This window comes from Streptomyces sp. SirexAA-E (genome assembly GCF_000177195.2).
GTDB classification, from domain to species: Bacteria; Actinomycetota; Actinomycetes; order Streptomycetales; family Streptomycetaceae; genus Streptomyces; species Streptomyces flavovirens.
In genome coordinates this window covers 5023421-5080200 of sequence record NC_015953.1, presented here as the reverse complement: position 1 = coordinate 5080200, position 56780 = coordinate 5023421, and the positions used below count along the sequence as shown (strand labels likewise).

Sequence of the window (56780 nt, the reverse complement as noted above, 5' to 3'; positions counted from 1 at the left end):
GAGCCGGTGGTTCCTCCAGAAGGGCAAGATGATCGCCTACTACGGGCAGATCGCCTTCGACGGCGTCGGGCACGGCCGGTTCGAGCGGCTGGTCCGCAGCAGCTTCCACTCCCCGCTGCACGCGAGCGACTGGGTGGTGGCCGAGGGCAGCGGCAAGATGCTGCTCGCGGACCGGGCGTTCGACGTCAACTCCTTCGACCTGGCGGACGGGAACCTGACGATCCGGTCCGGCAACCTGCTGGCGTTCGAGCCGACGCTGGCCCTGAAGCAGTCGATCGTGCCGGGCTTCCTGACGCTCATCGGCACGGGCAAGTTCGTGGCCGCGTCCAACGGGCCGGTCGTCTTCATGGAGCCGCCGCTGCGGGTCGACCCGCAGGCCCTGGTGGGCTGGGCGGACTGCCCTTCCCCCTGCCACCACTACGACCACGCCTACATGACGGGGGTAATGGGCGGCCTGCGTGCCCTGACCGGGATCGGCGGCACCTCGGGCGAGGAGCACCAGTTCGAGTTCGTCGGGGCGGGCACGGTGCTGCTCCAGTCGACCGAGGCGCTGATGCCCGAGCAGCCCACGGGAGCGGGGCCCGGCGAGCCGGGTGTGCCGGGGACGCCGGGGTCCGCACCGCGCGGCTCGGGTCAGCTGGGGGACCTCCAGCGTCGCTTCGGCCTGTGAACGGTAGTCTGCGGAGTGTGACGCCCGCCCGGGCGCGTGCGCGGCGTCACACCACCCGACTTCGTCCGGCTTTCAACTTCTTAGGTAGAATCCATACATGGAGACCGAGACGGCCACCCGCTGGCTGACCGATGCGGAGCAGTGCGCCTGGCGCACCCACCTGGACGTCAGCAGGCTGCTGACGCACCAGCTGGAGAGGGATCTCCAGCCGTTCGGGCTGACCATGAACGACTACGAAATCCTGGTCAATCTCTCGGAGTCGGACGACCAGCGCATGCGGATGAGCGACCTCGCCGCCGCCACCCTCCAGTCCAAGAGCAGGCTCTCGCACCAGATCACCCGCATGGAGAACGCGGGCCTGGTGCGCCGCGAGCACTGCGAGTCGGACCGGCGCGGGCTGTACGCGGTCCTCACCGAGCCCGGTGCCGAGACGATGCGCAAGGTCGCGCCGCACCACGTCCGGTCGGTGCGCAAGCACTTCATGGACCTGCTGTCCCCCGAGGCGCTCGCCGACCTGCGCGCGGCGCTGACGCCGATCGCGGACCACCTGCGCGGGCAGCGCGGCAAGCCGTAGGCCCTTTCAGCCGTGGCGCGGCAGTCGCAGGACGAAGGCCGCGCCGCCCAGGGACGACGTGCCCACGGTGAGGGTGCCGCCGTGCCGGGCCGCGATGTCGCGGGCGAGGGCGAGGCCCAGTCCCGCTCCGCCGTCGTCCCGGCTCCGGGCGTCGTCGAGCCGTACGAACCGCTCGAAGATCCGCTCCCGCTCCTCCTGCGGCACCCCCGCGCCGTCGTCGGCCACCTCCACGAGCACGTCCGTACGGTCCGCCCCCACCGCCACGGACACCGAACGCTCCGCATGACGCACGGCGTTGTCCAGCAGATTGCCGAGCACCCGGGCCAGCTGCCCGCGCGAGCCGGCCACCTCCGACGCCCCGCCCGCCGCCATGGACACCTCGACCGCAATCCGGTCGCCGGTGCGCTGGGACACCTCCTCGCGCACCAGCGCGCCGAGGTCGACCGCCGTCCTCCCGGGCCGCTCCCCCGCGTCCAGCCGGGCCAGCAGCAGCAGATCCGCGGCCAGCGCCTGGAGCCGTACGGTGTCGGCGACCGCACCCTCGACGTCCAGCAGGTGCGGATGGGCGGCGCCCACCTCCAGCTGGGTGCGCAGCGAGGCGATCGGGCTGCGGAGCTCGTGCGAGGCGTCCGCGACGAAACGCCGCTGCCGGTCCACGGAGGCCTCCAGCGCGCCCAGGGTCTCGTTGGTGGTCCGGGCCAGCCGGGCGATCTCGTCGCGCGATCCCGGTTCGGGCACCCGGCGGCCGAGGTCCTGGGACGCGGTGATCGCGGCCAGTTCCCTGCGGATGCCCTCGACCGGACGCAGGGCCCGGCGGGTCACCAGCCAGGTGACCCCCGCGACGACGAGCAGCAGGGCGGGCAGTCCGGTCAGCATGGCGTCGCGTACGGAGCCCACGGCCTCCTGTTCCGCGGCGAGCGGGGCGCCCGCGTGGACGGTCAGGGTGACGCCCCGGGAGGTGGTCGCCTCGACGGCGGCGAAACGGTAGTCGGCCCTGTCGCCGTCGACGGTGGCGGTGCCGTCGGTGAAGTCCGGTTCGTCGGAGGAGACTTCGCCGCGCGCCGGATCGTCGTCACGGCTGTCGTCGTCATCGTCGTCGCCCTCGGGAGTGCCGGCCGCCGCCTGCGGGGTGACCCGCGGAATCCCGGTCCCGGTGATCGCCTCCAGGTCCTCGGAGACCGCCACCACACGTCCCCGCTCGTCGGTCACCTGGACGGGGTGGGTGTCCTCGTCCCCCAGGTCGAGGTCGGCGTAGGGCACGTCCAGGGCCAGCTGACCGGCGACCTCGCGGGCCGCGACCTCCGCCTCCAGGCCCGCCCGATCGGTGAGGTTGCCCCGCAGGACCAGCAGGACGGCGAGCCCGGCGGCGACCAGGGCGACGGCGACGACCAGGGTGGCGCCCAGGGCCGCCCTGGCCCGGACCGACCTCACCGCGCCTCCAGCCGGTATCCGGCGCCCCGCACGGTGCGGATGGCGGCGGCCCCCAGTTTGCGGCGCAGGGTGCTGATGTAGACCTCGACGATGTTCGGGTCGCCGTCGTAGGCGAAGTCCCAGACGTGTTCGAGGATGTCGGCCTTGCTCACCACCTCGCCGGCCCGCACGGCGAGCTGTTCCAGCACCGCGAACTCCTTGGCCGTCAGCGTGACCTCGTCCTCGCCCCGGTGCACGCGCCGGGCCGCCGTGTCCAGCCGCAGGGTGCCGGCGGTGAGCACCGGCGAGGCGGACCCGCCGCCCCGGCGGCGCAGCAGGGCGCGGATCCGGGCGACGAGGACGACGTAGGAGAACGGCTTGGTCAGGTAGTCGTCGGCGCCGGTGTCCAGGCCCTCCGCCTCGTCGTACTCCCCGTCCTTGGCGGTCAGCATCAGGATGGGCACGTCGTGGCCCGCCGCGCGCAGGGCGGCGCAGACCCGGTAGCCGTTCATACCGGGCAGCATGATGTCCAGGACGACGAGGTCGTACCCGCCCTGGCCGGCCAGGTGCAGTCCTTCCAGGCCGTCGTGGACGACGTCCACGGCGAAGCCCTCGGCGGTCAGCCCCTTCGCCAGGGACACCGCGAGGCGCTTTTCGTCCTCCACGATCAGCAGGCGCATACGCACAGGGTGGCAGGCCGAACCTGAAGAGGGCTTCAGGTGGCTTCAGGCTGCGTTCAGCATCGCCCCGGCAGTGTGGATCCCGTTCGCACCGCACACCCATCGGGGAGGAACCTCATGAAGCGCACCATCGCCATCAGCGCCGTCACGGCCGCCGTGCTCGTCGGCGGCGGGGTCGCCACGGCCGTCGCTTTCGCCGACGACGACGGCGGCAAGGGCCGGGACCAGGTGACGCGGAGCGCGGACCGCGCCGAGCAGAGCCGCGCCACCGGCGGGCGGGTCACCCTCGACGAGGCGCTCGCCGCGGCGCTGAAGTCCGTCCCGGGCACCGTCACCGAGGCGGAGCTGGACGACGACGATGACGACGGGGGCCGGACCGTCTGGGAGCTGGACGTCTACGGCACGGACAAGGCCTGGCACGACGTCACGGTCGACGCCGGCAGCGCGAAGGTGCTGTCCGCCCGGGACGACGACAACGACGCCCGCGACCGGCACGCCCCTCGCTCGGCCGCCGTCTCGCTGAAGGCGGCGGTGGACGCGGCGACCGGGGCCCACCCGGGCACGGTGACGTCCGTGGACCTGGACGACGACGAGGACGAGCCCCTGCGCTGGGAGGTCGACGTCACGGGCGAGGACGGGGCGCGGTACGACCTGGACGTGGACGCAAGGACCGGCGAGGTCACCGTGGACCGGGACGACGACTGACCCCGGCGCCCGGCCGGGAGCTCACCGCGGGCCGCACGGCCCCGGCCGGGAGCTCACCGCGGGCCGCAGGGCCCGGGGCGGGTGCACGGTGGGCCGCACGGCCCCGAGGCAGTTTCGCGGCAGACCACGCCGCACACCGTCTGACGGCTCCCGGGCGGCCCGCACGCCGCCCGGGAGCCGTCAGGCCTCGGCCGGGCGCCCGGTGAGCCCGGCCACCAGTTCGTCGGCCGCCGCGTACGGGTCGAGCGTGCCCGCCGTGATGCGCTCCGCGAGCGCGCCGAGACGCCGGTCGCCGTGCAGGTCGGCGATCTTCTCGCGGAGCGCCGTGACCGCGATCGTCTCGACCTCGCGGGCCGCACGGGCGGTGCGCCGCCCGACCAGGACGCCGTGCTCCTCCATCCACGCCCGGTGCTTCTCCAGCGCCTCCACCACCTCGTCGACGCCCTCGCCCCGGGCGGCGACCGTCTTCACGATCGGCGGCCGCCAGTCACCGGGGGCGCGGGCCTCGCCCAGGCCCAGCATGTGGTTGAGCTCGCGGGCGGTGGCGTCGGCGCCGTCCCGGTCGGCCTTGTTGACGACGTACACGTCGCCGATCTCCAGGATCCCGGCCTTGGCCGCCTGGATGCCGTCGCCCATGCCCGGGGCCAGCAGCACCACGGAGGTGTCGGCCTGGGAAGCGATCTCCACCTCCGACTGGCCGACCCCCACCGTCTCCACCAGGACGACGTCGCAGCCCGCCGCGTCCAGCACCCGGATCGCCTGCGGCGCCGACCAGGCGAGGCCGCCCAGGTGACCGCGGGTGGCCATCGAGCGGATGTAGACGCCCGGGTCGGAGGCGTGCTCCGACATCCGGACCCGGTCGCCGAGGAGCGCGCCCCCGGAGAACGGCGACGACGGGTCGACGGCCAGCACCCCGACCCGCTTGCCGGCCTTGCGGTAGGCGGAGACCAGGGCCGAGGTGGAGGTGGACTTGCCGACACCCGGGGAGCCGGTCAGCCCGACGACGTACGCGTGGCCCGCCAGCGGTGCCAGGGCCGCCATCACCTCACGCAGCTGGGGCGAGGCCCCCTCCACCAGGGAGATGAGCCGGGCCACCGCACGCGGCCTGCCCTGGCGTGCCTGCTCGACCAGGGTCGGGACGTCCACCTTCACGCTCGGTCTCCTCGCTCGTTCGTCGGGTCCGCTACTTGCCCGGGACCCGGATGATCAACGCGTCGCCCTGACCGCCGCCGCCGCACAGCGCCGCCGCCCCGGTGCCGCCGCCGCGCCGCCTCAGCTCCAGCGCCAGGTGCAGCACCACACGGGCGCCGGACATGCCGATCGGGTGGCCGAGCGCGATCGCGCCGCCGTTGACGTTGACCTTCTCAGACGTGACGCCCAGGTCCTTCATCGACTGGACGGCGACGGCCGCGAAGGCCTCGTTGATCTCGATCAGGTCGAGGTCCTCGACGCCGATGCCCTCCTTCTCCAGGGCGTGCCGGATGGCGCCCGACGGCTGCGACTGGAGCGAGTTGTCCGGCCCGGCGACGTTGCCGTGGGCGCCGATCTCGGCGATCCACTCCAGGCCCAGCTCCTCGGCCTTGGCCTTGCTCATCACGACCACGGCCGCGGCGCCGTCGGAGATCTGCGAGGAGGTGCCCGCGGTGATCGTGCCGTCCTTGGAGAAGGCCGGGCGCAGCTTGCCGAGGGACTCCGCGGTCGTCTCGGGGCGGATGCCCTCGTCCTTCGAGAAGAGGACCGGATCGCCCTTGCGCTGCGGGATCTCGACCGGGGTGATCTCGGCCTCGAAGAGGCCGTTCTTCTGGGCGGCGGCGGCCCGCTGGTGCGACAGGGCGCCGATCTCGTCCTGGGCGGCCCGGTCCAGTCCGAGGCGGGTGTTGTGCCTCTCGGTGGACTCACCCATCGGGATGTTCTCGTAGGCGTCGGTCAGGCCGTCGTGCGCCATGGAGTCGAGCATCTCGATCGCGCCGTACTTGTGGCCCTCGCGGGACTTCGGGAGGAGGTGCGGGGCGTTGGTCATCGACTCCTGGCCGCCGGCCACCACGACGTCGAACTCGCCCGCCCGGATCAGCTGGTCGGCGAGCGCGATCGCGTCCAGCCCGGACAGACAGACCTTGTTGACGGTGAGCGCGGGGACGTTCATCGGGATACCGGCCTTGACCGCGGCCTGGCGCGCGGGGATCTGGCCCGCCCCGGCCTGGAGGACCTGGCCCATGATCACGTACTGCACCTGGTCCCCGCCGATGCCCGCCCGGTCCAGCGCGGCCTTGATGGCCACACCTCCCAGGTCGGCGCCGGAGAAGCTCTTCAGCGAGCCGAGGAGGCGGCCCATGGGCGTACGCGCGCCCGCGACGATCACTGAGGTGGTACCGGTCGTTCCTGACATGAGGCACAGCCCCTAGGGTGAGAAGTGAACGAGGGTTTACTCGAATGTACTGAGCGGTACGGCGCCCGTCATCCGGCTGTGGGTGTGATCGCGCGCACGTTGCGTAACCAACCCCCAGGCGCTGCACTGGTTCCATGCTGACGCGAATCGACCACATCGGAATCGCCTGTTTCGACCTGGACAGGACGGTGGAGTTCTACCGCGCGACCTACGGCTTCGAGGTGTACCACTCCGAGGTCAACGAGGAGCAGGGCGTCCGGGAGGCCATGCTCAAGATCAACGGCACCTCGGACGGCGGGGCTTCGTACCTCCAGCTGCTGGAACCGACCCGGGAGGACTCCGCGGTGGGCAAGTGGCTGGCGAAGAACGGCGAGGGCGTCCACCACATCGCGTTCGGGACGGCCGACGTGGACCAGGACGCCGCGGACATCCGGGAGAAGGGGGTCCGGGTGCTGTACGACGAGCCCAGGACCGGTTCCATGGGGTCCCGGATCACCTTCCTGCACCCCAAGGACTGTCACGGGGTCCTGACGGAACTGGTCACGTCCCGGGCCGAGCACTGACCTGAGGATTCCCGGCCCGGTAGAGTGGGCGGTTCCGGGCCGGGGCCGGGTCGGGGCCGTGCCGCGTCCTCGCCGTTGATCTGTCACCATTCCCCGGGGGACCGTTCGCCGGCGAGCGGTACTCGTGTGGAGTTGCGACCAGGGTTGGGGCCTCCCCTGCTCAGTGGGGCATCCCCTGCTCGAACGAAGTTGAGAGCTTGGGGAAGAAGTTGAGAGCTCGGGGAAGGATGGGACCGCGCAGTGCGGGGCTACGAAAGCCAGCAGAGCCACCGAGCTGACGACGACCATCTCTCGCGGTTCGAAGCCGAGATGGACCGGCTGAAGACCGACCGGGAGAAGGCCGTCCAGCACGCCGAGGACCTCGGTTACCAGGTCGAGGTCTTGCGCGCCAAGCTGCACGAGGCGCGGCGCAATCTCGCCAACCGTCCGGCACACGACAGCGCGGATCTCGGCTACCAGGCCGAGCAGATGCTCCGTAACGCCCAGGCCCAGGCCGACCAGATGCGCACCGACGCCGAGCGCGAGTTGCGCGAGGCCAGGGCGCAGACACAGCGGATCCTCCAGGAGCACGCCGAGCACCAGGCCCGCCTCCAGGCGGAGTTGCACACGGAGGCGGTGCAGCGGCGCCAGCAGCTCGACCAGGAACTGGCGGAGCGCCGGCAGACCGTCGAGTCGCACGTCAACGAGAACGTCGCCTGGGCCGAGCAGTTGCGCGCCCGCACGGAGTCCCAGGCCCGTCGGCTGCTGGACGAGTCCCGCAACGAGGCGGAGCAGTCGCTGGCCGCCGCCCGCGCCGAGGCCGCCCGGCTCGCCGAGGAGACCCGGCAGCGCCTCAACTCCGAGGCGGAGGCGGCCCGTGCCGAGGCCGAGAACACGCTGCTGCGGGCCCGCCGGGACGCCGAGCGGCTGCTGGAGGCCGCCTCCACCCAGGCCCAGGAGGCCGCCGCGCACGCCGAGCGGCTGCGCTCGACGGCCACCGCCGAGACCGATCAGACCCGGCAGCGGACCACCGAGCTGAACCGGGCCGCCGAGCAGCGCACGCAGGAGGCCGAGACCCGGCTGCGCGAGGCCCGGCTGGAGGCCGAGAAGGTCGTCGCCGAGGCGAAGGAGGCCGCGGTCAAGCGGCTGGCCGGCGCCGAGTCGCAGAACGAGCAGCGCACCCGTACGGCCAAGGCCGAGATCGCCCGGCTGGTCGGCGAGGCCACCCAGCAGGCCGAGACGCTCAAGGAGGAGGCCGAGCAGGCGCTCGCCGACGCCAGGGCGAAGGCCGAACGGCTCGTCACCGAGGCGGCGGAGAAGGCCCGTACGGTCGCCGCCGAGGACGCCGCGGCCCAGCTCGCCAAGGCGGCCCGCAGCGCCGAGGAGGTCCTCACCAAGGCCTCCGAGGACGCCAGGTCCACCACCAAGGCGGCCGCCGAGGAGGCCGACCGGATCCGCCGCGAGGCGGAGGCCGAGGCCGACCGGCTGCGGGGCGAGGCCGCCGAACAGGCCGAGACGCTCAAGGGCGCGGCCAAGGACGACACCAAGGAGTACCGGGCCAAGACGGTCGAACTCCAGGAGGAGGCCCGGCGGCTGCGCGGCGAGGCGGAGCAGCTGCGCTCCGAGGCCGTCGCCGAGGGCGAGCGCATCCGTGGCGAGGCCCGCCGGGAGGCAGTGCAGCAGCTGGAGGAGGGTGCCCGCACCGCCGAGGAGCTGCTGACCAAGGCGAAGGCGGACGCCGAGGAGCTGCGGACCTCCGCGGGCGCCGAGAGCGAGAAGGTCAAGGCCGAGGCGGCCGAGCGCGCCGCGGCGGTGCGCAAGCAGGCCGAGGAGGCGCTGGAACGCAGCCGCGCCGAGGCCGAGAAGGTGCGCGCCGACGCCGAGGAGCAGGCGGCCGCCGTGACGGCCGCGGCGGAGGCGGCGGCCGAGACGCTGCGCGAGGAGACCGAGCGGGCCGTGGAGGCCCGCAAGGCGGAGGCGGCCGACGAGCTGACCCGGCTGCGCACCGAGGCGGAGAGCCGGGTCACGGCGGCCGAGGAGACGCTCGGCGAGGCGCGCACGGAGGCGGAGCGGATCCGCCGCGAGACGGCCGAGGAGTCCGAGCGGCTGCGCACGGAGGCCGCCGAGCGGGTACGCACGCTCCAGGAGCAGGCCGAGACCGAGGTCGAACGGCTGCGCACCGAGGCGGCTTCGGACGCCGCGCAGTCCCGGGCCGAGGGCGAGTCCGTGGCCGTACGGCTGCGCACCGAGGCGGCCACCGAGGCGGAGCGGCTCAAGACCGAGGCGCAGGAGAGCGCCGACCGGTTGCGCGCCGAGGCCGCGGCCGCCGCCGAGCGGGTCGGCACGGAGGCCGCGGAGGCCCTGGCCGCCGCCCAGGAGGAGGCCAACCGGCGTCGCCGCGAGGCCGAGGAGACCCTGTCCTCGGCGCGTACGGAGGCGGAGCAGGAGCGTGAGCGGGCCCGCGAGCAGAGCGAGGAACTGCTGGCCTCCGCCCGTAAGCGGGTCGAGGAGGCCGGGACCGAGGCGCAGCGCCTGGTCGAGGAGGCGGAGAGCCGCGCCACGGAGCTGGTCTCCACGGCCGAGCAGACCGCCCAGCAGGTCCGCGACGCGGTTGCCGGGCTCCATGAGCAGGCCGAGGAGGAGATCGCCGGGCTGCGGTCCGCCGCCGAGCACTCCGCGGAGCGTACGAGGGCCGAGGCCGAGGCGGAGGCGGACCGGGTCCGTTCCGACGCCCACGCCGAGCGGGAGCGGGCCACCGAGGACGCCGACCGGATCCTCCAGGTCGCGCACGAGGAGTCGGAGGCCGCCAAGGGCCTGGCCGAGCGGACCGTGTCCGAGGCGATCACCGAGTCGGAGAAGCTGCGCTCGGACGCCGCGGAGTACAGCCAGCGGGTCCGCACCGAGGCGTCCGACGCCCTGGCGTCCGCCGAGCGCGACGCCTCACGGGCCCGCGCCGAGGCGCGGGAGGACGCCAACCGGATCCGTTCCGAGGCGGCCGCCCAGGCCGACCTGCTGGTCGGCGAGGCGACGAGCGAGAGCGAGCGGCTGCGCACCGAGGCCGCCGAACAGGCCCAGCGGGTCACCACCGAAGCGACGAGCGAGAGCGAGCGGCTGCGCACCGAGGCCGCCGAACAGGCCCAGCGGGTCACCGCCGAGGCGGCCGGCGAGGCCGAGCGGCTGCGCGCGGAGGCGGCGCAGACCGTGGCTTCCGCGCAGGAGCACGCGGCCCGCACCCGGGAGGAGTCGGAGCGGATGCGCGCCGACGCGGAGTCGGCGGCCGAGCAGATGCGCGCCGAGGCACGCCAGGACGCGGACCGGATGCTGGACGAGGCGCGGGAGGCCGCGGCGAAGCGCCGTGCCGACGCCGCCGAGCAGGCCGACCAGCTGGTGGCCAAGGCCCAGGAGGAGGCGCTGCGCGCCGCCACCGAGGCCGAGAAGCAGGCAGACACGATGGTCGGGGCCGCCCGCAACGAGGCGGTGCGCATCACCTCGGAGGCGACCGTCGAGGGCAACTCCCTGGTGGAGCGGGCCCGTACGGACGCGGACGAGCTGCTCGTCGGCGCCCGCCGGGACGCCACCGCCACCCGGGAGCGCGCGGAGGAGCTCCGGGCCCGCATCGAGAGCGAGGTCGAGGAGCTGCACGAGCGTGCCCGCCGGGAGACGTCCGAGCAGATGAAGACCGCGGGCGAGCGCGTCGACAAGCTGATGAAGGCGGCGACCGAGCAGCGCGCCGAGGCCGAGGCGAAGGCCAAGGAGCTGCTCGCGGACGCCAATTCGGAGGCGAGCAAGGTGCGCATCGCCGCTGTGAAGCGCGCCGAGTCGCTCCTCAAGGAGGCCGAGACCAAGAAGGCCGAGCTGACCCGCGTCGCCGAGAAGCTGCGCGCCGACGCCGAGGCGGAGGCGAAGAAGATCGTCGACGACGGGCGCCGCGAGCTGGATCTGCTGGTGCGCAGACGCGAGGACATCAACACGGAGATCTCCCGTGTCCAGGACGTGCTCGAGGCGCTGGAGTCCTTCGAGTCACCGGCGGGCACGGGCAAGGCGCAGGGCGGCGGCACGGGGGTCAAGGCCGGCGCGGCGGCGGGCAACCGATCAGGAGGGAAGGCTTCGGACGGATAGCCGGTCCGCCGGTTCGGCATGAACATTCAACCCTGCGGTGGCAAGCGGTCCGGCGGTCAGCCACCCAAAAGGGGTGTCATTCTCCATATCAAAGCGGCAACTTCATGCTGACACGCCGCCCAGGCCCCTAGGATTCCCTCCAAGGACTCCTAACACCCCACCGGTCTCATTCGACAGGAACCCCATGAGCGACCCTTCCTCCCCCTCCGGCTTCGACTTCGTGCGACGTGGGTACGACCGCAGTCAGGTGGACGACCGCATTGCCAAGCTCGTCGCCGACCGTGACAGTGCCCTCGCGCGCATCACCTCCCTGGAGAAGCGCATCGAGGAACTCCACCTCGAGACGCAGAACGCCCAGGCCCAGGTCAACGACGCCGAGCCGTCGTACGCCGGGCTCGGCGCGCGCGTCGAGAAGATCCTCCGCCTCGCCGAGGAGGAGGCGAAGGACCTGCGTGAGGAGGCCCGCCGCGCGGCCGAGCAGCACCGCGAGCTGGCCGAGTCCGCCGCCCAGCAGGTGCGCAACGACGCCGAGTCGTTCGCCGCCGAGCGCAAGGCGAAGGCCGAGGACGAGGGCGTCCGCATCGTCGAGAAGGCCAAGGGCGAGGCCGGTGCCCTGCGCACCGAGGCGCAGCGGGACGCCCAGCAGAAGCGCGAGGAGGCCGACGCCCTCTTCGAGGAGACCCGTGCCAAGGCCGCCCAGGCCGCCGCGGACTTCGAGACGAACCTCGCCAAGCGCCGCGAGCAGTCGGAGCGCGACCTCGCGTCCCGCCAGGCGAAGGCCGAGAAGCGTCTGGCCGAGATCGAGCACCGTGCCGAGCAGCTCCGCCTGGAGGCCGAGAAGCTCCGTACGGACGCCGAGCGCCGGGCCCGTCAGACGGTGGAGACCGCGCAGCGCCAGGCCGAGGACATCGTGGCCGACGCGAACGCCAAGGCCGACCGGATCCGCAGCGAATCGGAGCGCGAGCTGGCGGCGCTCACCAACCGCCGCGACTCGATCAACGCCCAGCTGACCAACGTCCGCGAGATGCTGGCGACGCTGACGGGTGCCGCGGTGGCCGCCGCCGGCTCCCCGGTCGAGGACGAGTCCGCGAGCCGCGGGGTCCCCGCCCAGCAGACCCGCTGACGCCCGCGCAGCGGCCGTACGAACCAATTCACGCGCCCGGTTCCACCTATGTGGTGGCGCCGGGCGCGCGGCCGATCTAGCGTGAACGCATGATCGAGCTGGACGGCCTCACCAAGCGCTTCGGCAACAAGGTTGCCGTGGACCACCTGTCATTCCGGGTCAGACCGGGGATGGTGACGGGCTTTCTGGGCCCCAACGGCGCGGGCAAGTCCACCACCATGCGCATGATGCTGGACCTCGACAACCCGACCAGTGGTTCGGTGCGCATCGACGGCAGGCACTACCACGAGCTCCAGGAGCCCCTGAAGCACATCGGCGCGCTGCTCGACGCGAAGTCGATGCACGGCGGACGCAGCGCGTACAACAACCTCCTGTGTCTGGCCCAGAGCAACCGCATCCCGGCGAGCCGGGTCTCCCACGTGCTCGACACCGTCGGCCTCAGCGCGGTGGCGAAGAAGAAGTCGAAGGGGTTCTCCCTCGGCATGGGGCAGCGACTGGGAATCGCGGCGGCGCTCCTGGGTGATCCCGAGATCCTGATGTTCGACGAGCCCGTCAACGGTCTGGACCCCGAGGGAATTCACTGGATCCGCAATCTGATGAAGGCGCTCGCGGCGGAAGGGCGGACGATCTTCGTTTCCTCCCATCTGATGAGTGAAATGGCTCTGACCGCAGATCATCTGATCGTGATCGGCCAGGGCCGGCTGCTGGCCGACACCTCCATGGCGGACTTCATCCACGAGAATTCCCGGAGTTTTGTGCGGGTGCGTTCACCCGAGCAGGAGCGGCTGCGCGACCTGCTGCACGCGGCGGGGATCGAGGCCGTCGCCTCGGGCGAGGGCGCGCTGGAGATCGACGGTGTGGCGCCGGAGCGGATCGGCGAGCTGGCCGCGGAGCACCGGATCGTGCTGCACGAGCTCAGCTCCCAGCGGGCTTCGCTGGAGGACGCCTTCATGCAGATGACGGCGGGCTCCGTGGAGTACCACGCGCACTCCGAGCGGGACGGGGCCCAGCCGCCGCCGGTCGGCCCGCACTGGGGCGATCAATGGGACGGGCGGACAGATCCCGGCTCCGGCTCCGGCGACGTTACGAAGGGCGCGTGACAGCGATGGCATCGGTACCCGCGGTCCTGAACTCGGAATGGACCAAGATCCGCACGGTCTCGTCGACCACCTGGACCCTGATCTCGGCGTTCGTCGTCACGGTCGCCATGGGCGCGGCTCTCAGCGCGTTGCTGAACAGCCAGTTCGACGACCTGCCCACCGCCGAGCGCGCCACGTTCGACGCCACCTACGTCGGCTTCTCCGGCATGACCCTGGGCCAGCTCGCCATGGTCGTCTTCGGCGTCCTGGTGGTCGGTACGGAGTACAGCTCGGGCATGATCCGCACCTCGCTGGCGGCCGTGCCGCAGCGCGGCTCGTTCCTGTTCAGCAAGATCGCGGTGGCCGGTGCGCTGGCCCTGGTGGTCGGCCTCGCCACCAGCTTCGTGACGTTCTTCGTGAGCCAGGCGCTGCTGGGCGACCACCGTACGGACATCGGGGCGGAGAACGTGCTGCGCGCGGTCTTCGGCGGAGGCGTCTACATGGGGCTGATCGCGATCTTCTCCATGGGCGTCGCCACCATGCTGCGCAGCTCCATGCTGTCGCTCGGCATCCTGATGCCGTTCTTCTTCCTGGTCTCGCAGATCCTGTCGGCGGTGCCGGGCGCCAAGACCGTGGCCCGCTACTTCCCGGACCAGGCGGGCTCCAAGATCATGCAGGTGGTGCCCGACGCGATGAACAGCGACCCCGCGCCGTACGGGCCGTGGGCCGGGCTGGGCATCATGGCGCTCTGGGTGATCGCGGCGCTGGCCGGCGGCTACCTCGTGCTGAGGAAGCGGGACGCCTGACACCGCCCCGTACACGGTGGTCCCGCCGCCCGGCGACTTGGCCGGAACCATGACGCGCTGGTTATCCTCCTAACTCTGACGGGGGCGTGCGGCCGAGCGGCCTGTGCCCCGACGGCACAGACGTTCGATAGGGCTGGAGAATGATCGAGGCGGTAGGCCTGACGAAGCGCTACGGCGCCAAGACGGCCGTGGACAACCTCTCCTTCCAGGTGCGGCCGGGGGCCGTCACGGGTTTCCTCGGCCCCAACGGGTCGGGGAAGTCCACGACCATGCGGATGATCGTCGGCCTGGACCGGCCGACGGCCGGCCGTGTGACGGTCGGCGGGCACCCCTTCCGCAGCCTTCCCAACGCACCGCGGCAGGTGGGGGCCCTCCTCGACGCCAAGGCCGTGCACGGCGGGCGGAGCGCCCGCAACCACCTGCTGAGCCTGGCCCAGCTGGCCGGGATCCCGACGGCGCGGGTGGACGAGGTGCTCGGGGTCGTCGGCCTCCAGGACGTCGCGAAGCGGCGGTCCAGCGGCTTCTCGCTCGGCATGGGCCAGCGGCTCGGGATCGCGGCGGCGCTGCTCGGGGACCCCCGGGTCCTGCTCTTCGACGAGCCGGTCAACGGTCTCGACCCCGAGGGCATCCACTGGGTGCGCAACCTGATGAAGCAGCTCGCCTCCGAGGGGCGCACGGTCTTCGTCTCCAGCCACCTGATGAGCGAGATGGCGCTCACCGCCGACCACCTGATCGTGATCGGGCGCGGGCAGCTGCTGTCCGACATGAGCGTGAAGGACTTCATCTCGGCCAATTCCGCGGACTTCGCCCGGGTGCGTGTCCCCCCGGAGCCCGAGCAGCGGGAGAAGCTGACGGCCGCGCTCACCGAGGCGGGCGGGCGGGTCATGCCCGAACCCGACGGGGCCCTGCGGGTCACCGGGCTGCCGTTGCCCCGGATCAGCGATCTGGCGCACGGGGCCGGCGTCCGGCTCTGGCAGCTCTCACCGCACCAGGCCTCGCTGGAGGAGGCGTACATGCGGATGACGCAGGGGGCCGTGGACTACCGCTCGACGGCGGACGCCAAGGAAGGGCTCGTGCCCCCGCCGCCCCCTTACGAGCTCCCCCCGGACTCCGGGCTCGCGCAGCCCCCGGAGCTTCCGCAGCGGGGCTGGTACGCGCCGCCGCCGCCCGGGCGGAGCCCGGCCGCCCCGGCCCCTTCCCCGCACCCGACCGAGCGTGAGACCAGCGAGGAATCCCGATGACGACCCCGGCGGCCCCGCCGCCTCCCCCGTACCCGGACCGCTCACCCGGCCGGGACGGGGAGCAGGCCCCTTCGGCCCCTGTCCGCACGCCCGGACTCGGTGACGCCGTCGCGTCGGAGTGGACGAAGATCCGTTCCGTGCGCTCCACGGTGTGGACGCTCGGTGTGATGGTCCTGCTGCTGCTGGGGGTGGGCCTGCTCACCGCCGTCGCCATCCGTGCCGCGGACGCCGACCTCCAGGACGAGCCGGTGCTCAGCCTCGGGTTCTTCGGTGTGCTGCTCGGTTCGATCTGCGTGATCACCCTGGGCGTCCTGACGATCGCCTCCGAGTACGGCACCGGCCTGATCCGCACGACGCTGGCGGTCTGCCCCAGCAGGTCCCGGGTGCTGATCGCGAAGTCGATCGTCTTCTTCCTGCTCTCCTTCACCGTCACCACGGTGACCGCCGGGGTCGTCGGGGTGCTGCAGACCGCGATCCTGGACGGGGGTACGCCGACCGCCGGCGAGTGGCTGGGCGCCACGGTCGGCGTGGGGCTCTACGTCGCGCTGCTCGGGCTGCTGGCGCTGGCGCTCGGCGCCGTCGTCCGGCACTCGGCCGGGGCGATCACGATCATGATCGGCGTGGTCCTGCTGCCGCTGGTGCTGGCGATGTTCATGTTCACGGACACGCTCGACTCGGTGCGCCAGGTCCTGTTCGAGTACTCGATCCCGAGCCAGCTGGCCTCGCTGTACGACACGCCGATCACCCTGTCGGGGCCCTCCGGCTGGGACTCCGTGCTCATCCTCACCTGCGTGACCGCCGTGGCCATGGGCGCGGCCCTGGCCTCGCAGGACCGGCGGGACGTCTGAGGCGCCGCCCGCCTCAGTGGCGCGGCGCGTTCCGGGACCGCTGCACCTTCGTGGTGCGGCGGTCCTTCGCGTTCCAGCAGGCCTTGTGCCAGTGCCTGCGGTCGTCGACCCCGCCGTACTCCGGCCAGGCGACCAGGTGGGGCATCCCGGAGGGGATCTCCTGGTCGCAGCCGGGGCAGCGGTAGCGCTTGCCCGCAGCGCTCGCACCGCTGAGCAGGCGTACCGACCACTCCTCGCCCTGCCAGCTCTCGGTGAGCCCGTCCCCGCCGTACCGCCCGAACGCCTCGCGTGCGTTGCCGGTGGGACTGTCGCCGCCTCGGGGGCGGTTGCGGCGCGGGGACACGGAACACCTCACAGGGCGGTACGGACTGGTCGCTCAAGCCTAGAGCCATCGACACCGCTGTCCGGTGCCCGCGTGACGGGTGCGACGGGTGCGGACGGGTGGGTTACCGGAAAATCGCAACAACTTCGCCGTGGACCGTGCCTTTGGCACGTGTCAGACGTTGTTGCCGGTAGGGGGAGAGCCGCGTCGGCCGCAAGGAGGTAACAGGCGATGCGCGTGGGAACGTTCGTACTGGCAGCACAGTTTCCGGGTCAGGGACAGGGCGAGGCCCTGCACCGGGCCGTCCGGTCCGCGGAGGTCGCGGAGGAGGCCGGGCTCGACACGGTCTGGCTGGCCGAGCATCATTTCGTGCCGTACGGGGTCTGCCCGTCCGCGGTGACCCTGGCCGGGCTGCTGCTCGGCCGCACCCGCCGGATCCGGGTGGGCACGGCGGTGAGCGTGCTGCCCACCCAGCACCCGGTCACGCTCGGGGAGCAGGCGGCCCTGCTGCACCTGACCAGCGGCGGCCGCTTCACCCTCGGGGTGGGGCGCGGAGGGCCGTGGGTCGATCTGGAGGTGTTCCAGAGCGGCCTGGAGGCGTACGAGAAGGGGTTCCCCGAGTCGCTGGAGCTGCTTCTGGAGTGGCTGCGCGAACCCCGGGTCGCGGGGCGCGGGAAGCGGTTCGGCTTCCGTGAGGTGGCGGTGGTGCCGCGTGCCGACGAACTCCTCGGCGACGGCCCTGCGGGCCCCGAGGTGATCGTTGCGTGCACGTCGCCAAAAAGCGTGAAACTCGCCGCTGAAAGGGGTTTGCCGATGCTGCTCGGGATGCATTGCGGCGACGAGGAGAAGGCCGACATGGCCGCGCTGTGGCGCTCGGCCGCCCGGGAGGCCGGTCAGCCGGCCGACGTCGTGGAGCACGTCGCACATGTGTCCGCGGGGGTGGCTCAGGTCGCCGACCGTGCCGACGACGCCGTGGAGACCTTGGTGAAGGCCATGCCGGGCTGGCTGCGGCAGGGGCTGGACGCGCATGTGACGGTCGACGGTCGGCACCGGGTGATGCGTGACCCGGTCGCGTACACGGAGTATTTGTGCGGTCTGCATCCGGTGGGGCCGCCCAGGCTGGCCGCCGACCGGCTCGCGGCCACGGCGGAGCGGACGGGCATCACCCGCTTCGCGCTCCTGGTCGAGGGGTCGGGCGACCTCGCCGCGACGGAGGAGAACGTGCGACGGCTGGGCACGGACGTGCTGCCGTTGCTGAAGTGATCCGTACATGCGCGTGTGCGGTCCTGGTGGCGCGGTGGTACGAGCGTGGCGCGGTGGTACGAGCGTGGCGCGGTGGTACGAGCGTGGCGCGGTGGTACGAGCGTGATGCGGTGGTACGAGCGTGGTGCGGTGGTACGAGCGCTGCCGCCCCGGAGCCAGTTGCACCTCCCGCGGCCCGAAGCGGCAGCTGAGGCGTTCAGCAGTCCCGTAGTTCGGGCGACTGGTTGAGCAGCTGGCCTCTCACCGAGGTGAATTTGGCGAGCCGCTCGTCGACCGAGGCGTCCAGCGGGAACACCGCGACGCGGTGGCAGTTCTGGAATGCCAGGCGCACTCCGAAGTGCCGCTGGAGCGCGCCGCGTATCGCATCACTCGCGAGCGCGCGCAGCAGCTGACCACGTGCCTGCTCGTCCGGCGGCGGCGTCTGGTTGTCGGCGAACTGTCCGCCGTCCACCTTCAGCTGGGCCACCAGGGAGCTGATCATCTCCCATGCGTAGGGCAGGGAGGTCCGGACGCAGTCGACGAAGTCGGCTTCGTCGACCTCGCCTCGCTCGGCCTGTTCCAACAGGGCCGGTGAGACGTCGAGCGACATGGGTTCTCCTCTCGCGACCCCGGCAGGTGGCCGGGGCCTTACGGGCAGGGAAGGAGGACGGCGACGCTGCGTACACAGGCGGCGACCTCCTGCTTCCACGGTAAGCGCGCAGTCCGGGCCGCACCAGGAGATTGGGAACACAACCGGCCAACAACGAACAGTCGCAAAGAGGGGCAAGCCAGAACCGCAGCCGTCAAGAGGTGTACGGGACGGGGGCAGGGAAATCGCGTCGAGCGACCCTTGTCGAGTAGCGTTGCCGACCATGCGTCTCGTCATCGCCCGTTGCTCCGTCGACTATGCGGGCCGGCTCACTGCCCACCTGCCCTCCGCGCCCCGCCTGATCCTGGTGAAGGCGGACGGCAGCGTCTCGATCCACGCCGACGACCGGGCGTACAAACCGCTCAACTGGATGTCGCCGCCGTGCACCCTGAAGGAGGGTGCGGACGGCAGCGAGGGCGTCTGGACCGTGGTGAACAAGGCGGGCGAAAAATTGATCATCACCATGGAGGAAATCCTTCATGACTCGTCGCACGAGCTGGGTGTGGACCCGGGTCTCATCAAGGACGGGGTGGAGGCGCACCTCCAGGAGTTGCTCGCCGACCGCATCGAGACGATCGGCGAGGGCTACACCCTGATCCGCCGCGAGTACCCCACCGCGATCGGCCCGGTCGACATCCTGTGCCGGGACGCGGACGGGGCGACGGTGGCCGTCGAGCTGAAGCGCCGGGGCGACATCGACGGTGTGGAGCAGCTGACCCGTTATCTGGAGCTGCTGAACCGCGATCCCCATCTGGCGCCGGTACGAGGCGTGTTCGCGGCCCAGGAGATCAAGCCGCAGGCCCGTGTGCTGGCGACGGACCGCGGGATCGGGTGCCTGGTCCTGGACTACGACGCGATGCGGGGCATCGAGGACGACAAGCTCCGGCTGTTCTGAGGGCGGGCCCGGCGGGGCCCGTCGGGGCCCGGTGCGCCGTCGGGCCTGCTCGGTCGGTCCGAGCGCTTCACCGTGCGGGCGCCTTCCGGGGGCCGTGAACCGGCCCTTGTCCCCTCGGGCCACCGGCGGGTCCGCAGGGCCCCGCCTGTGCGCGGGGCCCTGCGCCCGCGGTCAGGCGAGCGTGGTCGGGGTGGTGTCGGACGTCCCGTCCGGCGCCGGGCCGTCGCTCGTCGCCGACGCCGTCGCGGTCGCCGACTCCGCGGGGCCGCTCGCCGAGTTCGAGGACTCGGGTCCGCTCGGAGGGGTCGTCGGGGTGGTCTCCGTCGGATCGGGGGTCGGCTCGGTCGTGGGATCGGTCGGCTCGGCCGTCGTCGGGGTGGGCGATGTGGACTTCGTCGGTGTCCTGCTCGGCGAGGGGTCGCCGGACGTCGGCCGGTCGCTGGGGCTGCCGCTCGTCGCGTCGTCCGACGAGGGGCTCGTCCCGGGCTCCGAGGCGCTCGGGGACGGCGTCCCGCTGTCGGACGGGCTCGCGGTGCCCGAGGAGTCCGTGGAGGGGGCCCTGGAGCCGGACGTGACGTCGTCCGCCGTGTCCTCGTCTCCCGGCTCGTCCTCCGGGAGCCCGCTCTCGCCGTCGTCCTCGTCCGCCGACTGCTCGGTCGTGACGTTCTTGCCCTCCGGGTCCTCGCCGCCCGAGGTCGCCCCCAGGGTCACCACCGTGCCCAGCACGGCTGCCAGCAGTGCGCCGGCGCCGACGGCGACGAGATTGCGCCGTGCCCCCCGGAGCACACCGATCCGGGCCGCGGAGGCGCCCGTGGCCTTGGCGGCGGGCGCGACGGCCCGGGGCGCGATCAGCGTCGAGGGTTCCTCGGCCGGGCGGGCGGCGAACACCGGCCCCACCGCGGGCGGGCCGGGCACACCGGACGGCGACAGCGACTCCTCGTGTCGGGCGGCCGGCACCTCCTCGCCGGACGGGGTGCGCCCGGCCACCGGCAGGGGCAGGCCTGACCGGTCGGTGACGAGGGCGAGGGCCCTGCGGCCCGCCACCGCCCCGGGCTTGTCGGCGAGCGCGCCGCGCATGCCGATGGAGACCTCCAGCTCGGCCCGGGCGCGGTCCAGGTTCCCGGCGCAGAGCGCGAGCACGCCCAACTCGTGGTGGAAGTAGGCCTCCTCGGCGACCTCACCGGCGATCCGGGCGGCCTCCTGGCCGATCCTGAGGGCCTTCTCCCAGGCGCCCCACCGCATCCCCGCCGCGAAGGCCGGAGCGGCGCTGCGGGCCAGCAGCACGGCGGCGCTGGCCGTTCCCGCGTGGTCACCGCCCGGCACGAGGTGCGTCAGCGCGGCGAGCACGGCGTCCGCCTCGGCGACGGCCCGCTCCGGGGTGACGGACGGGTGGCCCGCCCACCAGGCGTAGTGCTGGGCGGCGTTGCGGGCGAAGGTGTCCGCCTCCTCGCCGTATCCGCTCGCCTCCAGCTGGGCCAGGACACCGGCCGCCAGCCGGTAACGGGGCCCGGCCGGGGAGAGCAGGCCGCACACGAACAGTTCGCCCAGGGCGGCGTCGGCGTGCGTGTCCCCCACCAGCGCCGGCAGATGCGCCTGGTGCGGCACCTCGCCGCCGAGCGCGACGGCGAACCGCAGGGTCTGCCGGGCCGCCTCCGTCATCCGGGAGCCCAGCAGCGCCGCCGGTGCCGCGCCCTCGCCGAGGCTCGGCAGGGGTACGTCGACCGGCGCGGGCCGCCCGAAGGGCAGGTCGTCCTGGTCGCCGTCCTCGTAGCCGTCGAAGGCCTCGGGGTCGGTGCGCAGCTGGTCCCGCTGGCGCAGCAGGGCACCGGCCTGGACGAAGCGGAGCGGCAGCCCCTGCGACTCGAACCAGAGGTCGCCCGCCCAGTTGGCCTCCTCGTCGGTGAGGGTGCGTTCCACGACGTGTTCCAGCAGTTCGATCGAGGCGGCGCGGCCGAGACCGGAGAGGAAGACCTCCTCCAGGTTGGAGTCGGAGGTCGGAGCGGCCACCTCGGGACCCGCGCCGAACAGGAAGGCGCATTCCGGCGTGGCGTCGAGCAGTTCCTCCAGCGCGCTGCCGCCCAGCTCCAGGTCGTCCAGGACGACGACCGCGCCGATACCGCGGACGAGCGCCTCCAGTTCCTCACGGCCGGGGCGGTACAGCGGGGAGCGGTGTACGGCCTCGAAGAGCCCGTACAGCAGCTCGTTGGCGGTGCGCCGGTGGCCGGAGAGCCGTACGACGCCGTCGGGCGCCAGGTCCGCGCAGTCGGCGGCGACGGCGTTCAGCAGGGCCGTACGGCCGGAGCCGGCGGGACCGGTGAGCCGTACCGAGCGGCCCTGGGCCAGCAGCCGTACCAGCCGCTCGCGCTCCTCCTCGCGTTCCAGCAGGGGCAGTCGCGGTCCGGGAGGGCCCGGCGGGACGGGCGGGGCGGTGGCGCGCTCGCGCTCGGCGCGTTCGGCCGCGGTGCGCCGTACGGGGGCGGCGGGCTGCATCCCGGGCGGGCACGGCTCGATCTCGCTGCCGTCGACCGGGTTGACGGTGAGCAGGAAGTCGCCGGTGATCAGCTGCACCGTGCGGGACTGCTGCGGTGTCTGGAGCCCGAAGTCGGGCGTCAGCGGCTCGCGTGACTGCCGGCGCCGCACGGCGTCCTCGGCGATACGGTCGTTGCCGTGGCCGTACTCTTCCGGTCCCCGGTTGGTCGGGTCCATGGTCAAAGCCCCCAGACGCGTGGCGCGCGGTTTGCCCCTCCGGCCTCGCACGCTCCGCTGTCGCTTCCGGTCCGGTGTCCGCCCAGTGGGTTCGTCAGTAGCAGACGGCCGAACCCTAAACCTTCGCACAGTATCCCCGCACCGGCGGGGGCCCGCGCCGTCCAAGACGTCACGGTCTCGTGAGGATTGTGCGGGTGGTCCCCGACCGCACGATCTTCGGACGTTCAGACACGTGGCAGGGAGTCCGCGGCGATCCCGCCCTCGATGGCCAGAATGCGGTGCAGCCGGGTCGCCACCAGGAGGCGCTGCATCTGCGGAGGCACACCGCGCAGCACCAGCCGGCGTCCGGCCCGGCCCGCTCTGCGGTGCGCGCCCATGATGACGCCGAGTCCGGTGGCGTCCCAGGAGTCCAGCTCGGTCATGTCCAGCACGAGGTCACCGGCTCCGTCGTCGACGGCCGAGTGCAGGACCGTACGGGCGTCCGCCGCGCTTCGGACGTCGAGGCGGCCCCCGACGGCCAGTTCGGCGTGGTCGCCCCTGATGTGCATATGCGCTCCCCGGAAGTACTCCGCAGCATGGTCGGTCTGTCTGGTTCTCCACTGTCTCTGCCACAACTGACGGCCACGGCGACAGGGAAGTTGCCGTCTGTAAGCGAACCGATACCGAATTCACCCTGAGGGGTGACAGGGGTTCGCCCTGTACCAGTGGATCGTGGTGCGCCCGGCACCGGATCCCGGGCCCCATGGGGCTGCCTGACGAGCTGTCAGGCAGCCGGGGGGCCGGAAACGATCAGTAGGTGTAGAAGCCCTGCCCGCTCTTGCGGCCGATGTCACCTGCGTCGACCATCCGGCGCATCAGCTCAGGAGCGGCGAACTTCTCGTCCTGCGACTCGGTGTAGATGTTGCCCGTCGCGTGCAGCAGGATGTCGACACCGGTCAGGTCCGCCGTCGCCAAGGGGCCCATGGCGTGGCCGAAGCCGAGCTTGCAGGCGGTGTCGATGTCCTCGGCCGTGGCGACGCCCGACTCGTACAGCTTGGCGGCCTCGACGACGAGCGCCGAGATCAGCCGGGTGGTGACGAAGCCCGCGACGTCACGGTTGACGACGATGCAGGTCTTGCCGACCGACTCGGCGAACTCCCGCGCGGTGGCGAGGGTTTCGTCGCTGGTCTTGTAGCCGCGCACCAGCTCGACCAGCTGCATCATCGGCACGGGCGAGAAGAAGTGCACACCGACGACGCGCTCCGGACGCTCCGTCACGGCCGCGATCTTGGTGATCGGGATCGCGGAGGTGTTGGAGGCGAGGACGGCCTCCGGGCGGACGATCTTGTCGAGGGCGCGGAAGATCTCGTGCTTGACCTCGAGCTTCTCGAACACGGCCTCCACGACGAGGTCCGCGTCGGCCACGGCGTCGAGGTCGGTGGTCGTGGTGATCCGGCCCAGCGCGGCCTCGGCGTCGGCGGCCTCCATCCTGCCCTTGGCGACGAACTTGCCGTAGCTGGCCTCGATGCCGCCGCGCCCGCGGCTCAGGGCCTCGTCGGTGACGTCGCGCAGCACGACGTCCCAGCCCGCCTGGGCGGAGACCTGCGCGATACCGGACCCCATGAGTCCGGCGCCGATGACGGCGAGCTTCCTGGCCACGTTGGCACCCCTATGCGTTCTCATCGGTCGGTTCCTGCACTTGACTCTCCGCCGGAGGTTAGTACCCGTGAGGCGCCCTGGGGCCGTGAAGAGATGCGCGTCACGTCTCACATGACGGACATCACACCGTCCGACGTCACCGGTGCGATCGGCGCCCGTAGTTGAGGACCTTGTCGCCGAGGAGGCCCCCGACGCCGTCGAGCAGGTCGAGCGCCTCCCTGGACACCTCCGCGGGCTTGCGGCCGGCGACCGTCTCGCAGCCGGTGCACCCCATGAGAGTGCCGTGCGCCCAGGAGAGCTGACCGGCCACCAGGATCGCGGTCCGGTCACCGGCGCGGCCTCGGCGGCGGACTCGTCCGCGTCACGGGCCCGGGACGTGGCGCGCAGCCGGTCGACGATGCCCCGGCTGCGGTCCGGGCCGTGCCGTCCGTCGACCTGACGGTCCGGGCGGGCGAGGTCATCGGCCTGCTCGGACCCGACGGCGCGGGCAGAACCGCCACCCCGCGGATGCCCACCACACGGCTCGCTCCCACCGCCACCCCGCGGATGCCCACCGCGCGGCTCGCTCCCACCGGCGGCCCGCCACCGTCGCCGGGTGCGAACCGATGAGGGACCCGGCTCGGTGCGTGAGAAGTGCGGTGACGTCGTCCAGTCCGGTGGCCTCGCCCCGCACACCACCGTGCGGGGCCCTGGTCGCGGTGGGGCTACGCGCTGCCGGGCGTGACGGCCGGCACACGCGCCTTCCGCAGCGCGGGGACCTGAGGGCTCATTAGGGTGGGCCCATGGTCAATCTGACGCGCATCTACACCCGTACCGGCGACCAGGGCACCACCGCCCTCGGCGACATGAGCCGCACCGCCAAGACCGATCTGCGGATCGCGGCGTACGCGGACGCCAACGAGGCCAACGCCGTCATCGGTACGGCGATCGCGCTCGGCGGTCTGGCCGAGGACGTCGTCAAGGTCCTCGTCCGCGTCCAGAACGACCTGTTCGACGTGGGCGCGGACCTGTCCACCCCGGTGGTCCCGGACCCGAAGTACCCGCCGCTGCGGGTCGAGCAGTCCTACGTCGACAAGCTGGAGGCGGACTGCGACACCTTCCTGGAGGAGCTGGAGAAGCTGCGGAGCTTCATCCTTCCGGGCGGTACTCCCGGGGCCGCGCTGCTGCACCAGGCCTGCACGGTCGTCCGCCGGGCCGAGCGGTCCACCTGGGCGGCGCTGGAGGTGCACGGCGACGTGATGAACGCGCTGACCGCCACCTACCTCAACCGCCTCTCCGACCTCCTGTTCATCCTCGCCAGGACGGCGAACAAGGAACTCGGCGACGTCCTGTGGGTGCCGGGCGGCGAGCGCTGATCAGCGGCCCGCCCCCACCCGGTCCTTCCCGGGATCCCGTTTGGGGAAGAGCGTGTAGCTCCCGGCGATGACGAGGTTGACGCCGATCACCCAGAGCATCTTCTGCTGCCACATCCGCAGGGACCCCGTGCCGCCGTCCGCGCCGACGTACCGTGCGGCCGCCTCGAGCAGGGCCAGCGCCGTCACGCAGGCCAGGATCCAGCGGCCCGCCGTGCGCCACTCGTGGACGGCCCGGGCCCTGCCGTACTTGGGCGGCCGTACCGGCGGCGGGCCGCCCGCGAAGCGGTGGGCGACCCGGGCGTCCACCCACGTGACGGTGGAGTGGCCGAGACCGACGGTGAAACCGATGTAGACGGCGGCCAGGCCGTGCTTCCAGTCGGGAGCGGCACCGTTCCTCAGGTCGACGGCGGTCACCACCAGCAGGACCACCTCCAGCAGCGGCTCGCACAGCAGCACGGCGGCGCCCAGCCGGGGCATCCGCGCGACGTACCGCAGTCCGAGTCCCACGGCCAGCAGCACCCAGAACGCGGCCTCGCACAGCACGATCAGCGTGACGATCACGGCACTCCTCCTTCGGGTCCCCTCCAGGCTTCCGTGCGCGGCGCACCGGGGCGTCGTCACCGGTGACGACGTGCGACTGCATCCTTCGATGTAGCCGTGCCTCCTCCCGGCCACCGAGGCCGTGCGCGCCGCCGCCGTGTTGGATGGAGGCGTGTCCACCTCTGCGCGCCCGCACCGCTCCCGACCGCACCGCCAGGACGTGCTGATCGGGGTCGTCGGGCTGGCCGGCGGACTGCTGCTCTGGGCGGTGGGCCTGCACACCCAGGGCGGCTTCTTCGGCGCGCACTGGGTGGCGCTCCTACCGCTGGTGGTGACGGCCGCCCTGGAGCCGCTGCGCCGGACCAGGCCGCAGACCGCGCTGGCCCTGGGCACGCTCGCGCTGGTCGCCGACCAGTTCACGACGGGCAGCCTGGCGACGGTCCTGATGTACACCGACCTGATGTACGCGGCCGTGGTGTACGGGAGCCCGACCGCCGCCCGGCGCATCCCGGTCGCCACCTTCCTGGTCACCGTGGCGGCCACCGTCGGGTTCTCCGCCTGGCTCCGGGTCTCCGAGGCGCTGCTGTTCGGCGTGGTGACCGGACTGGTCTCCTTCGCCCCGGCCCTCACCGGCGTCGGTGTGCGCAATCACCGCGAGGCCGCCCAGGCGGCCCGGCTGCGGGCCGAACAGACGGCCCTGCTGGCCGAGGTGGACCGGACCCAGGCGGTGACCGCCGAACGGGCCAGGATGGCCCGGGAGCTGCACGACCTGGTCGCCGGCCATCTCTCCGCGATCGCCATCCACTCCACCGCGGCGCTCTCCATCGACGACCCGGCCACCTCCCGCGACGCCCTCGGGGTGATCCGGCACAACAGTGTGGAGGGGCTGGCAGAGATGCGGCGGCTGATCGGACTGCTGCGGGACAGCGGCGGGGACGACGGGCCGGGGGTGGCGCCGACGCTCGCCTCCCTGGACGCCCTCGTCGCCCAGGCCCGGTCGAACGCCGCGTCCAGCGGCCTGACCGTCACCCTGGACGACATCCGCGCCCGGACCGGCCCGCTGCCCGCCCCGGTGGAACTGGCCGCCTACCGCATCGTCCAGGAGTCCCTGACGAACGCGCTGAAGCACGCGGCGCCGGGCCCGGTGACGGTACGTCTGGAACGCTCGGACACCGGTCTGACGGTGGAGGTGACCAGCGTCGTCGGCGACCGTCCCGGGCCACGCGCCCCCGGTTCGGGGGCCGGGCTGGCGGGGATGGCGGAGCGGGTGAAGCTCCTCGGCGGGACGATCGGCACGGGGCCGGCGGACGGCGGCGAGATCTGGCGGGTGCGGGCGGAGCTGCCTGTGGAGGAAGGGACGTACGCATGACCATCCGGGTACTGGTCGCCGAGGACCAGTCGGCGGTGCGCGCGGGGCTGGCGCTCATTCTGGGCAGCGCGCCGGACATCGAGGTCGTGGGCGAGGCCGCGGACGGTGAGGCCGCCGTGCGCCTGGCCCGCGAACTGCGCCCGGACGTGGTGCTGATGGATGTGCAGATGCCCCGGCTCGACGGGGTGTCGGCGACGCGTCAGGTGGTGGCCGAGCGGCTCGCCGACGTCCTGGTGCTGACGACGTTCGACCTGGACGCCTACGTGTTCGGGGCGCTGCGCGCGGGGGCGGCGGGGTTCCTGCTGAAGAACACCGAGGCGCACGACCTGCTGGACGCCGTCCGCACGGTGGCGGGCGGCGAGGGCATGATCGCCCCGGCGGTGACCCGCCGGCTGATCGCCGAGTTCGCGGGAGCGACGGCCGCGAGGGACGGCGCACCCGACCCCGCGGTGCTGGACGCGCTCACCCGGCGGGAGCGCGAGGTGCTGGGCTGCCTGGGGCAGGGGCTGTCGAACGCGGAGATCGCCGGGCGGCTCTCGATGGCGGAGGCGACGGTGAAGACGCACGTCAGCAGGCTCCTGGGAAAGCTGGAGCTGCGCAGCAGGGTGCAAGCGGCCGTCCTCGCTCAGGAGTTGGGCCTCTAACGCCGGTTCCGGAACTTTGGTCTGGACCTCTTGACGATTGGTCCAGACCTTCCTAATCTCACCGAGCACACTGCGGTGAGTACGCCATGACAAGCGCGCTCAGGGCGACGCAGGGTTTGCAGTCCACGAACCACCCCCGTTTGTCGGACCTCACCCGAGGAGCACCGTTGAGCACTGAATCCCCCCGAAGAAGTTCCCGTCTCAGATGGAGACTCGGCCCGGGGCGGGCCACCCGGGCCAAGGCGGTCGCGGGCTTCACCGCACTGCTGCTGCCGCTCGCCGCGATGGTCGGCCTGGCGTCCCCGGCCCAGGCCGCGACCTCGGCGACCGCCACCTACCTCAAGAAGTCGGACTGGGGCAGCGGCTTCGAGGGCCAGTGGACGGTGAAGAACACCGGCACCACCGCCCTGTCCTCCTGGACGATCGAGTGGGACTTCCCCTCCGGCACCGCGGTCGGCTCCGCCTGGGACGCCTCCGTGACCAGCTCCGGCACCCACTGGACCGCCAAGAACCTCGGCTGGAACGGTACGGTCGCCCCGGGTGCCAGCATCAGCTTCGGCTTCAACGGCACCGGATCCGGCTCCCCCACCGGCTGCAAGCTGAACGGTGCCTCCTGTGACGGCGGCGGCACGGTCCCCGGCGACAGCGCCCCGTCCAAGCCCGGCACCCCCACCGCGAGCGGCATCACCGACACCTCGGTGAAGCTCTCCTGGAGCGCAGCCACCGACGACAAGGGCATCAAGAACTACGACGTCCTGCGCGACGGCGCCAAGGTCGCGACGGTCACCACGACGACGTACACCGACACCGGCCTCACCAAGGGCACGGACTACTCCTACTCCGTGCAGGCCCGCGACACCGCCGACCAGACCGGACCGGTCAGCGGCGCGGTGGCCGTGCGCACCACGGGCGGGAACGACAACCCGGGCCCCGGCACCGGCAGCAAGGTCAACCTCGGCTACTTCACCAACTGGGGCGTCTACGGGCGCAACTACCACGTCAAGAACCTGGTGACCTCGGGCTCGGCCGAGAAGATCACGCACATCAACTACGCCTTCGGCAACGTCCAGGGCGGCAAGTGCACCATCGGCGACTCCTACGCCGACTACGACAAGGCCTACACCGCCGACCAGTCGGTCGACGGCGTCGCCGACACGTGGGACCAGCCGCTGCGCGGCAACTTCAACCAGCTGCGCAAGCTCAAGGCGAAGTACCCGCACATCAAGGTGATCTGGTCGTTCGGCGGCTGGACCTGGTCCGGCGGCTTCGGTGCCGCGGCGCAGAACCCGGCCGCGTTCGCCCAGTCCTGCTACGACCTGGTGGAGGACCCCCGCTGGGCCGATGTCTTCGACGGCATCGACATCGACTGGGAGTACCCCAACGCCTGCGGCCTGACCTGTGACACCAGCGGCCCCGCCGCGCTGAAGAACCTGTCCTCCGCGCTCCGCGCCAAGTTCGGCGCGAAGAACCTGGTCACCGCCGCGATCACCGCGGACGGCTCGGACGGCGGCAAGATCGACGCCGCCGACTACGCGGGCGCCGCGCAGTCCTTCGACTGGTACAACGTGATGACGTACGACTTCTTCGGCGCCTGGGAGGCGAAGGGTCCGACGGCCCCGCACTCCCCGCTGAACGCGTACGCCGGCATCCCGCAGGACGGCTTCAACTCCGCCGCCGCCATCGCCAAGCTGAAGGCCAAGGGCGTCCCGGCCTCGAAGCTGCTGCTCGGCATCGGCTTCTACGGCCGCGGCTGGACGGGCGTGACCCAGGCGGCACCGGGCGGCACCGCCACCGGCGCGGCCCCGGGCACGTACGAGGCGGGCATCGAGGACTACAAGGTCCTCAAGACCAGCTGCCCGGCCACCGGCACGATCGCCGGCACCGCGTACGCGCACTGCGGCACCAACTGGTGGAGCTACGACACCCCGGCGACCATCACCTCCAAGATGGCCTGGGCGAACAGCCAGGGCCTCGGCGGTGCGTTCTTCTGGGAGTTCAGCGGCGACACCGCCAACGGCGAGCTCGTGAGCGCCATGGACAGCGGCCTCAACTAGTGCGTGTTCGGCACCGGATCCCCATGAGGTAGCGCAACCCCGAAAGACGCCGGGGAGACAGGTCCGCCCCCTGTCTCCCCGGTTCTCGTATGTGCGGCACGGACCGGCCCACGGCGACCGGGAAAAACCCCGGGACGGCGAGCCCCGCCCCCTTGGGCTTGTTTCAAAAGTCCCGCCTGCCGGCGGCGCCTGGCACGCACTCTCGCGGCGTTGCCGGGATCACCCGATACATCCAGTATCGGGGCGACCCTCCGCCTTGCGATCGCACGCACCAGACGCCGCCGGACCCGCCCTCCGCGCGGACGGCGCTACTTCGCAACAAGCCCTAGGCCACGTTGACCCGCTGGCCGGGCGGCGCCGCCTCCAGCCACGCGAGGAAGCCGGTCAGGGCGTCCTCGCTCATCGCCAGCTCCAGGCGTGTCCCCCGGTGGAGACAGCCGAGCACGACGGAGTCGGACAGGAGCGCGAGCTCCTCCTCGCCCTCGGGCAGCCGGCGGGCGACCACCTCGATGGCCGAACGCTCCAGGCCGCGACGCGGACGGGGCGAGTAGGAGAAGACCCGGAACCAGTCGACGCGGTCACCGTGGTAGCGGGCGACCCCGTACACCCAGCCCTTGCCGGACGGATCGGGTTCCGGGGAGATGTCCCAGCGCAGGCTGCAGTCGAAGGTGCCGCCGGACCGCTGGATCAGCCGTCGGCGCAGACCGAAGACGAACAGCCCCACTGCCACCAGTACGACGACCAGGCCGCCCACCCACAACGCGAGGACCATTTCCACCGACCTCCTCGCATCGTCGAGTAACGGATACCGTACCGAGCCGAACCGGACTGCACCTGCATCGCCTCAGCCGCGGCTCGGTCCGGAGGGGTCCGGATCGGCCGCGGCTGAGGTAAAAACACTTCGTGGGGACGCTCAGTGCGCCGCCGCACGCAGTCGCACCTCGGCGCGCCGCTCGGCGGCGCCGTCCGTGTCCGACTTCGCACGCTCCAGCGCACGCTCGGCGCGCTGGACGTCGATCTCGTCCGCCAGCTCGGCGATCTCCGCCAGCAGCGACAGCTTGTTGTCCGCGAACGAGATGAAACCGCCGTGGACGGCGGCGACGACGGTGCCGCCGTCGCTCGTACGGATCGTCACCGGGCCCGACTCCAGCACACCCAGAAGCGGCTGGTGACCGGGCATGACGCCGATGTCGCCGGACGTGGTACGTGCGACAACGAGGGTGGCCTCGCCGGACCAGACATTACGGTCCGCGGCGACCAGCTCGACATGCAGCTCAGCAGCCAAGGGTGGCTCCTCGGGTCACCACCCGGCGGTCGTGCCGGGTGTTGGGTCAATTCTACGGGGCGTGGTGAGGGGGGCGGGACACACCCACCCCCCTCGGTGAGCCGGAGGCTCAGGAGACGCCGAGCTCCTTGGCCTTGGCCTTGAGGTCGTCCAGGCCACCGCACATGAAGAACGCCTGCTCGGGGAAGTGGTCGTACTCCCCGTCACAGATCGCGTTGAACGCGGCGATCGACTCGTCGAGCGGAACGTCCGAACCGTCCAGGCCGGTGAACTGCTTGGCGGCGTGGGTGTTCTGCGAGAGGAAGCGCTCGACGCGACGGGCGCGCGAGACCACGAGCTTGTCCTCTTCACCCAGCTCGTCGATGCCGAGGATCGCGATGATGTCCTGGAGGTCCTTGTACTTCTGCAGGATCCCCTTGACGCGGCTGGCCGCGTCGTAGTGGTCCTGCGAGATGTAGCGCGGGTCCAGGATGCGGGACGTGGAGTCCAGCGGGTCCACGGCCGGGTAGATGCCCTTCTCCGAGATCGGACGGGAGAGAACCGTCGTCGCGTCGAGGTGGGCGAACGTGGTGGCCGGGGCCGGGTCGGTCAGGTCGTCCGCGGGGACGTAGATCGCCTGCATCGAGGTGATCGAGTGACCACGCGTCGAGGTGATGCGCTCCTGGAGCACACCCATCTCGTCGGCCAGGGTCGGCTGGTAACCCACCGCGGACGGCATACGGCCGAGCAGCGTGGAGACCTCGGAACCGGCCTGCGTGAAGCGGAAGATGTTGTCGATGAAGAGCAGCACGTCCTGCTTCTGCACATCGCGGAAGTACTCCGCCATGGTCAGCGCGGACAGGGCCACGCGCAGACGCGTCCCCGGCGGCTCGTCCATCTGGCCGAAGACCAGCGCGGTCTTGTCCAGAACGCCCGACTCGGTCATCTCGTCGATGAGGTCGTTGCCCTCACGGGTGCGCTCACCGACACCGGCGAACACCGACACACCGTCGTGCAGCTTCGCCACACGCATGATCATTTCCTGGATGAGGACCGTCTTGCCGACGCCCGCACCACCGAACAGACCGATCTTGCCTCCCTTGACGTACGGGGTCAGCAGGTCGACGACCTTCAGGCCGGTCTCGAACATCTCGGTCTTGGACTCGAGCTGGTCGAAGGCCGGGGCCTTGCGGTGGATCGGCCAGCGCTCGGTGACCTGGGACTCGGCCTCCGGCTCGTTCAGGATCTGACCGAGGGTGTTGAACACCTTGCCCTTGGTCACGTCACCGACGGGGACGGTGATGCCCGCGCCCGTGTCGGTCACCGCGGCCTGGCGGACCAGGCCGTCGGTGGGCTGCATCGAGATCGCGCGGACCACGCCGTCACCCAGGTGCTGGGCGACCTCGAGGGTCAGCGTCTTACGAGCGCCGGCCTCGGCCGGGTCGTCGACATCGACGTGCAGGGCGTTGTAGATCTCCGGCATCGCGTCGACGGGGAACTCCACGTCGACGACCGGGCCGATGACCCGGGCGACGCGGCCCGTGGCAGCGGCCGTCTCAACTGTCGTCGTCATTACTTGTCACTCCCCGCGGACGCGTCGGCCAGGGCACTCGCACCGCCGACGATCTCGCTGATTTCCTGGGTGATTTCGGCCTGGCGGGCCGCGTTGGCAAGCCGGGAGAGGCTCTTGATGAGGTCTCCGGCGTTGTCGGTCGCCGACTTCATCGCACGGCGGCGGGCAGCGTGCTCGGAAGCGGCGGCCTGCAGCAGTGCGTTGTAGATACGGCTCTCGACGTAGCGCGGCAGAAGGGCGTCGAGGACGTCCTCGGCCGACGGCTCGAAGTCGAACAGCGGAAGGATCTCGCCCTTCGTACCGTCCTCCTCCACGACCTTGTCGAGCGACAGCGGAAGCATCCGGCCGTCGACCGCGTTCTGCGTCATCATCGACACGAATTCCGTGAAGACGATGTGCAGCTCGTCGACGCCGCCCTCGGCCGTGTCCTTCTGGATGGCCTCGATGAGGGGCTCGGCGATCTTCTTGGCGTCCGCGTACTCGGGACTGTCCGTGAAGCCGGTCCACGACTCGGTGACCTTGCGCTCACGGAAGCCGTAGTACGCGACACCCTTGCGGCCGACGATGTACGTGTCGACCTCCTTGCCCTCGGCCGCCAGCCGCTCCCGGAGCCGCTCCGCCGCCTTGATGGCGTTGGAGGAGTAGCCGCCGGCCAGACCGCGGTCGCTCGTGAGGAGCAGGACCGCCGCCCGGGCCGGAGCCTCGGCCTCGGTGGTGAGCGGATGGTTGGTGGTCGAGCCGGTCGCCACCGCGGTCACCGCACGGGTGAGCTCGGTCGCGTACGGCATCGACGCCGCCACCTTGCGCTGCGCCTTGACGATGCGCGAGGCGGCGATCATCTCCATCGCCTTGGTGATCTTCTTGGTCGCGGTGACGGCTTGGATGCGGCGCTTGTAAACGCGAAGCTGAGCGCCCATCGATCAGCCCTCGCCCAGGAGCTTGCCGTCCGAGGTCTCGAACTGCTGCTTGAAGGCGGCGATCGCGTCGGCGATCGACTGCAGCGTGTCGTCGGACATCTTGCCGCCCTCGGCGATGCTGGTCAGGAGGTCCTTGCGCTCGCGGCGCAGGAACTCCAGCAGCTCGGTCTCGAAGCGACGGATGTCCTCGACCGGGACGTCGTCCATCTTGCCCGTGGTGCCGGCCCAGACGGAGACGACCTGCTCCTCCATCGGGAACGGGGCGTACTGCGCCTGCTTCAGCAGCTCGACCATGCGCTTACCGCGCTCCAGCGACGCCTTGGAGGCCGCGTCCAGGTCGGAACCGAAGGCGGCGAACGCCTCCAGCTCGCGGTACTGGGCGAGGTCCACACGCAGTCGGCCGGAGACCTGCTTCATGGCCTTGTGCTGGGCGGAGCCACCGACGCGGGAGACCGAGATACCGACGTTGAGCGCCGGACGCTGACCCGCGTTGAACAGGTCGGACTCCAGGAAGCACTGGCCGTCGGTGATGGAGATGACGTTGGTCGGGATGAACGCCGACACGTCGTTCGCCTTGGTCTCGACGATCGGGAGGCCCGTCATCGAACCGGCGCCCAGGTCGTCGGAGAGCTTGGCGCAGCGCTCCAGCAGACGCGAGTGCAGGTAGAAGACGTCGCCCGGGTAGGCCTCGCGGCCCGGCGGGCGGCGCAGCAGCAGCGACACGGCGCGGTAGGCGTCGGCCTGCTTCGACAGGTCGTCGAAGATGATCAGGACGTGCTTGCCGGCGTACATCCAGTGCTGGCCGATGGCCGAACCGGTGTACGGCGCCAGGTACTTGAAGCCGGCCGGGTCGGACGCCGGGGCGGCGACGATGGTCGTGTACTCCAGGGCGCCGGCCTCTTCGAGGGCACCGCGCACGGAGGCGATGGTGGAGCCCTTCTGACCGATGGCGACGTAGATGCAGCGCACCTGCTTGTTGACGTCGCCCGAGCGCCAGTTGTCGCGCTGGTTGATGATCGTGTCGACGGCCAGGGCGGTCTTGCCGGTCTGACGGTCACCGATGATCAGCTGACGCTGGCCACGGCCGATCGGCACCATGGCGTCGACGGCCTTGTAGCCGGTCTGCATCGGCTCGTGGACCGACTTGCGGACCATGACGCCGGGGGCCTGCAGCTCGAGGGCGCGACGGCTTTCGGTCGCGATCTCGCCGAGACCGTCGATCGGGTTGCCGAGCGGGTCGACGACGCGGCCGAGGTAACCCTCGCCGACGCCGACGGAGAGCACCTCGCCGGTGCGCTGCACCGACTGGCCCTCCTCGATTCCGCTGAACTCGCCGAGGACGATCGCACCGATCTCGCGCTCCTCGAGGTTGAGGGCGAGACCGAGGGTTCCGTCCTCGAACTTCAGCAGCTCGTTCGCCTGGGCCGAGGGAAGGCCCTCGACCTTCGCGATGCCGTCACCGGCAACGCTGACCGTACCGACCTCCTCGCGCGAGGCCGCGTCCGGCTGGTACGACTGGACAAAGTTATCCAGTGCGTCCCGGATCTCCTCCGGCCGGATCGTGAGCTCCGCCATCTGGGTTCCCTGCTCTCCTTGTTGGGCCCGAAGTTTCTCAGTGGGGTCTGGGGGCGACCCCCAGGAATCTTCTGCAATTTCTGCACGGCCCAACCGGGCCGCTGTTCTTGCTCGTTCAGTTGGTGCGGTGCGTGCGCTGCGCGCTGTCAGCCGGCCATCCTGCGGGTGACCTCTTCGAGGCGCTCCGCGATCGTGCCGTTGATGACCTCGTCACCGACGCGCACCGAGATCCCGCCGAGGACCGCGGGGTCCACGTCCAGGTTCAGGTGCATCGTGCGGCCGTAGATCTTCGCCAGGGCCGCGCCGAGGCGCTGCTTCTGGCGGTCGGACAGCGGCACCGCCGAGGTGACGACGGCGACCGCGCGCTCCCGGCGCTCCGCGGCGAGCTTGGACAGGGACTCGAGTCCCTCCTCCAGGCTACGTCCACGGGGCTGCGTCACGAGACGCGTGACCACGCGCTCGGTGACCGGCTGCGCCTTGCCGCCGAGCAGCCGGTGCAGCAGCTCGCTCTTGGCCGAGGCCGTGGCCGCCCGGTCGGTCAGGGCCGACCGCAGCGCGACGTCCGAGGCGACGATCCGGCCGAACCGGAACAGCTCGTCCTCGACGTCGTCGAGCGCACCGGCGCGCTGGGCCGCGGTGAAGTCCGCGGTGTTCGCCAGTTCCTCGACCGAGTCCACCAGGTCGCGCGAACGCGACCAGCGGGACCGGACCATGCCGGAGACCAGGTCCACGGCTTCGCCGCCCACCTGACCGCGCAGCAGTCGCCCGGCGAGCTCGGCCTTGGCCTCGCCGCCCTGCGACGGGTCGGTGAGGACCCGGCGCAGCGACACCTCGCGGTGGAGCAGCGCGGTGACGGCCGCCAGCTCCTCGGCGAGCTTCCCGGCGTCGACCGACGTGGAGTCGGTCAGCGCGTCGAGACGCTCACGTGCGGAAGCCAGTGCCTCGCGGCTCGCTCCGTTCATCGGACGGCCTCGGCCTTCGCCTCGAGCTCGTCGAGGAATCGGTCGACGGTGCCGCTCTGCCGGGCGTGGTCCTCGAGGGACTCGCCGACGAGCTTGCCGGCCAGGGCGGTGGCGAGCGTGCCCACGTCCTGACGCAGCGCGGAGGCCGCGGCCTTGCGGTCGGCCTCGATCTGGGCGTGGCCGGCGGCGATGATCTCCTCGCGCTGCCGCTGACCTTCCGCCCTCATCTCCTGGATGATGACGGCACCCTGCTCCTGCGCCTCCTGGCGCAGGCGGGCGGCCTCGTGCCGGGCCTCGGCGAGCTGAGCCTTGTACTGCTCAAGAACGCTCTGGGCCTCGGTCTGGGCCGCTTCGGCCTTCTCGATTCCGCCTTCGATGGCCTCGCGGCGCTCTTCCAGAACCTTGTTGATGTTCGGGAGGAGCTTCTTCGCGAGGAAGCCGAAGACGATGGCGAAGGCGATCAGGCCGATGATGATCTCGGGGACCGCCGGGAGCAGCGGATTCTGGATCTCTCCCTCGGCCGCCAGCTGTAGGGCGTTCACATCAATGCCTTTCGTCGCATCGGGCAGTCGGAATGCGGCGAATTAGTCGACCGGGTAGACGAAGGGCATGACGAGACCGATCAGGGCGAGCGCCTCACAGAGGACGAAGCCGAGGATCTGGTTCGAACGGATCAGGCCGGCGGCCTCGGGCTGACGGGCCAGCGCCTGGGTGCCGTTACCGAAGATGATGCCGACGCCGACGCCGGGGCCGATCGCGGCGAGGCCGTAGCCGATGGAACCGAGGTTGCCCGTGATGTTGACGGCGGCGAGGGTCTCAAGAGCGGACATGCCGTTTCTTCCTTCTCTTTCAGAACCGGTGGGGGTTGGCCACCGGACGACTATCGGGGGTGGAGCTGAGCCGGATCAGTGGTGCTCGGCGAGAGCGCCCTGAATGTAGTTGCAGGCCAGGAGGACGAACACGTAGGCCTGCAGCGCCTGGATGAACAGCTCGAAGGCGGTCATCAGGATGGTCATCACGAACGAGACACCTGCGTAGGCGATGCCGATGCCGTTCAGCAGGTACCAGCTGGCGATGGTGAAGATCAGCAGCAGCACGTGGCCGGCGAACATGTTGGCGAACAGTCGCACGGCGTGGGTGAACGGCCGGATCAGCAGGTTCGACATGAGCTCGATGAGCATGACGAACGGGAGAGCCGGGCCGATCGACTTGTCGTAGCCCGAGATGTTCTTCCAGCCGCCGACGAAGCCGTGGCGCTTGAAGGTCAGGCTGACCCAGAGGACGTACACGATCGCGGCCAGCGCCACCGGGAACCCGATGACCGAGACCACCGGGAACTGGGCGAGCGGGATGATGGCCCAGAGGTTCATGATCCAGATGAAGAAGAACAGCGAGACCATGAGGGGCACGTACTTCTTGCCCTCACGCTTGCCGAGCGTCTCGTAGACCACACCGGTGCGGATGAAGTCGTAACCCGCCTCCGCCACCATCTGGAGCTTTCCGGGGATCAGCTTCGGCTTGTTGAAAGCCGCCCAGAAGAAACCGACGACGACGACGGTGCTCAGGACCGCCAGCAGCATCGGCTTGTTGATCTCGATGCCGCCGACGGTGGCCATCGGCTCGAAAACAAAGGAGTGCAGGCCAGGAGCCGGGAAACCACATCCGTCGAAGATGTGGCAGTCGGTCTCGAAGGCGAGCACCGTCGTCGGGTCAGCACTCACCGCGGGCTCCTTCAGCGTGGCGCATAGGTACGGCAACCTCGTTGTGTCGGCGCGGCAAGCAGCCGCTGGTCGGCACTGGACTGGTGTTACGGATGGGGGGGCGGCTCAGGCATGACGCCTCGCGATGAAGCAGGCGCCGATTCGGATGCCCGCGCCCGCAGTGCCGCAGTTGGCACCGGACGATAGCAGGGTCTCGAACGCGCGCTTATCCCGGCCCTACCCCTCACGTCGACGACCCCGTGTTCTCGGGCTTCTTGGCCACGGACGGTTCCGGTTCGACGTAAAGGATCTTCGTCTTCATGTGGACGCGGATCTGGGCCGCGACCCAGGTGAGGGTCGCGACGATGATCGACGCGGCGAACGCCCTCGGGTTGAAGAGTGTCGTGTCCTTGAAGGCGGCCACGAAGACGAAGAGCAGCAGCAGTTCGGTCGTGTACAGCACGAGTCCCATGGACTGGAACAGGTGCGGCAGGGACTTCGCGGTGCGCTGCAGAACGGTGAGCCCGATCCCCATGAAGAGGATCACCACCAGCGTTCCGACCGCCGCTCCGATCGCCCCTTTGCCGCCCGCGAGCACACCGCAGACGGCGACGGTGACAGCACCGGCGGCGGCAGTGGGCACAGCGGTGTGGAGGAGAGTCCGGACGTCGTTGGACGGCATGGAGGTAGCTCCGCGTTGCAGGGGGTGGTCGGTGGTCGTCAGGGACGAGCGTAGGCCCGGTCGAAGTCGGTGCCTCAGGCCGAGGACGCTTTTCCTCAGTGTCCATCGACCGTTTCACCGGGCTTCGTGAACGGTATCACAAACTATTTGATGAGGTCTTTACCCGAAAGGTGTGCCCGCTGTCACACATGAGGACTAAGCCGCGCGTGTGCGCCGAGCACCACCATACTTCGCGTGGTAATGGGGTTTTGCGCCCGAAACGTCAACGGGACGAATCGGCACGGTCACGATTCGAAAAGCGCGAACGGGGGCCGATCGCGGTCGCGCCGTTGACGCCGGACACTCCGACGGCCACAGGCGTGCGTTCCGGAGCCTGGGAAGCCATCTCGGGTCCCTCCGGCGGCTGTTGGCCCTCCGCCTCGGTCCCGGCCTCCGCCGCGGCCTGTCGGCGGCGCCGGTAGCGCGGCGGCACGAAGGCCTCGGCCCAGCGCGGTGCGCGCGGGGTGAAGCGCGGCATGAGCAGCAGGATCAGTCCCACCGCGCTCAGCCCGACGATGACCAGCACGATCCACAGGGACGTCGAGTGCACGGAGTAGCCGACGGCGCCGAACGCGATCAGCGCGGACCAGAAGTACATGATCAGCACGGACCGGCTGTGCGAGTGCCCGATCTCCAGCAGCCGGTGGTGCAGGTGCCCGCGGTCGGCCGCGAAGGGCGACTGCCCGTTCCAGGTGCGCCGCACGATGGCGAGCACCAGGTCGGCCGCCGGGATCGCGATGATGGTCAGCGGCAGCAGCAGCGGGATGAAGACGGGCAGCATCGCGTGGGTCGCCGCGCGCTCGCCGCCCGCGAAGAGGTTCATCAGGTCGGGGTCGACCTGACCGGTCACCGAGATCGCGCCCGCCGCCAGCACCAGGCCGATCAGCATGGACCCCGAGTCGCCCATGAAGATCCGGGCCGGGTGCATGTTGTGCGGCAGGAAGCCGAGGCACATGCCCATCAGGATCGCCGCGAAGAGCGTGGCGGGGGCCGCGGCCTCGATCCCGTACCCGTACCAGAGCCGGTAGGTGTACAGGAAGAACGCGGCGGAGGCGATGCACACCATGCCGGCCGCGAGACCGTCCAGGCCGTCCACGAAGTTGACCGCGTTGATGGTGATGACCACCAGGGCCACCGTCAGCAGCGTGCCCTGCCACTGGGTGAGGGCGACCGTGCCGACGCCCGGGATGGGCAGCCACAGGATCGTCAGACCCTGGATGACCATGACGGCGGCGGCGATCATCTGGCCGCCGAGCTTGATCAGCGCGTCGATCTCGAACTTGTCGTCCAGGACACCGATCAGCCAGATCAGGGCGGCACCCGAGAGCAGGGCCCGCGGCTCGCTGGAGAGTTCGAAGACGCTGTTCAGGTTGAACAGATGGTCCGCGACGATCAGCCCGGCGCACAGTCCGCCGAACATGGCGATGCCACCGAGCCGCGGTGTCGGTTCCCGGTGTACGTCGCGCGCCCGGATCGCGGGCATCGCCCCGACCGCGATGGCGAACTTCCGCACCGGTCCGGTCAGCAGATAGGTCACCGCAGCCGTGACACAGAGCGTCAGCAGGTAATCACGCACGGGCTGCCCCACAGATTTCGCCGGCCATCTCAGCCCCACACCCTAGTCCCATGAACAGGGACTCCAGGGCACGGGTGATGGTTGCACAGGCTTCGCCTACCCCGGATACGGGGGATTGCGACCGGTCAGCTCACCCACCTCGGCGCGCAGCCGGCCCGCGTCGTCCCCCTCCCGGACGGCCGCGCCGAACAGCGCGGCGATGCGCGCCATGTCCGCCTCGTCCATCCCCTGGGTGGTGACGGCCGCGGTGCCGAGCCTCAGGCCCCGGGTGTCACCGTGGGGCAGGGCGCAGGTGTCGAGCACCATCCCGGCGGCCATGAGCCGGTCCCGGGCGGTGCGGCCGTCGACGCCCAGCGGAGCGGGGTCCACGACGACGAGGTGGGTGTCCGTGCCGTCCGTGGTCACGTCGAAGCCCTCCGCCTCCAGACCGGCCGCCAGGGCCCGCGCGTGGGCCACCACATGGTGGGCGTAGACCGCGAACGCGGGGGTCGCCGCCTCGCCGAAGGCGACCGCCTTGGCCGCGACGGTGTGCATCTGGGCACCGCCCTGCGTGAACGGGAACACCGCGCGGTCGATCCGCTCCGCCAGCTCCGCGCCGCACAGGATCATGCCGCCGCGCGGCCCCCGCAGCACCTTGTGCGTCGTGGCGCACACCACGTCCGCGTACGGCACGGGGCTGGGCGCCGCTCCCCCGGCGATCAGCCCCATCGGGTGGGCGGCGTCGGCGATCAGGTAGGCGCCCACCTCGTCGGCGATCTCGCGGAAGGTCTCGTAGTCGGGGTGCCGGGGGTAGGAGATCGAACCGCAGACGATCGCCTTGGGCCGCCGGGCCCGGGCCAGGGCGCGCACCTGGGTGTGGTCGATCAGCCCGCTGTCCGGGTCGACGCCGTAGCCGGCGAACTCGAACCAGCGGCCGGAGAAGTTCCCCGGGGCGCCGTGGGTGAGGTGTCCGCCATGGGCGAGCCCCATCGCCAGCACCGTGTCGCCGGGGCGCAGCAGCGCGGCGTAGGCGGCCAGGACGGCGGAGGAGCCGGAGTGCGGCTGCACGTTGGCGTGGTCCGCGCCGAAGAGCGTGGTGGCACGCCGGACGGCGACGCGTTCGACGGCGTCGGCCTGCTCGCAGCCGCCGTGGTGGCGGGCACCGGGGTACCCCTCGGCGTACTTGTTGGCGAGCGGGGAGCCGAGGGCGGCCAGGACGGCGGGCGAGGTGAAGTTCTCTGCCGCGACGAGCTGGAGGGTGCTCGACTGACGGCCGGACTCGGCCAGCAGGATGCCGGCGACCTCGGGGTCCTCGTGGAGCAGGGCGTCGAAGTCCTGGGGCAGGGCGGCGTCCGCGGATGCGGCTGGAGTGGTGACCGGCATGGGACGGCTCCGGGCCTGTGGAGGTGGGGCGCTGGTGTCCGCTCCAATGTAGGCCGGTGCCCGGCCCCCTGCCCGCTGCCGTGCGGGCCCGTACGCCGGTCGGCGCACCGGAGACGGGTCGGGGGGTCAGTGCGGGGCGCTGACGCCCGTCAGGGCGGTCACGACCGGGTCGAGCGCCTGGCTGATCTCGTCACCGACGGAGCGGAAGAACGTGATCGGCGCGCCGTAGGGGTCGTAGACCTCGTCGGCCTCGGCGGTGGGGGCCAGCAGCCAGCCGCGCAGGGCGGCGGCGGCGCGCACCAGGGCCCGGGCGCGCTCGACGACGCCCTCCTCGCGGGCGTCGGGCAGCGTCGCCGGGTCGATGGCCCGCACGAGGCGGGTGAACTCCTTGAGCGTGAAGGTGCGCAGTCCCGCGGAGTGGCCCATGGAGATCACCTGGGCGCGGTGGTCGCGGGTGGCGGTGAGCACCAGGTCGGCGCGGATCACGTGCTCGTCCAGGAGTTCGCGGCCGACGAACCCGGTGGCGTCGGCGCCGAAGTCGGCGAGCACGACCTCCGCGTTGGCCTCCATGGGCGCGCCCTCGTGGCCCCAGGTGCCGGCGCTCTCCACGATGAGGCCGCCGCTGAGCGGGTCGCCGAGGCGGTCCACCAGGGCGTGGCGGGTCAGCCGCTCGGTGATGGGCGAGCGGCAGACGTTGCCGGTGCTGACGTGGAGGATGCGGAAAGTGTGGTCCTGCCCCGCTATGCCACGCCCCTCAGGGGCGATCAACTGGCCACCTCGAGGTCGGGTACGACCTTGCGCAGTTCCTCGACGGAGAGCGCGCCGGCCCGCAGGAGCACGGGCACCTTGCCGGTGACGTCGACGATCGAGGACGGCACGATGCCGGGGGTCGGGCCGCCGTCGAGGTAGACGGAGACGGAGTCGCCGAGCATGTCCTGGGCGGCGTCGCAGGTCTCCGGCGAGGGGTGGCCGGTGAGGTTGGCGCTGGAGACGCCCATCGGGCCGACCTCGGTGAGCAGCTCGATGGCCACCGGGTGCAGGGGCATCCGTACGGCGACCGTGCCGCGGGTGTCACCGAGGTCCCACTGGAGCGAGGGCTGGTGCCGGGCGACGAGGGTGAGGGCGCCGGGCCAGAACGCGTCGACGAGCTCCCATGCCTCTTCGGAGAAGTCGGTGACCAGGCCGTGCAGGGTGTTCGGGGAGCCGATCAGGACGGGGGTCGGCATGTTCCGGCCACGGCCCTTGGCGGCGAGCAGGTCGGCGATGCCCTCGGAACTGAAGGCGTCCGCGCCGATCCCGTACACGGTGTCGGTGGGCAGCACGACCAGTTCGCCGCGGCGAACGGCGGACGCGGCCTCACGCAGGCCGGTCGTACGGTCGGTCGCGTCGTTGCAGTCGTATCGCCGTGCCATCAGCCGGCCTCCTCGGACGTGTACAGGTCTGGTGGACAGGTCTCTTGCGGTTCCGGTGCCCCCGGGGTCACGGCATGGCCTTGCGGGCCGTCGCGAACCGGGGTCGGTTGTTCAGGTCGGGGTGGTCGGCCGCGTCGGCCCAGCCCCGCTCCTCGGTGAAGATCCACGGCACCTGGCCGCCCTGGGTGTCGGCGTGCTCGATGACGACGAGGCCGCCGGGGCGCAGCAGGCGGTGGGCGGTGCGCTCGATGCCGCGGATGGTGTCGAGGCCGTCCTCGCCCGAGAAGAGCGCCATCTGCGGGTCGTGGTCGCGGGCCTCGGGTGCCACGTACTCCCACTCGGTGAGCGGGATGTACGGCGGGTTGGAGATGACCAGGTCGACCTGGCCGTCGAACTCGGGGAGGGCGCTCAGGGCGTCCTGGCGGTGCAGGGTGACCCTGGACCCCTCGGCGTTCTTCCGGGTCCACCTCAGGGCGTCCTCGGAGAGCTCCACGCCGTGCACGCGCGAGCGCGGCACCTCCTGTGCCATGGCCAGGGCGATGGCGCCGGAGCCGGTGCAGAGGTCGACGATGAGCGGTTCGACGACGTCCATCGCGCGGACGGCGTCTATGGCCCAGCCGACGACGGACTCGGTCTCCGGCCGGGGCACGAAGACCCCGGGGCCGACCTGGAGCTCCAGGTAGCGGAAGAAGGCGCGTCCGGTGATGTGCTGAAGCGGCTCGCGCGCCTCGCGGCGGGCCACGGTCTCCCAGTAGCGCGCGTCGAAGTCGGCGTCCGGCACGTTGTGCAGCTCGCCCCGCTTGACGCCGTGCACGAACGCGGCGAGTTCCTCGGCGTCGAATCGCGGGGAGGGGACACCGGCGTCGGCCAGCCGCTGGGCGGCCTGGGCCACCTCGGCGAGCAGCAGGTTCATCGCGGTTCTCCGTACGGGTTCACGGGCGGTTCACGAGCGGGCTGGGGGGCTCGGGCGCCTACGCGGCGGCGAGCTTGGCGGCGGAGTCGGCGTCCACGCAGGCCTGGATGACGGCGTCGAGGTCGCCGTCGAGGACCTGGTCGAGGTTGTACGCCTTGAAGCCGACGCGGTGGTCGGAGATCCGGTTCTCCGGGAAGTTGTACGTGCGGATCTTCTCGGAGCGGTCCACGGTGCGCACCTGGCTGCGGCGCACGTCCGACGCCTCCTGCTCGGCTGCCTCCTGGGCGGCGGCCAGCAGCCGGGAGCGCAGGATGCGCATGGCCTGCTCCTTGTTCTGGAGCTGGCTCTTCTCGTTCTGGCAGGAGGCGACGACACCGGTGGGCAGGTGCGTGATGCGCACCGCGGAGTCGGTGGTGTTGACGGACTGGCCGCCGGGACCGGACGAGCGGTAGACGTCGATGCGGAGGTCGTTGGCGTGGATCTCGACGTCGACCTCCTCCGCCTCGGGCGTGACGAGCACACCGGCGGCCGAGGTGTGGATGCGGCCCTGGGACTCGGTGGAGGGCACGCGCTGCACGCGGTGCACGCCGCCCTCGTACTTCATCCGCGCCCAGACGCCCTGGCCGGGCTCGGTGGCCCCGTTGCCGCCCTTGGTCTTCACGGCGACCTGGACGTCCTTGTAGCCGCCGAGCTCGGACTCGGTGGAGTCGATGATCTCGGTCTTCCAGCCGACGCGCTCGGCGTAACGCAGGTACATCCGCAGCAGGTCGCCGGCGAACAGGGCGGATTCGTCGCCGCCCGCGCCCGCCTTGATCTCCAGGAGGACGTCCTTGTCGTCACTGGGGTCGCGCGGGACCAGGAGGAGCCGGAGCTTCTCGGTGATCTCCTCGCGCTGCTTCTCCAGTTCCTTGACCTCTGCGGCGAAGTCCGGGTCGTCGGCGGCGAATTCACGGGCGGTCTCGATGTCGTCACCGGTCCGCTTCCAGGCCCGGTACGTGGAGATGACGGGGGTCAGCTCCGCGTAGCGCTTGTTGAGCTTGCGCGCGTTGGCCTGGTCGGCGTGGACCGACGGATCGGAGAGCTTCTTCTCCAGATCGGCGTGCTCGCCGATCAGTTCCTCGACCGCCTCGAACATCTCCGGGCTCCTGGTTCCGTGCGTCATACGTCTGCGGGCCTGCTGGACGGCCGGCCGCCGGTGGCGGTACAGCCGGAAAAAACGCCGGTCCCGGCGCCCCCGCAAGAGGGCCCCGGGAACCGGCGCAGTGGCTCGCTACTTGCCGGCGGTGCCGGCGGCCTTGCCGAAGCGGGCCTCGAAGCGGGCCACGCGGCCACCGGTGTCGAGGATCTTCTGCTTGCCCGTGTAGAACGGGTGGCACTCGGAGCAGACGTCGGCACGGATGGCGCCGCCGTCGATGGTGCTCCGGGTGGTGAACGAGGCACCGCAGGTGCAGCTGACCTGGGTCTCGACGTACTCGGGGTGAATGTCGCGCTTCAAGGTGTCTCCTAGATTCGGGAGGGCGCCGGGTCGCACGCGCGGATTGCGCGTCCGTGAACCGGGGCCGACGGACCAGTCTGCCAGGACCGGCCGTATCTCCCAAAACGAGGAGGGGGACGTGACTATTCCCGTACTGTCCGGGTACGTTACGCGACCGCCCGGTGACCGGAAGGCGTCGTCCGCCGGGCCGTCACCGTACGACCTCGCTCGCGTCCCCCTTGTCGCCGGCCGACCGCGCGGTGGCGGACGCCGGGATCGGCCGGTCGTGCGCGAGCGCCGCCCACAGCTGCCGTCCGGCCTCCTCCTGCGGCAGTACGCGGTTGGGGTCGGCCGGGTCGTACTCCACGGGCAGCGTGACCATGTCCACGTTCTTCGGGCCGAGGCCCTTGAGGCCGTTCGCGAAGCCGGTGAGCTTCTTGACGCTGGCCAGTCCCGAGTCCGTGGTGACGGCCTTGGTGGCGGTGTCGGCGAGCCCGAAGAGCGTCTTGGGGCTGGAGAACACCCCGACCCCCTTCGCCTGGGCCATCAGTGCCTTGACGAAGGCCTGCTGGAGCTGGATGCGTCCCAGGTCGCTGCCGTCGCCGACGCTTTTGCGGGTGCGGACCAGACCCAGTGACTGCTCCCCGGTCAGGGTGTGGGTGCCCGGGTCGAGCCGCAGGTGGCTGTGGGAGTCGTCGATGGCCTGCGCGGTGGTGATCCGCACGCCGCCGAGCTCGTCGACGATCTTCTTGAAGCCGGTGAAGTCGACCTCGACGTAGTGGTCCATGCGGATGCCCGACATCGCCTCGACGGTCTTGACCGCGCAGGCCGGCCCGCCGACCTCGTACGCCGTGTTGAACATCGCCTTGCTCTCGGCCCCGACCTCCCGGCCGGTCGTGTCGCTGGTGCAGGCGGGGCGGTCGACGAGGGTGTCCCGGGGGACGGAGACCACGTCGGCCGAGGTGTGCCCCTTGTCGACGTGGACGACCATCGCGGTGTCCGAACGCGCGGCGCCCTCGTCGGCGCCGTAGGCGGAGTTGGCGCCGGAGCGGGAGTCCGAGCCCAGCACCAGGATGTCCTGGGAGCCGTCGTCGACGTCGTCCGGGCGGTCGGCGCCGAGTGCGGCGTCGATGTCCACGGCCTCGATGTTGCCGTTGAGCGTGAGATAGGCGTAACCGAGCCCGGAGCCCCCGACGACGACCACGGCGGCCCCGGCCCACAGCGCGACGTTCCTCGTCCGCCTGCCCCGGGACGGCTTCCTGCGGCGGCGGCCGGTGCCGCGTATTCGGCCGGTGCTGCTGCGCTGCTCGCTCATGCGACTCCCTCGTTGCCTTCCTCGCTGCTTGTCCCCCTGCCGTGGTCCACGGGCACGGTCCGGCGCCCCTGGGCGGAGCACCGGAGCAGCCAGCAGCCTCGCACAACGGGCTGTGGCCCCCGTCCGGGGACGGGGGCCACGCGGGGCGGGGACGGGCGGACGGGGAATTCGGTCTCACCAGCGGTTTTCGGCCCGGGGCGGGCGCCGCCGGGGGCAGGGCCCGCCCGGTGCCGGTGTGGCCAAGGTCTCGGACCTGCGGCGGCCCGGGCCGTCGAGCGCAGGACAGCGCACTGCCCCCGTCACCGGGGTGACGGGGGCAGTGCGGGTGATCGCTGGTGCGACGTCAGTCGTTGCCGTTGCCCGGCGCCGGCGTCGTCTTCTGGATCTGGAGCAGGAACTCCGCGTTGGACTGCGTCTTCTTCATGCGGTCCAGGAGCAGCTCGATCGCCTGCTGCTGGTCGAGCGCGTGCAGCACCCGGCGCAGCTTCCAGACGATGGCCAGTTCGTCGCTGCCGAGCAGGATCTCTTCCTTGCGCGTGCTGGACGCGTCGACGTCCACCGCCGGGAAGATGCGCTTGTCGGAGAGCTTCCGGTCGAGCTTGAGCTCCATGTTGCCGGTGCCCTTGAACTCCTCGAAGATCACCTCGTCCATGCGCGAGCCGGTCTCGACGAGCGCGGTGGCCAGGATGGTCAGCGAGCCGCCGTCCTCGATGTTGCGCGCGGCACCGAAGAAGCGCTTCGGCGGGTAGAGCGCGGTCGAGTCGACACCACCGGACAGGATGCGGCCGGAGGCGGGTGCCGCCAGGTTGTAGGCGCGTCCCAGACGGGTGATCGAGTCCAGCAGGACGACCACGTCGTGTCCCAGCTCCACGAGGCGCTTGGCGCGCTCGATGGCGAGCTCGGCGACGGTGGTGTGGTCCTCGGCGGGACGGTCGAAGGTCGAGGAGATGACCTCGCCCTTCACCGACCGCTGCATGTCGGTGACCTCTTCCGGACGCTCGTCGACCAGGACGACCATCAGGTGGCACTCGGGGCTGTTGACCGTGATCGCGTTGGCGATGGCCTGAAGGATCATGGTCTTACCGGTCTTCGGCGGGGCCACGATCAGACCGCGCTGGCCCTTGCCGATCGGGGCGACCAGGTCGATGATCCGGGTGGTCAGGATGTTGGAGTCCGTCTCCAGACGGAGCCTGTCCTGGGGGTAGAGCGGCGTCAGCTTCTGGAACTCGGGGCGGCCGCGGCCGGTCTCCGGCGCCATGCCGTTCACCGAGTCGAGGCGGACCAGCGCGTTGAACTTCTCGCGGCGCTCGCCGTCCTTGGGCTGGCGCACCGCGCCGGTGACGTGGTCGCCCTTGCGCAGGCCGTTCTTGCGGACCTGGGCCAGCGAGACGTACACGTCGTTCGGGCCGGGCAGGTAGCCGGAGGTCCGGATGAAGGCGTAGTTGTCGAGGATGTCAAGGATGCCCGCGACGGGGATCAGGACGTCGTCGTCGGCGACCTGGACGTCCGTCGCGAAGTCGTCGCGGCCACGACGGCCCCGGCGGTCGCGGTAACGGCCCCGACGGCCGCGGCGGCCGCCCTCGTCGTCGTACCCGTCGTCGTGCTGGCCGCCGCCGCCACCGCTCTGCTGGCCCTGGCCGCCGCCCTGCTGGCCCTGACGGCGTCCGCCGCCCTGCTGGCCCTGGTCGTCGCCCTTGCCGCGGCGGTCGCGCTGGCGGTCGCGGCGGTCACCGCGACGGCCGTCCTGGCGGTCTCCGCGGCGGCCCTCGGCGTTGTCGGTCGCGGACTCGGCCTTCGCGTCGCCCTTGGCGTCGCCCTTCGCCTCGCCGCGCTCCCCGCGCTCGCCCTTGGCCTCGCCGCGCTCCTCGGCGCGGTCCTGCCGGCCCTCGGTCCGCGGCTCGGCCTGCGGCTCCGTCCTGGCCTCGCTCTTCGTCTCGGGGCTGCCCGCCTGCGCGGTCGCCCGGCGGCGGCGTCGCTCGCCCGCGGGCTGGTCGTCGCTGGCCGGCTGGCCCGGGATGTCGATCTGCTGCTGGGCGGCGGCCTTGTCGGCCGGCGCGGCGGCGGCGCTCTCGTCGCCCGTACGCGCCTTCGAGGTGGCACGCCGCTTGGGCTTGCTCTCGGTCTCGGCGGCCGCGGGGGCGGCGGACTTGGCGGCGGCCTTGGGCGCGGCGGAGCCCCCGCCGGCCTGCGCCTCCTTGATGACCTCGATCAGCTGGCTCTTGCGCATCCGCGCAGTCCCCCTGATGCCGAGGCCGGACGCGACCTGCTGCAGCTCGGCCAGGACCATGCCCTCGAGGCCGGTGCCGGAGCGGCGGCGCCGTGCGGTGGTGCCAGTGGCAGCACCTTCGGCGGGCGCGGAGCTGTCGACGTTCTTGTCGGCAGTGGCGCCCATCAGATCGGTGGTGTCGCTCACGAAGGGTCCTTCCCTGGAGCGGACGTCGGCCTTCTGGCTCGGCGACCGGTTGTGCTGTCCGACTGCGGTCTGTTGATCGTGTCGATCGCGGACCTTGCCGGGGCGGTGGTCCGCCGGGTACGGCGGAGAGATGAAAGTGCGGGGTTCCGGCGCGAGATCCCCTGCTCGGCCCACTCCTGGACGAGCAAGAGGGTGTCGTGCCGGTTCCGGAGCGTGCTCGAAAGCTCAGGCGGGCTGCTCAGGCAGTCGGGGAGGCTCCCGGAAGAGTGGTGGTCCCGGAGGGGGACACGAAGCAACGCGCCACGAAGACGTCGATTGCTGACTTGAGGTTAACACTACCGGCTCCAACAAACATTCCCCCTCTCGTGCACCGGCAATCACGTGCGATTACGCGGCGAGCGGCAGCACACTCGCCCCTGCGGAATCGAGGGTGAGCCGGTTCGCGGCCCATCCCTCACCCGCCAGCTGCGCCACCTTGTCGGCCGATCCTTCCTCCGTCAGCGCGAGCACCGTGGGCCCGGCTCCGGAGATGACAGCGGGGACGCCGTCCGCGCGCAGCCGGTTCACCAGCTCCACGCTCTGCGGCATCGCCGGGCCCCGGTACTCCTGGTGGAGCCGGTCCTCGGTGGCCGCGAGCAGCAGCTCGGGGCGCCTGGTCAGGGCCTCGACGAGCAGGGCCGCGCGGCCGGCGTTCACGGCGGCGTCCACGTGGGGCACCGTGCGCGGCAGCAGGCCGCGGGCGGTCTCGGTGAGCACCGGTGTGGCCGGGACGAAGACCACCGGGACGACGGAGTCGGCGGGGTCCATCCGGATCGCCCTGGCGGCCGAACCGTCCATCCAGGCCAGGGTGAACCCGCCGAGCAGACAGGCAGCGACGTTGTCCGGGTGTCCCTCGATCTCGGTGGCCAGCTCCAGCAGGGCGGCGTCGTCGAGGCGGGCCTCGCCGCCCGTCGTCACGGCGCGGGCGGCGACGATCCCGGCGCAGATGGCGGCGGACGAGGAACCGAGGCCGCGGCCGTGCGGGATGCGGTTGGCGCAGACGATCTCCAGGCCGCGCGGCTGCCCGCCGAGCAGGTCGAAGGCGGTGCGCAGGGAGCGTACGAGCAGGTGGTTCTCGTCGCGGGGAAGCGTCGTCGCGCCCTCACCCGCGATGTCGATGTGCAGTCCGGAGTCGGCGACCCGGACGACCACGTCGTCGTAGAGGCCCAGCGAGAGGCCGAGGGCGTCGAAACCCGGGCCCAGATTGGCGCTGGTTGCGGGGACGCGCACCCGGACGGCGGCGGCTCGGAACGCGGGACCGGCCATCGGTTGGACGACTCTTCCTGTACGGCGGCGGGGATGGGTGGTGCGAGGTGTGCTGCGGCGTGCGTGGGGGCTTGTTGTACGAGGGTGGGATACCCGGCGGTCGCTACGGCGACTGCACCGCGGCAGGTGCGGCGGGGCGGGTTGGGTACAGCTTATCGAAGGAAGGTTCTGTGGCGACATAGGGCGCACAGGAGGCGCACGATGCGTGTCGCACGCCTCCTATGCGCTCTGCGCCCCTGGGCGCGAGGCCAGGGGCGCTGAGTGCCCGTCAGGCGAGGCCCAGCTTCTCCGCGGCGGCGGCAGCGTCGACCGGTACGGTGACCGGCTGCGGGGCGCCCGCGACGGCCCAGTCGGGGTCCTTGAGGCCGTTGCCCGTGACGGTGCAGACGATCTTCTGCCCGGGGTCGACCTTGCCCGCCTCCGCCGCCTTGAGCAGGCCGGCCACCGACGCCGCCGACGCGGGCTCGACGAAGACACCCTCCTGAGACGCCAACAGGCGGTAAGCGGAGAGGATCTGCCGGTCCGTCACCTCGTCGATGAATCCGCCGGACTCGTCCCGGGCGTTCAGCGCGAACTGCCAGGAGGCGGGGTTGCCGATGCGGATCGCGGTGGCGATGGTCGCCGGGTCCTTGACGACCTCGCCGCGCACGATGGGCGCGGAGCCGGACGCCTGGAAGCCCCACATGCGCGGGGTGCGCGAGGAGACGGCGTCGGCCGCGTACTCCTTGTAGCCCTTCCAGTAGGCCGTGATGTTGCCCGCGTTGCCGACCGGCAGGACGTGGATGTCGGGGGCGTCGCCGAGCGCGTCGACGATCTCGAACGCGGCGGTCTTCTGGCCCTCGATACGCACCGGGTTGACCGAATTGACCAGCGCCACCGGGTAGTTGTCCGAGAGGCTGCGGGCCAGCGTCAGGCAGTCGTCGAAGTTTCCGTCGACCTGGAGGATCTTCGCGCCGTGGACGAGGGCCTGGCCCATCTTGCCGAGGGCGATCTTGCCCTGCGGCACGAGGACGGCGCAGACCATCCCGGCCCGCACGGCGTACGCCGCGGCGGAGGCGGAGGTGTTGCCGGTGGAGGCGCAGATGACGGCCTGCGCGCCCTCCTCCTTGGCCCGGGTGATGGCCATGGTCATGCCGCGGTCCTTGAACGACCCGGTGGGGTTGGCGCCCTCGACCTTGAGGTGCACCTCGCAGCCCGTGCGCTCGGAGAGGACCTGCGCCGGAACGAGCGGTGTACCACCCTCACGGAGTGTGACGACCGGCGTCGTGCTCGTGACCGGGAGGCGGTCCCGGTACTCCTCGATGATGCCGCGCCACTGGTGGGTGCCCTTGCTGGTCATGGGTCCTTACTCCCCTTCAACACGCATGATGCTGGCGACTCCGCGCACGGTGTCCAGCTTGCGCAGCGCTTCGACGGTCCCGGAGAGGGCGGCGTCGAGCGCGCGGTGGGTGACGACGACGAGGGACGCCTCGCCGCCGGTTTCCTGACTGTCCGGCCGGCTCTGCTGGCGGACCGTATCGATGGATACGCCCTGTTCGGCGAAGACCGTCGCGACCTGGGCGAGAACACCCGGCTTGTCGGCCACGTCGAGACTGATGTGGTAGCGCGTGACGACGTCGCCCATGGGGCTGACCGGCAGACGCGTGTAGGCGGACTCACCCGGACCGGTGGTCTCGCCGAGCTTGTTGCGGCAGACGGCGACCAGGTCGCCGAGGACGGCGGACGCCGTCGGGGAACCGCCGGCTCCGGGACCGTAGAACATCAGCTGCCCGGCCGCCTCGGCCTCGACGAAGACCGCGTTGTACGCCTCGCGGACGGAGGCCAGCGGATGGCTGAGCGGGATCATCGCCGGGTGCACCCGGGCGGTGACGGACCTGCCGTCGGCGGCGCGCTCGCAGATCGCGAGGAGCTTCACGGTGCAGCCCATGCGCCGGGCGGAGGCGATGTCGGCCGCGGTGACCTCGGTGATGCCCTCGCGGTGCACCTCGCCGATCCCCACCCGGGTGTGGAAGGCGATCCCGGCGAGGATGGCGGCCTTCGCCGCGGCGTCGAAGCCTTCGACGTCGGCGGTCGGGTCGGCCTCCGCGTACCCGAGGGCGGTGGCCTCGTCGAGCGCCTCGGAGTACCCGGCGCCACTGGTGTCCATCTTGTCGAGGATGAAGTTGGTGGTGCCGTTGACGATGCCGAGCACCCGGTTGACCTTGTCCCCGGCGAGTGACTCGCGCAGCGGGCGTACGAGGGGGATGGCGCCGGCCACGGCCGCCTCGTAGTAGAGGTCCCGGCCGTGCTTCTCCGCGGCGGCGTGCAGCGCGGGGCCGTCCTCGGCGAGCAGCGCCTTGTTGGCGGAGACGACGCTGGCGCCGTGCTCGAAGGCGGTGGTGATGAGGCCCCGGGCCGGCTCGATGCCCCCGATGACCTCGATGACGACGTCGATGTCGCCCCGTTTGACCAGGGCGGTCGCGTCGGTGGTGATCAGCGCGGGGTCGATGCCCTCCCGCACCTTGGAGGGCCGGCGGACGGCCACGCCCGCGAGCTCGACCGGCGCGCCGATGCGCGCGGCGAGGTCGTCGGCGTGCGTCGTCATGATGCGCGCCACCTCTGAGCCGACCACTCCACAGCCCAGCAGCGCCACCTTCAGCGGACGCGTACGCATCATCCGACCTCGTTTCTCATACTTCTGATGTGTGGACCAGTCTCACTCACCGGACGGGAGTTTCTGCCACCCGTCCGGATCCTGAGACCCCTATTTCATCAACCGACATCGAGGCGCAGGAGATCTTCCTCCGTCTCACGCCGGACGATCACCCGGGCCTGTCCGTCACGCACGGCGACGACGGGCGGGCGCAGGGCGTGGTTGTAGTTGCTCGCCATGGAGCGGCAGTACGCGCCGGTGGCGGGCACGGCGATCAGGTCGCCGGGGGCCAGGTCGGCCGGCAGGAACGCGTCCTTGACCACGATGTCCCCGCTCTCGCAGTGCTTGCCGACGACGCGGACGAGCATGGGCTCGGCGTCCGAGGTGCGGGAGACGAGCGAGACGCTGTACTCGGCGTCGTAGAGCGCGGTGCGGATGTTGTCCGACATGCCGCCGTCCACGCTGACGTAGGTCCGCAGCCCCTCCAGGGGCTTGATCGTGCCGACCTCGTACAGCGTGAAGGCGGTGGGGCCGACGACGGCTCGGCCCGGCTCGACGGAGATGCGCGGGGTGGCGAGGCCGGCGGACTCGCACTCGCGGGTGACGATGTCGCCGAGCGCCTTGGCGATCTCGTGCGGCTCGCGGGGGTCGTCCTCGGAGGTGTACGCGATACCGAGGCCGCCGCCGAGGTCGATCTCGGGGAGCTCCACACCGTGCTCGTCACGGATCTCGGCGAGCAACTGCACGACGCGCCGCGCGGAGACCTCGAAGCCTGCCATGTCGAAGATCTGCGAGCCGATGTGCGAGTGGATGCCGATGAGTTCGAGGCCGTCCAGGGTGAGCGCCCTGCGGACCGCCTCGGCGGCCTGCCCGCCGGCCAGCGCGATGCCGAACTTCTGGTCCTCGTGCGCGGTGGCGATGAACTCGTGGGTGTGCGCCTCGACGCCGACCGTGACCCGGATCTGCACGCGCTGGCGCTTGCCGAGGCTCTGGGCGATGTGGGCGACCCGGACGATCTCCTGGAAGGAGTCGAGGACGATCCGCCCGACCCCGGCGGAGACGGCCCGCTCGATCTCGGCGGCGGTCTTGTTGTTTCCGTGGAAGGCGATGCGCTCGACGGGCATCCCGGCGTCCAGCGCGGTGGCCAGCTCGCCGCCGGAGCAGACGTCGAGGTTCAGCCCCTCCTCCGTGAGCCAGCGCACGACGGCGCGCGAGAGGAAGGCCTTCCCGGCGTAGAAGACGTCGGCGTCCGCCCCGAAGGCGTCCGCCCAGGCGCGGCAGCGGGCCCGGAAGTCGCTCTCGTCGAGGATGTACGCGGGGGTGCCGAACTCCTCCGCCAGCCGGGCGACTTCGATCCCGCCGACGGTGAGCGCACCGTTTGCGTCGCGGGTGACCGTACGGGACCAGACCTTCTCGTCCAGGGCGTTGAGGTCGGTGGCCGGGGCGGTCCAGTGTCCTTCGGGAAGGACGTCGGCGTGGCGGGGCCCGGCGGGGTGTGCGGATCGGCTCATCGTTCTGTTCTGCTCTCTCGGACTTTCAGAGGTGGCGGGGCGCGCTGATGCCGAGCAGGGACAGGCCGCCGGCCAGCACCGTCCCGGCGGCTTCGGCAAGGGCCAGCCGGGAGCGGTGGGCGGCCGAGGGTTTCTCGTCCCCGACGGGCAGCGGGCCGGCGGTGTCGTGGAGGTCGAAGAAGGCGCGCGCCACCGACTCCAGGTGCCGGGCCAGCCGGTCGGGGGCGTGGTGGCGGGCGGCGGAGGCCAGGACACCGGGGTGATCGGCGAGCGCGGCGTGCAGTGCCGGGGCGTCCACGTCCTGTTCGTACGCGCCGGTGAAGCCGAGCTGTTCCGCGCCCCGGGTGAGCGCGCGGGCGCGGGCGTGGGCGTAGCGGACCAGGAAGAGGGGGTTGGCCTCCGTCTGGACGAGGAGGTCGTCGCCGAGCGGGGCGCGGTCGTGGGCGGCGGGCCGCACGAGGCCCCACAGCGCGGCGTCGGGGCCGAGGCGTTCCAGCAGCGCCGCGGCACCGGTGCGGGCCGGCACGGGACGGATCTCCCGGCTCCCGGTCCCGTGGTGCTCCCGCGGTCCGGACCGGGGGGCGACCGCCGCGCGCAGCCGCTCCCAGTCGGGGTCGGCCGCCCCTGTGCAGCGGATGAGGACCTGCCCGCCCTGGGCGCGCAGGAGGTGCCCCACGGTCCGGGCGAGGACGGCGGCGCGCACCTCGGGCGGGTGGTGGAGCCGGTGAAGGGTGCCGTTGTCCACGGTGACGTGCCCGTACTGCGGCCCCCGGTCCAGCACCGCGCGGACGACCGAGGCACGGGCGTCGGCGTCGGCGGGGGCGTCGAGCGTGAAGTTCAGGAAGCCGGGCCCGGTGATCTCGACGTGCCCCACCCCGGGCGCGGCCGCGACCCGGTCCCGGAGGATCCGCGCGACCTCGCGGGCGGGCAGCGCGGCGGGGCCGGCGAGTTGCAGGGCGACGGCGCAGGCGTAGTCCCCGCTGCCCCCGGGCCGGGTCCGCTCCACCCGCACGCGCGCGGGCACGGGCGCGCGTAGGGCGTCCTCGTCGACCGCGCGGCGCACGGCGTGCAGCACGGTCCTGGAGAGATCGGCGGGGGTCACGGGACAAGCGTAGGGGAGGAAGGGGGGCTGTCCGCGACCCCGTTTCGCCATCCGGTCAGCCGCACGGGGGGACACACCGGTCACCCGGCGGTGCTCCCGGCCCGGCCGGCACCGCGTCCGCCGTCGAGCGACGGCGCTCGCTCCTTGCGCAGCAGCCGGTGGACGACGCGTACGAGCTCGCTCGGCTCGAACGGCTTCTCCAGGAACGCGTCGACCCCGGCGGCGACTCCGGCGTCCACCTCGAAGGGGGTGCAGGCGCTGACGACGGCGACGGGAAGACGGCGGGTCCTCGGATCGGCGCGCAGCCGGGTGGCGGTCTGTATGCCGTCGAGGCGGGGCATCACGACATCCAGGGTGATCACATCCGGACGGATTCGGTGCACGAGATCAAGACACTCGGCACCGTCGGACGCGGTCACGACCTCGAAGCCCTCCAGCTCGAGGTTGACCCTGATCAACTGCCGGATGACCTTGCTGTCGTCCACAACAAGCACACGGCCGTACGCCCCTGACACCCTTCGAGAGTAGGTCGGCCGGTGGGGCTGCGTCCGGGTTTTGCCCACTTCCGCCCGCAGGGGCCCGGCCGGGTGCCCGGCTCCCCCGCGAGCACCGTCCCGGCGCACACATCGGCCGGCGGACGGAAATACCTGTTCCCAGGCACCGCTGTGGAGCTGGTAGTGTTTCACCCGTCGCAGCCGAGCGCAGCGACATCGCCCCCGTAGCTCAGGGGATAGAGCATCGGCCTCCGGAGCCGGGTGCGCAGGTTCGAATCCTGCCGGGGGCACTTCGCAGGAAGTGCCGAAAAGACCTTCTGGTCAGTGGAGACACTGGGCAGAAGGTCTTTTTCGTGCCCGGAGGGAACTCAGCGGTCCCGGAGCCGGCCGGACAGTTCCTCGATCGCCCGGGTGAGCTCCTCCAGCTTCGACACGAGTACGCCGACGGCGTCGTCGTCCTCCCGGTCCGCCTCCTCGGCGACGCCCCTGCCCCGGTAGCCGGTGGTCGGGCCGCCTCCGTGCCGCAGGATTCCGGAGAACCCGCCGAGGGCGGGCAGACCGTCGTCGCTCTTCGCCAGCAGCTGCACCCGGTTCAGCTGGACCTCGCCGACGTCGCCTTCGTTGGCGGTGACGCGCAGCCGGTAGTGGCCGTACGCGGCCGGGGCGGCGATGCCGAACTCGCGTACCAGGAAGCGTCCGGCGAACGTCTCGCCGCTGCGCCGGTCCAGGGGCACCCAGTCCGCTCCGTCGACGGATCCCTCCAGCACCCAGTCCTTCGGGTCCCGGGCGCAGTGGTCGTCGGCCGAGGTGAGCGTGTAGGCCGTGACGGCGGTCCGCTCGGGGAGGGTGAACTCCAGCCAGGCCTGCCTGGAGCGGGCGAGCCACTTGCCTTCGCCGGAGTGCAGCACGTTGGCCGCCACCTCTCCGGCAGCGCGGTACTCGTCGTTGGCCGTGACCTCGGC

Annotated in this window: 53 protein-coding genes, 1 tRNA gene and 1 pseudogene (2 of these 55 running past the window's edge); 18 read left to right on the top strand and 37 right to left on the bottom strand. The window is 71.6% G+C overall.

Annotated features, from left to right (window positions below):
- A protein-coding gene (locus SACTE_RS22835) for an AIM24 family protein (protein ID WP_014048381.1) crosses the window boundary here: on the top strand, positions 1-670 show its 3' portion. Its footprint begins 86 nt before the window's first position; the window shows 670 of its 756 coding nt (coding positions 87-756); its start codon lies off the left edge, out of view; the stop codon is at positions 668-670.
- Between the two features lie 97 nt (positions 671-767).
- Complete coding sequence (locus tag SACTE_RS22830; protein ID WP_014048380.1) at positions 768-1244, top strand: MarR family transcriptional regulator; 477 nt, start codon at positions 768-770, stop codon at positions 1242-1244.
- A gap of 6 nt (positions 1245-1250) precedes the next feature.
- On the opposite strand, the gene SACTE_RS22825 is transcribed toward SACTE_RS22830, so the two are convergent.
- Positions 1251-2675 carry a HAMP domain-containing sensor histidine kinase gene (locus SACTE_RS22825; RefSeq protein WP_014048379.1) on the bottom strand — a complete coding sequence of 475 codons (1425 nt, stop codon included), beginning with the start codon at positions 2673-2675 and terminating at the stop codon, positions 1251-1253.
- Complete coding sequence (locus tag SACTE_RS22820; RefSeq protein WP_014048378.1) at positions 2672-3334, bottom strand: response regulator transcription factor; 663 nt, start codon at positions 3332-3334, stop codon at positions 2672-2674. Before SACTE_RS22820 ends, SACTE_RS22825 begins: the two co-directional genes overlap by 4 nt.
- 117 nt (positions 3335-3451) lie before the next feature.
- Here SACTE_RS22820 and SACTE_RS22815 point away from each other — a divergent pair, with 117 nt between their 5' ends.
- Entirely contained in the window at positions 3452-4039 is a 588-nt protein-coding gene (locus SACTE_RS22815; protein ID WP_014048377.1) for a PepSY domain-containing protein, read from the top strand.
- A 180-nt stretch (positions 4040-4219) separates the two neighbouring features.
- Here the strand turns inward: SACTE_RS22815 and meaB are convergent, their stop codons facing one another.
- On the bottom strand, positions 4220-5191 hold the full coding sequence (meaB, locus tag SACTE_RS22810) for a methylmalonyl Co-A mutase-associated GTPase MeaB (protein WP_014048376.1): 972 nt from the start codon (positions 5189-5191) through the stop codon (positions 4220-4222).
- A 31-nt stretch (positions 5192-5222) separates the two neighbouring features.
- Positions 5223-6425 carry an acetyl-CoA C-acetyltransferase gene (locus SACTE_RS22805; RefSeq protein ID WP_014048375.1) on the bottom strand — a complete coding sequence of 401 codons (1203 nt, stop codon included), beginning with the start codon at positions 6423-6425 and terminating at the stop codon, positions 5223-5225.
- 134 nt (positions 6426-6559) lie between these two features.
- On the opposite strand from SACTE_RS22805, the gene mce reads away from it, so the two are divergent.
- The 7 genes from mce to SACTE_RS22770 all read left to right on the top strand — a co-directional run bounded on the left by mce (position 6560) and on the right by SACTE_RS22770 (position 16183).
- The gene (gene mce, locus SACTE_RS22800; RefSeq protein ID WP_014048374.1) at positions 6560-6988 is read left to right on the top strand and encodes a methylmalonyl-CoA epimerase; all 429 of its coding nucleotides are present in this window, start codon (positions 6560-6562) and stop codon (positions 6986-6988) included.
- A 240-nt stretch (positions 6989-7228) separates the two neighbouring features.
- Complete coding sequence (gene scy / locus SACTE_RS22795) at positions 7229-11086, top strand: polarized growth protein Scy (protein ID WP_014048373.1); 3858 nt, start codon at positions 7229-7231, stop codon at positions 11084-11086.
- Between the two features lie 184 nt (positions 11087-11270).
- Complete coding sequence (locus SACTE_RS22790) at positions 11271-12209, top strand: cellulose-binding protein (RefSeq protein ID WP_014048372.1); 939 nt, start codon at positions 11271-11273, stop codon at positions 12207-12209.
- 89 nt (positions 12210-12298) lie between these two features.
- Positions 12299-13309 (top strand): ATP-binding cassette domain-containing protein, encoded by a 1011-nt coding sequence (locus tag SACTE_RS22785; RefSeq protein WP_014048371.1) that lies wholly within the window; start codon positions 12299-12301, stop codon positions 13307-13309.
- Positions 13310-13314: 5 nt separating this feature from the next.
- On the top strand, positions 13315-14094 hold the full coding sequence (locus SACTE_RS22780; RefSeq protein WP_014048370.1) for an ABC transporter permease subunit: 780 nt from the start codon (positions 13315-13317) through the stop codon (positions 14092-14094).
- Positions 14095-14234: 140 nt separating this feature from the next.
- A complete protein-coding gene (locus SACTE_RS22775; protein ID WP_014048369.1) occupies positions 14235-15335 on the top strand; it encodes an ATP-binding cassette domain-containing protein in 1101 nt (366 codons plus the stop codon).
- The gene (locus SACTE_RS22770; RefSeq protein ID WP_014048368.1) at positions 15332-16183 is read left to right on the top strand and encodes an ABC transporter permease subunit; all 852 of its coding nucleotides are present in this window, start codon (positions 15332-15334) and stop codon (positions 16181-16183) included. Before SACTE_RS22775 ends, SACTE_RS22770 begins: the two co-directional genes overlap by 4 nt.
- Positions 16184-16196: 13 nt before the next feature.
- On the opposite strand, the gene SACTE_RS22765 is transcribed toward SACTE_RS22770, so the two are convergent.
- Positions 16197-16526 (bottom strand): hypothetical protein, encoded by a 330-nt coding sequence (locus SACTE_RS22765; protein WP_014048367.1) that lies wholly within the window; start codon positions 16524-16526, stop codon positions 16197-16199.
- Between the two features lie 210 nt (positions 16527-16736).
- Here SACTE_RS22765 and SACTE_RS22760 point away from each other — a divergent pair, with 210 nt between their 5' ends.
- On the top strand, positions 16737-17768 hold the full coding sequence (locus tag SACTE_RS22760) for an LLM class flavin-dependent oxidoreductase (protein ID WP_014048366.1): 1032 nt from the start codon (positions 16737-16739) through the stop codon (positions 17766-17768).
- Between the two features lie 196 nt (positions 17769-17964).
- On the opposite strand, the gene SACTE_RS22755 is transcribed toward SACTE_RS22760, so the two are convergent.
- Positions 17965-18357, bottom strand: a complete 393-nt coding sequence (locus SACTE_RS22755; protein ID WP_014048365.1) for an SCO5389 family protein — start codon at positions 18355-18357, stop codon at positions 17965-17967.
- Positions 18358-18619: 262 nt separating this feature from the next.
- Here SACTE_RS22755 and nucS point away from each other — a divergent pair, with 262 nt between their 5' ends.
- Positions 18620-19291 carry an endonuclease NucS gene (gene nucS / locus SACTE_RS22750; protein WP_014048364.1) on the top strand — a complete coding sequence of 224 codons (672 nt, stop codon included), beginning with the start codon at positions 18620-18622 and terminating at the stop codon, positions 19289-19291.
- A 171-nt stretch (positions 19292-19462) separates the two neighbouring features.
- Here nucS and SACTE_RS22745 read toward each other — a convergent pair whose 3' ends face one another.
- From SACTE_RS22745 to SACTE_RS33425, 4 genes and pseudogenes are all read right to left on the bottom strand, one after another.
- A complete protein-coding gene (locus SACTE_RS22745) occupies positions 19463-21997 on the bottom strand; it encodes an ATP-binding protein (RefSeq protein WP_014048363.1) in 2535 nt (844 codons plus the stop codon).
- 224 nt (positions 21998-22221) lie between these two features.
- Positions 22222-22545, bottom strand: coding sequence for an STAS domain-containing protein (locus SACTE_RS22740; RefSeq protein ID WP_014048362.1), 324 nt, complete (start codon positions 22543-22545; stop codon positions 22222-22224).
- A 241-nt stretch (positions 22546-22786) separates the two neighbouring features.
- Positions 22787-23635 (bottom strand): 3-hydroxyacyl-CoA dehydrogenase family protein, encoded by an 849-nt coding sequence (locus SACTE_RS22735; RefSeq protein ID WP_019992342.1) that lies wholly within the window; start codon positions 23633-23635, stop codon positions 22787-22789.
- A gap of 136 nt (positions 23636-23771) precedes the next feature.
- Positions 23772-23966: pseudogene (locus tag SACTE_RS33425) on the bottom strand (TetR/AcrR family transcriptional regulator); the annotation flags it as partial.
- Positions 23967-24055: 89 nt separating this feature from the next.
- On the opposite strand from SACTE_RS33425, the gene SACTE_RS22730 reads away from it, so the two are divergent.
- Positions 24056-24244, top strand: coding sequence for a hypothetical protein (locus SACTE_RS22730; protein WP_019992344.1), 189 nt, complete (start codon positions 24056-24058; stop codon positions 24242-24244).
- 173 nt (positions 24245-24417) lie between these two features.
- Positions 24418-24990, top strand: coding sequence for a cob(I)yrinic acid a,c-diamide adenosyltransferase (locus tag SACTE_RS22725; RefSeq protein WP_014048360.1), 573 nt, complete (start codon positions 24418-24420; stop codon positions 24988-24990).
- Here the strand turns inward: SACTE_RS22725 and SACTE_RS22720 are convergent, their stop codons facing one another.
- A complete protein-coding gene (locus tag SACTE_RS22720; protein ID WP_014048359.1) occupies positions 24991-25551 on the bottom strand; it encodes a hypothetical protein in 561 nt (186 codons plus the stop codon).
- A 151-nt stretch (positions 25552-25702) separates the two neighbouring features.
- On the opposite strand from SACTE_RS22720, the gene SACTE_RS22715 reads away from it, so the two are divergent.
- The 3 genes from SACTE_RS22715 (at position 25703) to SACTE_RS22705 (ending at position 29597) form a co-directional block, all read left to right on the top strand.
- Positions 25703-26899 carry a histidine kinase gene (locus SACTE_RS22715; protein WP_226995181.1) on the top strand — a complete coding sequence of 399 codons (1197 nt, stop codon included), beginning with the start codon at positions 25703-25705 and terminating at the stop codon, positions 26897-26899.
- A complete protein-coding gene (locus SACTE_RS22710) occupies positions 26896-27543 on the top strand; it encodes a response regulator transcription factor (RefSeq protein WP_014048357.1) in 648 nt (215 codons plus the stop codon). The genes SACTE_RS22715 and SACTE_RS22710 overlap by 4 nt, the downstream gene beginning before the upstream one ends.
- A gap of 167 nt (positions 27544-27710) precedes the next feature.
- Entirely contained in the window at positions 27711-29597 is a 1887-nt protein-coding gene (locus SACTE_RS22705) for a glycoside hydrolase family 18 chitinase (protein ID WP_019992345.1), read from the top strand.
- 325 nt (positions 29598-29922) lie between these two features.
- Here SACTE_RS22705 and SACTE_RS22700 read toward each other — a convergent pair whose 3' ends face one another.
- From SACTE_RS22700 to SACTE_RS22580, 25 genes are all read right to left on the bottom strand, one after another.
- Positions 29923-30369, bottom strand: a complete 447-nt coding sequence (locus tag SACTE_RS22700; RefSeq protein ID WP_014048355.1) for a DUF2550 domain-containing protein — start codon at positions 30367-30369, stop codon at positions 29923-29925.
- Positions 30370-30510: 141 nt separating this feature from the next.
- Positions 30511-30882: a F0F1 ATP synthase subunit epsilon gene (locus tag SACTE_RS22695; protein ID WP_014048354.1), complete on the bottom strand. Its 372-nt coding sequence runs from the start codon at positions 30880-30882 to the stop codon at positions 30511-30513.
- 109 nt (positions 30883-30991) lie between these two features.
- Positions 30992-32434, bottom strand: a complete 1443-nt coding sequence (gene atpD, locus SACTE_RS22690; protein WP_014048353.1) for a F0F1 ATP synthase subunit beta — start codon at positions 32432-32434, stop codon at positions 30992-30994.
- A complete protein-coding gene (locus tag SACTE_RS22685) occupies positions 32434-33351 on the bottom strand; it encodes a F0F1 ATP synthase subunit gamma (RefSeq protein WP_014048352.1) in 918 nt (305 codons plus the stop codon). Before SACTE_RS22685 ends, atpD begins: the two co-directional genes overlap by 1 nt.
- A 3-nt stretch (positions 33352-33354) precedes the next feature.
- A complete protein-coding gene (atpA, locus tag SACTE_RS22680; protein WP_014048351.1) occupies positions 33355-34926 on the bottom strand; it encodes a F0F1 ATP synthase subunit alpha in 1572 nt (523 codons plus the stop codon).
- Between the two features lie 146 nt (positions 34927-35072).
- Positions 35073-35888 carry a F0F1 ATP synthase subunit delta gene (locus tag SACTE_RS22675; protein ID WP_014048350.1) on the bottom strand — a complete coding sequence of 272 codons (816 nt, stop codon included), beginning with the start codon at positions 35886-35888 and terminating at the stop codon, positions 35073-35075.
- Entirely contained in the window at positions 35885-36430 is a 546-nt protein-coding gene (locus tag SACTE_RS22670) for a F0F1 ATP synthase subunit B (RefSeq protein ID WP_014048349.1), read from the bottom strand. The genes SACTE_RS22675 and SACTE_RS22670 overlap by 4 nt, the downstream gene beginning before the upstream one ends.
- Positions 36431-36472: 42 nt before the next feature.
- The gene (atpE, locus tag SACTE_RS22665) at positions 36473-36718 is read right to left on the bottom strand and encodes an ATP synthase F0 subunit C (protein ID WP_014048348.1); all 246 of its coding nucleotides are present in this window, start codon (positions 36716-36718) and stop codon (positions 36473-36475) included.
- A 75-nt stretch (positions 36719-36793) separates the two neighbouring features.
- Positions 36794-37609 (bottom strand): F0F1 ATP synthase subunit A, encoded by an 816-nt coding sequence (atpB, locus tag SACTE_RS22660; protein WP_014048347.1) that lies wholly within the window; start codon positions 37607-37609, stop codon positions 36794-36796.
- 223 nt (positions 37610-37832) lie between these two features.
- The gene (locus SACTE_RS22655) at positions 37833-38270 is read right to left on the bottom strand and encodes a hypothetical protein (RefSeq protein ID WP_014048346.1); all 438 of its coding nucleotides are present in this window, start codon (positions 38268-38270) and stop codon (positions 37833-37835) included.
- Between the two features lie 262 nt (positions 38271-38532).
- A complete protein-coding gene (locus SACTE_RS22650) occupies positions 38533-39897 on the bottom strand; it encodes an MraY family glycosyltransferase (RefSeq protein ID WP_026358932.1) in 1365 nt (454 codons plus the stop codon).
- A gap of 84 nt (positions 39898-39981) precedes the next feature.
- Positions 39982-41247, bottom strand: coding sequence for a serine hydroxymethyltransferase (gene glyA, locus SACTE_RS22645; protein ID WP_014048344.1), 1266 nt, complete (start codon positions 41245-41247; stop codon positions 39982-39984).
- Positions 41248-41373: 126 nt separating this feature from the next.
- Complete coding sequence (locus SACTE_RS22640) at positions 41374-42015, bottom strand: low molecular weight phosphatase family protein (protein WP_014048343.1); 642 nt, start codon at positions 42013-42015, stop codon at positions 41374-41376.
- Positions 42012-42659: an L-threonylcarbamoyladenylate synthase gene (locus SACTE_RS22635; RefSeq protein ID WP_014048342.1), complete on the bottom strand. Its 648-nt coding sequence runs from the start codon at positions 42657-42659 to the stop codon at positions 42012-42014. The genes SACTE_RS22640 and SACTE_RS22635 overlap by 4 nt, the downstream gene beginning before the upstream one ends.
- 67 nt (positions 42660-42726) lie before the next feature.
- Positions 42727-43572: a peptide chain release factor N(5)-glutamine methyltransferase gene (gene prmC, locus SACTE_RS22630; RefSeq protein WP_014048341.1), complete on the bottom strand. Its 846-nt coding sequence runs from the start codon at positions 43570-43572 to the stop codon at positions 42727-42729.
- Between the two features lie 58 nt (positions 43573-43630).
- Positions 43631-44707 (bottom strand): peptide chain release factor 1, encoded by a 1077-nt coding sequence (gene prfA / locus SACTE_RS22625; RefSeq protein WP_014048340.1) that lies wholly within the window; start codon positions 44705-44707, stop codon positions 43631-43633.
- A gap of 135 nt (positions 44708-44842) precedes the next feature.
- Positions 44843-45067, bottom strand: a complete 225-nt coding sequence (rpmE, locus tag SACTE_RS22620) for a 50S ribosomal protein L31 (RefSeq protein ID WP_014048339.1) — start codon at positions 45065-45067, stop codon at positions 44843-44845.
- A 190-nt stretch (positions 45068-45257) separates the two neighbouring features.
- Complete coding sequence (locus SACTE_RS22615; RefSeq protein ID WP_014048338.1) at positions 45258-46361, bottom strand: LCP family protein; 1104 nt, start codon at positions 46359-46361, stop codon at positions 45258-45260.
- A gap of 343 nt (positions 46362-46704) precedes the next feature.
- Positions 46705-48774, bottom strand: a complete 2070-nt coding sequence (gene rho / locus SACTE_RS22610) for a transcription termination factor Rho (protein WP_014048337.1) — start codon at positions 48772-48774, stop codon at positions 46705-46707.
- A 387-nt stretch (positions 48775-49161) separates the two neighbouring features.
- Complete coding sequence (gene thrB / locus SACTE_RS22605) at positions 49162-50079, bottom strand: homoserine kinase (protein WP_014048336.1); 918 nt, start codon at positions 50077-50079, stop codon at positions 49162-49164.
- Between the two features lie 268 nt (positions 50080-50347).
- The gene (gene thrC / locus SACTE_RS22600; protein WP_014048335.1) at positions 50348-51418 is read right to left on the bottom strand and encodes a threonine synthase; all 1071 of its coding nucleotides are present in this window, start codon (positions 51416-51418) and stop codon (positions 50348-50350) included.
- Between the two features lie 6 nt (positions 51419-51424).
- Positions 51425-52735, bottom strand: coding sequence for a homoserine dehydrogenase (locus SACTE_RS22595; protein ID WP_019992351.1), 1311 nt, complete (start codon positions 52733-52735; stop codon positions 51425-51427).
- Between the two features lie 95 nt (positions 52736-52830).
- Positions 52831-54222: a diaminopimelate decarboxylase gene (lysA, locus tag SACTE_RS22590; RefSeq protein WP_014048333.1), complete on the bottom strand. Its 1392-nt coding sequence runs from the start codon at positions 54220-54222 to the stop codon at positions 52831-52833.
- Between the two features lie 25 nt (positions 54223-54247).
- On the bottom strand, positions 54248-55324 hold the full coding sequence (gene nrtL, locus SACTE_RS22585) for an ArgS-related anticodon-binding protein NrtL (RefSeq protein WP_019992352.1): 1077 nt from the start codon (positions 55322-55324) through the stop codon (positions 54248-54250).
- Positions 55325-55404: 80 nt separating this feature from the next.
- Positions 55405-55839 (bottom strand): response regulator, encoded by a 435-nt coding sequence (locus SACTE_RS22580; protein ID WP_106707958.1) that lies wholly within the window; start codon positions 55837-55839, stop codon positions 55405-55407.
- Positions 55840-56036: 197 nt separating this feature from the next.
- Here SACTE_RS22580 and SACTE_RS22575 point away from each other — a divergent pair.
- Positions 56037-56108: transfer RNA gene (locus tag SACTE_RS22575), tRNA-Arg, on the top strand.
- Positions 56109-56186: 78 nt separating this feature from the next.
- Here SACTE_RS22575 and SACTE_RS22570 read toward each other — a convergent pair.
- Positions 56187-56780: the 3' portion of a coagulation factor 5/8 type domain-containing protein gene (locus SACTE_RS22570; RefSeq protein ID WP_014048330.1), read on the bottom strand. Its footprint extends 939 nt past the window's final position; 594 of the gene's 1533 nt are visible here — the last part of the coding sequence; its start codon lies beyond the right edge, outside the window — the gene reads right to left on this strand; its stop codon occupies positions 56187-56189.

Bases quoted from the DNA above. Each gene is read 5' to 3' on its own strand.
- SACTE_RS22830 (WP_014048380.1), top strand. From the start codon at position 768: ATGGAGACCGAGACGGCCACCCGCTGGCTGACCGATGCGGAGCAGTGC.
- SACTE_RS22820 (WP_014048378.1), bottom strand. From the start codon at position 3,334: ATGCGCCTGCTGATCGTGGAGGACGAAAAGCGCCTCGCGGTGTCCCTG.
- SACTE_RS22815 (WP_014048377.1), top strand. From the start codon at position 3,452: ATGAAGCGCACCATCGCCATCAGCGCCGTCACGGCCGCCGTGCTCGTC.
- SACTE_RS22805 (WP_014048375.1), bottom strand. From the start codon at position 6,425: ATGTCAGGAACGACCGGTACCACCTCAGTGATCGTCGCGGGCGCGCGT.
- mce (WP_014048374.1), top strand. From the start codon at position 6,560: ATGCTGACGCGAATCGACCACATCGGAATCGCCTGTTTCGACCTGGAC.
- SACTE_RS22790 (WP_014048372.1), top strand. From the start codon at position 11,271: ATGAGCGACCCTTCCTCCCCCTCCGGCTTCGACTTCGTGCGACGTGGG.
- SACTE_RS22785 (WP_014048371.1), top strand. From the start codon at position 12,299: ATGATCGAGCTGGACGGCCTCACCAAGCGCTTCGGCAACAAGGTTGCC.
- SACTE_RS22780 (WP_014048370.1), top strand. From the start codon at position 13,315: ATGGCATCGGTACCCGCGGTCCTGAACTCGGAATGGACCAAGATCCGC.
- SACTE_RS22775 (WP_014048369.1), top strand. From the start codon at position 14,235: ATGATCGAGGCGGTAGGCCTGACGAAGCGCTACGGCGCCAAGACGGCC.
- SACTE_RS22770 (WP_014048368.1), top strand. From the start codon at position 15,332: ATGACGACCCCGGCGGCCCCGCCGCCTCCCCCGTACCCGGACCGCTCA.
- SACTE_RS22760 (WP_014048366.1), top strand. From the start codon at position 16,737: ATGCGCGTGGGAACGTTCGTACTGGCAGCACAGTTTCCGGGTCAGGGA.
- SACTE_RS22755 (WP_014048365.1), bottom strand. From the start codon at position 18,357: ATGTCGCTCGACGTCTCACCGGCCCTGTTGGAACAGGCCGAGCGAGGC.
- nucS (WP_014048364.1), top strand. From the start codon at position 18,620: ATGCGTCTCGTCATCGCCCGTTGCTCCGTCGACTATGCGGGCCGGCTC.
- SACTE_RS22745 (WP_014048363.1), bottom strand. From the start codon at position 21,997: ATGGACCCGACCAACCGGGGACCGGAAGAGTACGGCCACGGCAACGAC.
- SACTE_RS22740 (WP_014048362.1), bottom strand. From the start codon at position 22,545: ATGCACATCAGGGGCGACCACGCCGAACTGGCCGTCGGGGGCCGCCTC.
- SACTE_RS22725 (WP_014048360.1), top strand. From the start codon at position 24,418: ATGGTCAATCTGACGCGCATCTACACCCGTACCGGCGACCAGGGCACC.
- SACTE_RS22710 (WP_014048357.1), top strand. From the start codon at position 26,896: ATGACCATCCGGGTACTGGTCGCCGAGGACCAGTCGGCGGTGCGCGCG.
- SACTE_RS22700 (WP_014048355.1), bottom strand. From the start codon at position 30,369: ATGGTCCTCGCGTTGTGGGTGGGCGGCCTGGTCGTCGTACTGGTGGCA.
- atpD (WP_014048353.1), bottom strand. From the start codon at position 32,434: ATGACGACGACAGTTGAGACGGCCGCTGCCACGGGCCGCGTCGCCCGG.
- SACTE_RS22685 (WP_014048352.1), bottom strand. From the start codon at position 33,351: ATGGGCGCTCAGCTTCGCGTTTACAAGCGCCGCATCCAAGCCGTCACC.
- atpA (WP_014048351.1), bottom strand. From the start codon at position 34,926: ATGGCGGAGCTCACGATCCGGCCGGAGGAGATCCGGGACGCACTGGAT.
- SACTE_RS22675 (WP_014048350.1), bottom strand. From the start codon at position 35,888: ATGAACGGAGCGAGCCGCGAGGCACTGGCTTCCGCACGTGAGCGTCTC.
- atpE (WP_014048348.1), bottom strand. From the start codon at position 36,718: ATGTCCGCTCTTGAGACCCTCGCCGCCGTCAACATCACGGGCAACCTC.
- SACTE_RS22655 (WP_014048346.1), bottom strand. From the start codon at position 38,270: ATGCCGTCCAACGACGTCCGGACTCTCCTCCACACCGCTGTGCCCACT.
- glyA (WP_014048344.1), bottom strand. From the start codon at position 41,247: ATGCCGGTCACCACTCCAGCCGCATCCGCGGACGCCGCCCTGCCCCAG.
- SACTE_RS22635 (WP_014048342.1), bottom strand. From the start codon at position 42,659: ATGGCACGGCGATACGACTGCAACGACGCGACCGACCGTACGACCGGC.
- prmC (WP_014048341.1), bottom strand. From the start codon at position 43,572: ATGAACCTGCTGCTCGCCGAGGTGGCCCAGGCCGCCCAGCGGCTGGCC.
- prfA (WP_014048340.1), bottom strand. From the start codon at position 44,707: ATGTTCGAGGCGGTCGAGGAACTGATCGGCGAGCACGCCGATCTGGAG.
- SACTE_RS22615 (WP_014048338.1), bottom strand. From the start codon at position 46,361: ATGAGCGAGCAGCGCAGCAGCACCGGCCGAATACGCGGCACCGGCCGC.
- thrB (WP_014048336.1), bottom strand. From the start codon at position 50,079: ATGGCCGGTCCCGCGTTCCGAGCCGCCGCCGTCCGGGTGCGCGTCCCC.
- thrC (WP_014048335.1), bottom strand. From the start codon at position 51,418: ATGACCAGCAAGGGCACCCACCAGTGGCGCGGCATCATCGAGGAGTAC.
- SACTE_RS22595 (WP_019992351.1), bottom strand. From the start codon at position 52,735: ATGATGCGTACGCGTCCGCTGAAGGTGGCGCTGCTGGGCTGTGGAGTG.
- lysA (WP_014048333.1), bottom strand. From the start codon at position 54,222: ATGAGCCGATCCGCACACCCCGCCGGGCCCCGCCACGCCGACGTCCTT.